Raw genomic sequence first — 51,218 nt, forward strand, 5'->3', positions numbered from 1 at the left:
TTCCAGAATACATGAAAAGAAAAGTTACACTAAAACAAATTGCTAAAGAATTAGATGTCTCGATTTCTACCGTTTCTAAAGCGCTTAGAAATAGTATTGAAATAAGTGAGGATACTAGACAAAAAGTTCAAGCATTTGCCAAGCTATACAACTACAGGCCTAATAATATTGCCTTAAGTTTAAAAAACAGGAAGACCAAAACGATTGGAATTATTATTCCTGAAATTGTTCACCATTTTTTCTCAAAAGTAATCACTGGTATTGAGCTGGTGGCTAATAAGCGAGGCTACAATGTTATTGTCGGACTTTCAAACGAATCCTTTGATAAGGAAGTTATTAATATGCAAATGTTAGCTAATGGTAGTATTGATGGTTTTGTTTTATCAATAGCTAAAGAAACACTTCAGCAACAAGATTATCATCATTTTACTGAGACCATTAATCAAGGAATGCCAATAGTAATGTTTGATCGCGTAGTTGACAGTATTCCATGCGATAAAGTTATTGTTGATGATGTTGAAGGCGCTAAGAAAGCTGTTGGAAAACTAATTCACAACGGCTGTAAAAACATTGCAATCATTACGACTAGAGACTACGTTAGTGTCGGGAAATTAAGAACTCAAGGGTATTTAGAGGCATTAGAAGAACATAAAATCAATCTAAAAGGCTCTATGATATTGAAAATTGAAGATAAATTGCTTTCAGATGAAGACTTAGATAAACTTGAAAATGAGATTGAATTATTATTCAAATCTAACAAGAATATCGATGGTGTTTTCGCTGTAAATGAATTGTATGCTGTTACAGCGATTAAAGTTGCTAGAAAGTTAGGGCTAGAAATTCCAAAGTCACTACAAGTTGTCAGTTTTACTGATGGTGTGTTGTCAAAGCACTCCACGCCAAGCTTAACTACTGTCAGTCAACACGGCCAAAAAATCGGCGAAAAAGCAGCAGATTTGTTGATAAACAGATTAGAACTCGAAGAGACTGATGAAGAAGAGGAAGAGGTGTACGAAACTGTTATTATCGAGACCGAATTGATTGAAAGAGAATCGACCAAATAAGACATTTAATACAGATTAAAAAAAAACTTTACTATATTTACCACCGAATCAAAACTTATATTTTCACTTCTACATTTAAGTTTTGATAAGTTTTACCGCTTGTCAATAGTATTAATTAACACATACTATTATGAAAAAGCGCGCCTTAGGTTTTTGGGAAATCTGGAACATGAGTTTCGGATTCTTAGGGATACAATTCGGTTTTGCACTACAAGGAGGCTTTATGTCTCGAATATTTCAAACTCTAGGAGCTGAAAAAGATGCTATACCTTTACTTTGGATAGCTGCACCTTTAACTGGTTTACTAGTTCAACCTATAATTGGTTATCTGAGTGACCGAACTTGGAGTGTGAAATGGGGACGACGACGACCTTATTTTTTAATTGGAGCTATTTTAAGTTCCATTGCATTATTCTTTGTGCCTCATTCTCCTGCTTTATGGGTTGCTGCTGGGTTTTTATGGATATTGGATGCCTCTATAAATATTTCAATGGAACCATTTAGGGCTTTAGTTGCTGATAAACTTCCTGAATCTCAAAGATCTTATGGTTTTGTAGTTCAAACGCTTATTATTGGTATTGGAACTTGGGTTGCCAGTAATTTACCATGGATGGTTTCTCAATTAGGAGTCAGTAATTCTGCTGAATCTGGAGTTGTTCCTATGTCTGTAAAAGTAGCATTTGCTATTGGAGGCTTTGTATTTTTAGCCAGTATTCTATATACCGTTTTTACAACTTCTGAATATCCTCCTGAGGATATGGAAGAATTTGAAAAGGAGAAAGCTAAAAAGAATAATTTTATTCCAGATATATTAAACAATATTGGTAGCATGCCGTTAACAATGAAAAAACTTGGATTGATTCAGTTTTTCTCTTGGTTTGCTTTTTTTACAATGTGGAGTTTAGCAAATCCAGCTTTAACTGAACACGTTTTTAAAGCGCCTGCACCAATTGAAGCCTCTTATGATATGTCTATTCCTACTCAAGCTGAAGCTTTTAATGTTGTTAATACTAACTTTCAAGAAGCTTCAAATTCTGTTGGGTCAGCAATGGGTGTTTATGGGTTGTCATCAATGGTCTTTGCTTTGATTTTAACATTTTATACCTCTCGAAGAAATATCAACAGAAAGTATGTGCATATGGGATCTTTAATACTTGGAGGTATTGGTTTTCTCTATATGAACTATGCTTCTCCCGAAACTTTAAAAATTTCATTCATATTAATTGGCTTTGCTTGGGGTAGTATTCTCTCTATGCCTTACGCTATGCTATCAAGTTCAGTAGATCCAAAAAAGATGGGTGTAATCATGGGTATTTTTAACATGTTTATTGTTATTCCACAAATCATAGCTGCTTTGGGAGGTATCAATTTTATCTCAGGTCTTTTAGGTGAAGAAGCAATTAATGCTATGACTGTTGCAGGCATAAGTTTAGTCTTAGCAGGCTTATGTAATCTATTAATTACCAATAAAAAAGCAATAATGTATCAACCAGAATTATCTGAAACTAATGCATAAAAAAGGATTCATATTTGATTTAGATGGTGTTATTGTAGATACTGCAAAATATCATTTCCTCGCTTGGAAAAAATTAGCGAGAAGTATAGGTGTAGATTTTACTGAAGTACAAAATGAACAGCTTAAAGGTGTGAGTCGTGTACGTTCATTAGAAAAAATATTAGAATGGGGAAATAAAACACTTTCAGAAGATGAGTTTACAAAACTCATGGGTATGAAAAACCAAGACTACCTTAGTTATATCGATAAAATGGATGATTCTGAGATTCTTCCAGATGTATCACAAACACTTGATTATTTAATCAATCAGGAACAAGCTATTGCTTTAGGATCTGCCAGTAAAAATGCTACACCAATCTTAAAAAAGGTAAATCTCTTTGCGAAATTTGAAGCTATTGTTGATGGAAATGACGTGTCAAAAGCGAAGCCAGACCCTGAAGTATTCTTAATTGGAGCAAAACTTCTTGGGATGAATCCAGAAGATTGCACTGTGTTTGAGGATTCTGTAGCTGGAATTCAGGCTGCAAATACTGCAAATATGATTTCAATTGGTATTGGAGAACAATCCGTGTTACATGAAGCGGATTATGTTTTTAATGATTTTACAGAAATGTCTTCAGAATTTTTAGAAGGGATTATTTCAGGAACAATAAATAAAAAATGATTTATTAATCAATAACTGATTTATAAAACAAAATGAATAATAATTATATACAACCAGATAATTGGTCAATCATAGAAGAGGGTTTTAATCCAAAACAAGTAAAATCTTCAGAAAGTTTAATGAGCTTAGGAAATGGAGCAATGGGACAACGTGCTAATTTTGAAGAGCATTATTCTGGCGAAACTTTCCAAGGAAGTTATGTCGCAGGTGTTTATTATCCAGATAAAACTCGAGTTGGATGGTGGAAGAATGGTTATCCTGAATATTTCGCGAAAGTATTGAATGCCCCAAATTGGATAGGAATTAATGTATCAATTAGTGGCGAAGTCTTAGACTTAGCAAAATGTATTAAGGTAGATGATTTTAGAAGAGAACTCAACATGAAAGAAGGTTGGTTGTCTAGAAGCTTTTCAGTAACACTTCAGAACTATATTGAAGTAAAAGTCGAAACAAAACGCTTTTTGAGTTTAGATATTGATGAAATTGGTGCTATTCAATACAGTGTAACACCAATAAATAATGATGCTCAAATAGAATTCTCTCCTTATTTAGATAACAGAATCACTAATGAAGATTCAAATTGGGATGATAAATTTTGGGATGTTCTTAGTGTTAACCATGAGCAAGAGCAAGCATTTATTGTTTCTAAAACAATGAAAACACATTTTTACGTGTGTACATTAATGCAAACACAAGTATCGCTTAATGGAACTGTTTTGAAACAGAACAAGACAGTTAATGACTCAATTGATAATATCGCATTTACCTATCAAAACCAAGTCTCTAAAGGCGATACAATCACACTTACAAAATTTGGTGGTTATGTGTCAGATAGAAATCATGATAAGAATGAATTGATCTCTGAAGCAAAAAAAACACTTAAAAAAGTGTCAGAATTAGGTTTTGATGCTTTATTAGAAAAACAAAAACAGGCTTGGGCTAAAATTTGGGATATGGCAGATATCACTATTGAAGGTGATGTTGCTGCTCAACAAGGAATTCGATTTAATATCTTTCACTTAAACCAAACATATTTAGGAACCGATGCCAGATTAAATATTGGTCCTAAAGGGTTTACTGGAGAAAAATATGGAGGCAGTACATATTGGGATACTGAAGCCTATTGTATTCCATTTTATATGGCCACCAAAGATCAAAATGTTGCAAAAAGTCTCTTAGAATATCGATACAATCATTTAGAAAAAGCTATTGAAAATGCTGAAAAGTTAGGGTTTTCAAATGGTGCTGCTTTATATCCAATGGTAACCATGAATGGTGAAGAATGTCATAACGAATGGGAAATCACGTTTGAAGAAATTCATAGAAATGGAGCGATAGCATTCGCTATTTACAATTACCATCGTTACACAAATGATTACAGCTATATTCCACAAAAAGGACTTGAAGTTTTAATTGGAATAGCCAGATTTTGGTATCAACGTGCAAATTTTTCAGCAGACAAACAGCAATATGTTATTCTTGGTGTTACTGGACCAAATGAATATGAAAATAATGTGAATAACAATTGGTATACCAATTACATTGCTAAATGGTGTATTGATTATGCTCTAGAAAATATTTCAAAAATTGAAATTGAATTTAGTTCAGATTATGCAAGAATCATGAATAAAGTCAAATTATCTAAAGCTGAAATTCAAGAATGGAAAGCTGTAGCAGATAATATGTATTTTCCTTTTTCAGAAGATAAAAATGTTTATTTACAACAAGATGGTTTCTTAGATAAAGAGTTAATATCAGTTTCTGATTTGCCAAAAAGTGATCGACCAATTAATCAAAAGTGGTCTTGGGATCGCATTTTACGTTCGCCTTATATAAAACAAGCAGATACGCTTCAAGGTTTTTATTTCTTTGAAGATCATTTTTCAACTGAAGAACTAGAGCGTCATTTTGATTTTTACGAACCATTTACAGTTCATGAAAGCTCATTGTCACCATGTGTACATAGTATTCAAGCAGCTAAATTAAACAGGATGGATCAAGCCTATGAGTTTTATTTGCGTACCTCTCGTTTAGATTTAGATGATTACAATCATGAAGTTGAAGAAGGTCTACACATTACATCAATGGCTGGAACTTGGATGAGCATCGTTGAAGGTTTTGGAGGTATGCGCATCATTGATGGGAAACTATCTTTTGAGCCTAAAATTCCAGAACAATGGAAGGGGTATTCATTTAAAGTGAATTTCAGAAACCAGATCATAAAAGTAAAAGCTAGTAAAGGTCAGACGCATTTTGAGCTTGAAGGTCAACAAGATTTAGAGATTTTAGTTAATGGTAATTCAGTAATAATAAGTCCGAATAATTTGGTGACGATATAAAAACAGAACACCTTTAAAATATGACACTATGAAAAAACTTATCTATTTGTGTTTCTTATACTTAGTGATTTCAACTGTGTCTTGTAAAGAAAATACTTCTGTAAATAATACTAAAAAAGTACAACTTGAATTCATTAAGCAAAATGATATTCAACGTATAGAACCACCAAATTGGTGGATTGGTTTTCAAGATGAAAACTTACAGCTTTTAGTGAAGCATGATAATATTGGAGATTACATGCCTAGTGTCTCTTATCATGGTGTTTCAATAAAAAAAGTTTCTAAAGGCGATAATAGTAACAACTACTTGTTTTTAGATTTGAGTATTGCTGAAAGCGCTTCACCAGGAGTATTCAATATTAGATTTAAAAATGATAATGGAGACGAATTAATCGATACTTACGAATTAAAAGATCGAGTTAAGTCTGCTGAAGATTTTATAGGTTTTAATAGTACTGATGCTATTTATTTAATTACGCCAGACCGATTTGTAAATGCTAATCCTAATAACGATTCTCCACTTGCTATTGAAGGTCAGCCTGAATTATTAGAGCGTACAATTGATAGAACAAATAATTATGCACGTCACGGTGGCGATATTCAAGGTATTACAAAACATCTAGATTATATTCATGATTTAGGATTTACTGCAATCTGGCCACAGCCATTGTTAATTAATGATATGAAACAAGGTTCCTATCATGGTTATGCTATTACAGATTTGTATCATATTGATCCACGTTTTGGAACACTACAGGAGTACCAAGATTTATCCATAAAGTTAAAACAAAAAGGAATGAAACTGATTATGGATCAGGTTGCTAATCATTGCGGATTAGAGCACTGGTGGATGAAAGATTTGCCTTTTAAAGATTGGGTGAATTTACAAGATCACTATGAATCAAATATTGATAATTGGGATTGGAAAACGACTATTAATTCCAATCATAGGCGAACAACAAATCAGGATACTTACGCATCAAAATATGATAGCGACCGAAATTCTCAAGGTTGGTTTGTAGCAACGATGCCAGATTTAAATCAACGTAATCCATACATGGCAAAATACATCATTCAAAATAGTATTTGGTGGATTGAAACGGCACAACTAGATGGTATTCGTCAAGACACTTACCCTTATCCTGATAAAAATTTTATGAGTGAATGGGCTGGAACTATTATGAGAGAATACCCTAATTTTAGTATTGTAGGTGAAGAATGGAGTTATAATCCGTTACTAATTGGCTATTGGCAAGATGGCGCAAAAAATAAAGACGGTTACGATTCTAATCTGAAATCTACTATGGATTTTGCCATGCAAACTAAAGTTGTTGAAGCACTTAATGAAGAAGAATCTTGGGATAAAGGTCTTGTGAAAATCTATGAAGGCTTAGCCAATGATTTCCATTATGCTAACCCAAAAGATATTATGATTTTTGAAGGAAATCATGATATGAGTCGCATTTTCACACAGTTGAAAGGAGATGTGACAAATACTGAAATGGCATTAGCTACTTATGCAACTATGCCTAGAATTTTGCAGATGTATTATGGAACTGAAATCTTAATGAATGATTTTGAAAAACCAGGTGATCATGGCTTAATTCGAACAGATTTTCCAGGTGGTTGGGAAGGAGATTCTGTTAATGCATTTACAGGTGAAGGTTTGTCTGATGAAGAAAAAGACATGCAATCGTTTATGAGAAAACTTTTGAATTACCGAAAGAACAGTAAAGCCATTCATGAAGGCCGAACACTTCATTTTGCTCCATTGGATGGAATTTATGTGTTGACTAGAATTTTAGATGATGAAACTGTAGTATTGATTCTAAATAAAAACGAAGATCCATTATCACTAGATTTAAAACGTTTTTCAGAAATAGGATTGGATAGTAAGACCTTAAGAAATATTGTTACAGGAGACACTGTTATTTGGAATAATACAATAGGATTAAATAGTAAAGGAGTTACAATGTTGACTACTAAACAAAAAATATAAATGAAAATAGTTACGCTCATATTAAGTTTATTATTTGGGTTCAACCTAATGGCTCAAGTCACGATTGTAGTCGATGAGTTGCCAGAAGAAACACCAAAAGATGCTTCTATTTTTATTTCGGGCGGCTTTGAAGATTGGACTGGTGGACAAGACAAATATAAACTTCAATTAAAGGAAGGAAAACACCAAATCACCTTACAAACATCTGAAAACTTGCTGTTCAAATTCACACAAGGGTCATGGCAATCTGTAGAGTGCAATAATAAAGGTGAAGCCATTGATAACCGAAACCACATATTCAAGAAAGCAAATGATACCATGCATGTAAAAATTGCTGGTTGGTCAAATTCCTTTGATATTCAAAAAGCTTCAACAGCTGCTGATAATGTATCGATTATTTCTGAAGATTTTGAAATGCCACAGCTTAATAGAAAACGGCGTATTTGGATCTATTTACCACCAGATTATTACACGTCGAACAAATCTTATCCAGTAGTTTATATGCATGACGGTCAAAATTTGTTTGACAATAAAACCTCGTATTCAGGTGAGTGGAATGCAGACGAAACGATGAATAGATTGTTTAGGGATAAAAATGTTGGACTTATCATAGTTGGAATTGATAATGGAGGTGACAATCGTCTTGATGAATATTCTCCATGGAAGAATAATAAATATGGAGGAGGAGAAGGTGACGCTTATCTTGAATTTATTACAAAGACCTTAAAGCCATATGTCGACAATAACTATAAGACTTTGATTGATAAAGCAAATACAGCCATCATTGGGAGTTCAATGGGTGGATTGATTTCGCATTATGCTGGTTTAAAATATCCTGAGATATTTGGTAAAATAGGTGTGTACTCACCAGCATTTTGGTTTGCTCCTGAAATAAAGCAATATACGAAGCTACATGGAAATGTTTCAGATACTAAAATGTATTTTCTTGCAGGTGGCAATGAAGGTAGTAATGCTGGTTTTGAAGAAATAAATCAGACAGTTAAGGATATGAATCAAGTTATTGATATTCTCAAAGATCAAGGCTTTAATCTTAAAAATATTAATTCTAAAGTTGTTCCTGAAGGGAAACACAACGAAGAATTATGGCGTACAAACTTTGAACAAACCATATTATGGTTGTTTCCTGAAAGTATTAAAGAGCGTGAATTTGTTGATGCCAAATTGAATAATAACCAATTAGAAATTTATGTTTCAGACGGAATGTATAATATTCAATTCTATTCAAAAGATATTGTTGAAACAACATTCATTCCTACTGGAGAAACAGCCTTGAATGCATCTCATGCAGTCGTTTTAGAACCATCAAAATTAATAACAGATTTTAAAGACAATACTAAAGAAGTTTATTTTTCTTCGGAAGGTATTTCAGTCAGTATTCAAAAACAACCTTTTAAGATTTCCTACCAATACAATGGCAAACCAATCGTTTCAGAACGAAATGGATATCAAAAAAATGATGAATTTGAAACCATTCAGTTTGGTGTTTCTGAAGATGAAGTGCTATATGGAGGAGGAGCTAGAGCTTTAGGAATGAACCGTCGTGGAAACCGTTTGAGGCTATATAATAGAGCACATTATGGTTATGAAACAGCGTCAAAACTCATGAATTTTACAATGCCGATTGTGATGTCATCAAATAAGTATATGTTACATTTTGATAATGCACCAATTGGTTATTTAGATTTAGATAGTAGAGCAGATAACACAGTTACTTACGAAACCATTTCTGGTAGAAAAACCTATCAGGTCATTGCAGGAGAATCATGGTTTGATATCGTAGATAATTATACCGATTTAACAGGAAAGCAACCTATGTTACCACGTTGGGCTTTAGGTAATTTTTCAAGCCGATTCGGTTATCATTCTCAAAAGGAAACAATAGAAACTATTGATGCATTTAGAGAAGAACAGATTCCTGTTGATGCAATCATTTTAGATTTGTATTGGTTTGGTAAAGAGCTCAAAGGAACTATGGGCAACTTAGAGTTTTTAAAAGATTCATTTCCTAATCCAAAGCAAATGATAAAAAATTTGAAGTCTAAGGATGTTGAAACGATCTTAATCACAGAACCATTTATGTTAACAACATCTAGTCGTTGGGATGAGGCAGTTAAAGAAAATATTTTGGCGAAAGATTCCCTCGGACAACCAGCAACCTATGATTTTTATTTTGGAAATACTGGCATCATAGATATTTTTGAACCGAAAGGGAATGACTGGTTTAAAAATATCTATAAAGATTTATCAATACTAGGATTTAATGGGTTTTGGGGAGATTTAGGCGAACCAGAAGTTCATCCTTCTTGGGTACAACATGCAACAGGTTCAGCAGATGAGGTTCATAATATTTATGGCCATTATTGGGCAAAATTAGTTTACAAAGCAAGCTTAGAAGCTAACCCTAGTAATAGACCATTTATTTTAATGCGAGCGGGTTATTCTGGTTCTCAAAGATTTGGTATGGTGCCTTGGTCTGGAGATGTTAATCGAACTTGGGGAGGATTACAATCACAGCCAGAAATTGCATTACAAATGGGGATGCAAGGTTTAGCATACATGCATTCAGATTTAGGCGGATTTGCAGGTGCAAATCTCGATGATGAATTATATGTGCGTTGGTTACAATATGGTGTATTTCAACCAATTTACAGACCACATGCACAAGAAGATGTTCCTAGCGAACCGGTGTTTAGAAGCGATAAGGCAAAAAAAATGGCTAAAGAAGCTATCGAATTACGCTATCGATTACTGCCTTATAATTATAATCTGATGTTCGAGAACAATCAAACAGGAGCGCCTTTAATGAGACCATTGTTCTTTGAAGAAGAAACTAACAAAATGCTTCAAGACGATGCGACTATTTACCTTTGGGGAAATGACTTTTTAGTATCACCTGTTACTATTTCTAAAGCTGAAAATCAAACGATTTATTTTCCAAAATCTTCAAATTGGTTTGATTTTTATTCAAACAAAAAGTATAATCGTGGAAGTGTTGCAATTTATAAATTAAAGGAAAATACTATCCCAACATTTGTTCGTGGAGGCGCATTTATTCCAATGACACAAACCATACAATCGACTTCAGAATATGATGCAAATGATTTAATTGTACACTACTTTTTTGATGCTTCTATTAAAAAAAGTGAACGTGTAATATATAACGATGATGGTAAAACGGTAAATGCCTTCGAAAAAGGCGCTTATGAACTCATTCAATTTGAAGCAGAACTTGATGGACAATGTTTAGAGATCGAAATTGAAGCTGAAATAGGAAATAACTACAAATCTCAGGACAAAGCAATATCACTTGTAGTTCATAATATACCATATCAACCAAAGCGGATCAAGATTGGTAATAGAAAAACCAAAGGTGTTTGGAATAGCAAAAAACAAACGCTGACGATTCCAATAGAATGGAATACAGAAAAAGAAAAAGAAATCGAAATAAAACTCAAAAAACAATAAACATGAAAAATTACACGCTAATAATAGTTGCTCTATCATTATTTTTTGCCTGCAAAACAGAAAATAAAGAAGTGGTTGATAAAGTAGTAAACGAAGAGACTATTGAGATGTTAGCTCCAGTTTCAAATTCTGATATGGAAACAGCTGTGATTTACGAAGCTAATATTCGTCAATACTCACTTGAAGGTACTTTTGATATGTTTACAAAAGATATTCCGCAGTTAAAAGACTTAGGCGTTAAAATTATTTGGTTGATGCCTGTGTTTCCAATTTCTGAAACAAAACGAAAAGCAACAGGAGGTCCAGATAGTAAATTTGCTTCTGAGTTTCCTGCAAATCAACAGGCTAAATACTTAGGAAGTTATTATGCTGTTACCGATTTCACTAAAATTAATCCTGAATTTGGAACAAAGGAAGACTTTAGAGAGCTTGTTAAAACTGCTCATGATAATGGTATCTATGTTATTTTAGATTGGGTTCCTAATCATACAGGTTGGGATCATGAATGGTTAAAAACGAACCCAGATTATTATACGCAAAATGACAAAGGTGAAGTGATTCATCCAGAAGGTACAGATTGGACTGATGTTGCCGATTTAAACTACGACAATCAAAATATGAGAACTGAAATGATTGAAGACATGTCGTATTGGATTACCGAAGAAGGTGTAGATGGTTTTAGATGCGATGTTGCAGGTTCTGTACCATTAGATTTTTGGCAACAAGCTGTGCCTGAACTCAGAAAAAAGAAAGATATTTTCATGTTAGCAGAAGCTTGGGAGCCAGAATTATTAGATGGAAATTTATTTGATATGGCTTATGCTTGGGATGGACATCATTTATTAAATGCTTTAGCTAAAGGCGAAAAGAATTTGAATGATTATGAGGCTTATATTCAAAAAATAGGCAAAGATTATGATGCAGATGATATCTTAATGAATTTTGTCACTAATCATGATGAAAATTCATGGAACGGTACAATAAAAGAGCGTATGGGAGATGCTTCAGAATTAATGACAGTCTTGAGTTTTATGCTTAAGGGAATGCCATTAATATATTCAGGGCAGGAATACGATTTAGACCATAGATTAAAATTCTTCGAAAAAGATTCATTTCCTAAAACCAAAGGTGATAGTTGGAAATTACTTCAAAAATTAGGACAGCTTAAAAACACAAATCCAGCTTTGCATGGTGGGAAAAATGCCGCAACTTATAACCGTTTAGAATCTATAAAAGAAATACTTATGTTCGAACGATCAAAAGATGGTAGGTCAATATTATTTGTTGGAAATGTGTCTAATGAAAATAACAAATTATCTATTCCCAAAGCGATGTATTTAGATTATATGACTAATCAAAAAATTGAGTTTAAAGGTGATGAAATATCACTTAAACCATGGGAATATAAAATATTAATACGATAAGACTTTATGAAATATATTTTCTATTTAGTAAGCGGTTTTCTTATGATGACTTCCTGTCAGGAGAATCATAAACAGAATAATGTTGATATTTCTGATGTTGATGTTTCAATTGCAAATGCAAAAACACCTTTTGTATGGGAAGGTGCAAATCTTTATTTTTTGTTAACAGATCGATTCAATAACGGAGATACTTCAAATGACATTAATTTTGACAGAACTAAAACAACTGGGAAACTTAGAGGTTTTGAAGGTGGTGATATTAAAGGAATCACTCAAAAAATTAATGAAGACTATTTTACAGATTTAGGAATCAATGCCATTTGGATGACACCAATTGTAGAGCAAATTCATGGCGGAACCAATGAAGGTACAGGAGTAACTTATGGTTTTCATGGTTATTGGACCAAAGATTGGACGAATATCGATCCTAATTTCGGAACTAAAGAGGACTTACATGAATTGGTTACAGCGGCACACAAAAAAGGCATTCGTATTCTGTTAGATGCTGTAATAAATCATACAGGTCCAGTTACGGATAAAGATTCTGTTTGGCCAAATAGTTGGGTGAGAACGAGTCCGCAATGTAAGTACGATAGTTATGAAAATACGATTACTTGTACCTTGGTAAAAAACCTTCCAGATATTAAAACAGAAAGTAATGATAATGTCGATTTGCCTCCTCAATTGATTGAAAAATGGAAATCTGAAGGACGTTATGAGCAAGAAGTCACTGAACTTGACAACTTTTTTGAAAGAACAAAATACCCTAGAGCACCTCGTTTCTATATCATGAAGTGGTTAACCGATTATGTTACAGAATTTGGGGTTGATGGTTATCGTGTAGACACTGTAAAACACACTGAAGAATTTGTATGGCAAGAATTTAAAATCGAATGTGATTATGCGTTTACAGAATTTAAAAAGAACAATCCCGAAAAAGTTTTAGATGATAACAACTTCTACTTAGTTGGTGAAGTTTATAACTACGGAATTAGTAGCGGACAACAATTTGATTTTGGCGATAGAGAAGTCAATTATTTCAGTCCACCCAGTTTCCAAAGTTTAATCAATTTTGAGTTTAAATGGAATTCAAAAGAACTAGGTTACGAAGATTTATTTAAAAGATATTCTGAAGCTTTGAGAGGTGATTTAAAAGATTTCGGAACATTAAATTATTTAAGTTCACATGATGACGGCAGTCCATTTGATGCTAAACGTTCAAAGCCATTTGAAACAGCCAATAAGTTACTTTTATCACCAGGAACAGCACAAGTGTATTATGGAGATGAATCTGCTAGATCATTAATAGTTGAAGGTGCCAATGGAGACGCTACTTTACGTTCATTTATGAATTGGGAAGCGATTTCAAACAGTCGTAAGACTAAAGCTATTTTGAATCATTGGCAAAAATTAGGTAAATTTAGAGAACGCCATCCTGCAGTTGGAGCTGGGATACATCAAATGATAACACAAGAACCATATGTGTTTTACAGAAGCATGACTAAAGGGGATTTTAAAGATGTTGTAGTTATTGGATTAGATTTAGATTCAGGAGCAAAAGAATTAAATGTCTCCAGAATTTATGAAGATGGAACCAGATTATATGATGCATATTCAAATCAGGATATTGAAGTAAAAAATGGAAAAGCAGTATTAAATTCAAAATACGACATTGTTTTATTAGAAGAAAAAACAAATTAAAGTTATTACAAGCCCCAAATAAATAATAGAACCTGCTGCTTATTGGATATAAGCATAACATTAAAGGGATGATTATGAAGAGAATTTTAATAATAACAGTTCTTTTGAGCAGCATATGCTCATTTGCACAAGTTGGTATCGGCACAACAACACCTCGTAGTACTTTAGAAATAAATGGTAATTTATCAGTTAAACATGTCACTATTGCAGGAATAGTTGGCGCTCCAGCTCCTATTGATGATGGTGTCTATATTTCGGTCAGTCCCACGGTTAATGATCAGGAATTTCAACTGCCAGACGCAGACGATCATCCTGGAAGGATATATATAATAAGAAATATTCAAGATACTATCAATGCTGACATCATTTTGTCAACTGATGATACACTTGCAGGTGTGTTGTTTTTTGCAGGTGATAGCAGTACTGGATTTGCTGGACCAGTAAATATGGATTCAGGTTTAGGTGGAGGTCATCGTACAAAAACACTTATTTTTATTAGTGATGGTTCTAATTGGACTTACGGAATATTAGGCTTTTAATTTTAAACTATTCACATATTCTTTCGTAACAATTTAGCTGTAAGAAAGTCTAATAATTATCGACAATAGTTTTAATTCGTAACTTTATAAGTTCAGAACAGCCACTATGAATAATCTCAACGATAACCTTGATTCACCTTTTAAGCTTTTAGTAAGTTTTAATAAACTACTTAAGTATTATGAGGATTTAGCAATAAGTGATGACGAATTCATAGCTGCTAAAGCTAAACGTGTTTTAAAAAGTGCTGATGCTTACCCTATACTAAGAGAGGGTTTTAGCGAAATATCTGTTTTGAAAGAACGAGAAAAAGAAATCGGAATTATTCTTCAGGATTCTTTTAGTCCTGTACTTTCTAAAAATGAAATAAAGACGGCTTCAGTACCTTTTCATAATCTTATTTTTAATTCTTCTGAGCGCTTCAAAAATATTATAAGAGAGGCTGGTGACGATTTTGAATTGAAAATCAAAAACATGCCTGAAGATGATAAATACATCATAGCATGTACTATTATTCTGGCATTTTGTTACGGTTATAATTTAAATTTCAAGCGTCCTTTTTATTATGAAATTCCTAATGAAAAAGGCATCATGCAATTTTATAAAATTTTATATAATGCCGATTTTACTGAAATTATTCCAACAAAAAAAGCTCCTAAAATTACACAAGAAGATGTTGATGAACTTCTTGATAATTTCGAAAATATTGAGTTGTGGAAGAAAAAGTTCCCCAAAGACAGTTACTTATTTAAGGGTTTTGTAATCTCTAATATTTTTAATGTTACAGATGACCAATCTATATCTAATATTAAGACTACTTTAATTGGAGAAGATAAAAGAAAGGATGAAGGGTTTATGGAAGACTTCCATGCTGTTTTTCAATCACTACTTGGTTTGAAAAATATAAAAGTTGGATTTTCTATATACAATGAAGAAGAGTGTCAATTTGAGCGTGTTTATGGAGTTGAAATGAATAGCTTTTTATTAAATAAGTTAGATAGTGAAAGTTGTTCAGGAACACTTTGTAAGCATTCTTATAAACGTTTATTAGAAGATAAAAAATTCTATACTCTATCTGATGTTAATAAGTATTATGAGTTGTCTAAAGGTAAAGCGCCTCAAATAAAAACACTAAAGCATCAAAATATTAAAAGCGCCATTTTAGCACCTATTGCTAATGAAGATGGCTTGTTAGGAATTCTTGAAATTGTTTCAGAAGAACCGAAAGTGCTTAATAGCATAAATGCCAATAAGTTAAATGACGTGATGCCATTTATTGTTTCCGCAGTAGAGCGTTCTAAAAATGAAGAAGAAAATTTGGTGGAAGCCATAATCCAAACCGAATGTACATCAATCCATCCAAGTGTGCATTGGAGATTTGAAAAAGAAGCACGGAATTTTATTAAAGATCAATTGAATGGTAAGGAACCTAACTTTAACAAAATAGCATTCGATAATATATATCCACTTTATGGTCAAATTGATATAAAAGGATCTTCAGAAGCTAGAAATTCTGCAACAAGAGACGATTTGACAATTCAGTTAAATGCACTGAAATCTATTGTTGAAAATGCTTTAAAGATTGAAAGTTTACCAATATATGAGCAATTCTTATTCCAAATAAACACCTATTTAAATGGATTAAAAACTAATTTTCAAGTTGATAGTGAACAGCAAATTTCCGCATTTATTAATCAAGATATTGATCCAGTTCTTGATCACTTAAAGGTGACACATGAGTTAAAAGAAGAGGTTCAGTCTTATTTTGATAGTATTGATGATAAAGTTAAAGTGCTTTACCATCACAGGAAAAATTATGACGATACCATTGCTCTAATCAACAAAGAAATGGCTTGGCTTTTAGATAAAAAACAAATTGAAGCTCAAGCGATGTATCCTCATTATTTTGAGCGTTTCAAAACTGACGGTGTGGAGCATAACATGTACATAGGAGAATCTATAACAAAAGAAGATAGTTTTAATCCGATTTACTTATACAACCTACGATTATGGCAGTTACAAGTTATGGTAGAGATGGAGAATGCTTTTTATTTAATGCAATCTGACTTTCCAGTAAAACTTGATGTTGCCTCCATGATACTAGTATTTAATCAACCATTATCTATTAGTTTTAGAATGGACGAAAAACAATTTGATGTAGATGGTACGTATAATGCACGTTATGAGATTGTAAAAAAGAGAGTTGATAAAGCGTATATAAAAGGAACTTCAGAACGTGTTACTCAAAAAGGAAAAATAAGTATTGTGTATTCTCAAAAACAAGATGAAATAGAATACATGAGATATATTAAATTCTTACAATCTAAAAAATATTTAGATAATGATATGGAGATTGTAGAACTTCAAGACTTACAAGCTGTTACAGGGTTAAAGGCTATACGCGTAAGTGTATTGTATCATAAAAAAAACAATAATAAAGAGTTTTATACCTACCAAGATTTAATGAAAGAAATAAAAGCTTGATTTAATTATTGAATTAAAGAGCTTGCTTCGTCTATTATGGTACTTGTTCCATACATTTCAAAAGCTAATCCAAAACAAATTACACTTATTACAATACCAATCATAAAAACTGTATAGGTTAAACGAAGTAAGTTGTATTTTCGATTTAATACCAAACCAAGGAAATATAAGTCTTTTGTGAGTGAACTATAAAGGTAGTCTCTGTCTTGCATCATTTCGTTCATAGCCCATTCGAACTCATCAAGTTTCATTTTATGAAAGTTTCCAAAGAACAATAAGTTTACTTTTTTATTGGCGACATCTTCTTTAGAAAACTTACCACTTGTTACGTTAGGTCGTGTGGCAAGAACCGATAACACAATTGAAGCTACAGTGAATAGTGCAAAAACAACTGTAGGCCAAATTAAATAAGAATTCGAAGGATTATCTAATTTTGACACAAGATTAGATAAAACCAATGAAATGATAATCGCATTCACAGATAATAAAATATTAGCTTTTGTATCTGCAATATCACTCAAGGTTATATGATTTCGGAGTGCCACTCTAAACATCGTTTCTATGCCTCGCTCAGGTAAATCCAATTTGTGTTTTTTAAACTGTAACTCTGCCTTTTTCTGTTTAAGTTTCTCAGTTTTTTCCTTGATTTTATTTTGACTCTGTATGAGGTTTGCTAAGTTTTTCCCCTTACGCTTTTCCCATTTTGAAGCCGCTTCAGGGGAATAAAATGTATGATTTGTTATGAATTTGATATTCTCTTGCAGCCATTCGTCCTTAGATACTTTTTTATCTAAAGTTAGTTCCCATTCTTTACGCAAAAGCGATGAGTAATCTTCATAGTTTTTACTTGAAACATGAGCACAATCTGCATCTCTAATAAGTCCTTCCAAATTATTTTTTGGTTCATAATGCATTTGGGTTGCTAATATGATTTCTGAAACGTTATTGATTATGTCTTCAGATATGTTTTCAGATTTTAAAAATCCTTCTGCAATTTTTGCACTTTCCTTTTCATGACCATTAATAGTTTTTGTAAATCCAGTATCATGAAACCAGGCTGCTAAAATTAATTGTTCCTTTTCATTATCAGTCAACTCAACTTCTTCAATGAGTTCATGAACTTTAGCAACAACTCTTTGGGTATGAGCAATATTATGATAAACAAAGGAAGTGTCTAAATTATCATTAAGATGATTAGAAACAAATTGTTCGGCTTTAGTAATAAGAGGAGTCATAAAATGGATTTTTAGTAAAAATACTAAACTTTAGTTAATGTAAAATAGGCACTTTATTTTGTCGTAAATTTATAAAATGCTTTCAGTAAACTAATCATAATAAATAATTGTAAGAAATTTAGATTTATTTCGACTAACTTTAAATTGAAAGCATATATATTAATTAAAAAAAGAAAGGACTATATCATGCTTACTTGGAAAGACGTTATCAACTTTTCCGTAAATGGGAATCCTACTCCTGATAAACGAGTAGAAAAATCAGAAGCCGAATGGCAAGCTCAATTAACTCCTGAGCAATTTAGAATTACAAGACAAAAAGGAACTGAACGACCACATAGTGGTGCATTATGTAGTATTTATGACGAAGGGCAATATAATTGTATTTGTTGTGATACACCTCTGTTTGATTCTACTATCAAGTTTAGCTCTGGAACAGGTTGGCCAAGTTTTACACAACCAATTAAAGAAAATGCTATTAAATATGAAAGAGACGCTTCTTTCGGAATGGTTCGTGTTGAGGTGATGTGTAATACTTGTGATGCGCATTTAGGTCATATATTCCCAGACGGCCCAGAACCTAGCGGATTGCGCTATTGTATCAATTCAGAATCTATGCAACTCGAAAAGGAGGTAGCAAATGACAACTAAAAACATACAAGTTGCTACTTTTGGAGGTGGTTGTTTTTGGTGTACTGAAGCAGTATTTCAAGAAGTGAAAGGTGTTCTTAAGGTTGTCTCTGGATATTCTGGCGGAATTGTCCCTGGACATCCAACATATCGTGAAATTTGTACTGGATTAACAGGTCATGCAGAAGTCATTCAAATAACGTTTGATGCTAATGTCATTTCATTTGAAGAAATGGTTGTCATTTTCATGACAACTCATGATCCTACAACATTGAACCGTCAAGGTGCAGATCGTGGAACACAATATAGATCAGTAATTTTTTATAATGATGATGAGCAAAAAGCGATTTCTGAAATTGTAATCAAAGAATTAAAAACATATTACGAGAATCCAATCGTGACAGAAGTATCTCCTTTAGATGTATTTTACGAAGCAACAAAAGAACATCAAAATTATTATAGAGATAATCAAAATCAAGGCTATTGTAGTTTTGTGATTACGCCTAAGTTGACTAAACTTCGCAAGCTTCATTCAGATAAGCTTAAATAACGAGAAAGAATTTAAAAATGAATACTATTATTAAACTTTATGGTGCCGAAAGGTGCCATAAAACACAACACTATAAGATGTTTTTTGATGGATTAAGTCTTGATTTTGAGTTTTTTGATGTTGAACAAAATGTAGATTATGCTGAAGAATTACGTAACTTATACAACAATAGAAAACTAAATTTCCCAACAATTACTATCGATACAAAAACATTAAGAAACCCGTCAGATAAAGACCTTTTGAAATGGCTAGACAAATATGAATTTAAATATAAAACATACATTCACTAAAGAATTGCCAGCAGATCCAATTTTAGAGAATGCAACACGACAAGTTAAAGAAGCTTGTTTTTCGTATGTGGAACCTAAAAAAACAAAAGCACCAGTGTTGATTCATGTTTCTAGTAATATGGCTTCTACTTTAGGTGTTTCTGAAAATGAAATTAAACAAGAATCTTTTACTAATGTATTTACTGGGAATAAAGTGTTACCAAATACAACGCCTTACGCTATGTGTTATGGTGGACATCAATTCGGACATTGGGCTGGGCAACTAGGTGATGGAAGAGCAATTAATTTATTCGAAGTTGAACATCTAAATAAACAATGGGCGATTCAACTTAAAGGTGCTGGAAAAACACCATATTCAAGAACTGCAGACGGATTAGCAGTATTGCGATCTTCTGTAAGAGAATATTTATGTAGTGAGGCTATGTTTCACCTTGGTGTGCCCACTACTAGAGCGTTATCATTAGCATTATCAGGTGATGAAGTGCTAAGAGATATGCTTTATGATGGAAATTCAGCTTACGAAAAAGGTGCTATTGTGTCTCGAGTGTCGCCTTCTTTTCTAAGATTCGGGAGCTACGAGATTTTTGTTGCTAGACAAGATCATAAAAATCTAAAAATATTAGTTGATTATACCATAAAGCATCATTTTTCACATTTGGGCAACCCTTCTAAAGCAACATATATTAAATTTTTTGCTGAAGTATCAAGGCGTACACTGGAGATGATTATTCATTGGCAACGCGTTGGTTTTGTTCATGGAGTTATGAATACAGATAATATGTCAATACTTGGTTTAACCATAGATTATGGTCCATATGGTTGGCTTGAAGGTTTCGATTTTGGGTGGACTCCAAATACAACCGATAACCAGCATAAGCGTTATCGATATGGCAATCAACCTAATATCGGACTTTGGAATTTGTATCAATTAGCTAATGCACTATATCCATTAATTCAAGAGACAGAACCTTTAGAAACTATATTAGAACAATATAAAACAGATTTTGAAACTAAATCTTTAGAAATGATGAGATCCAAGTTAGGATTAGACCTTGTTGATGACAAAGATAATTTATTGATTAAAGCACTCGAAGATTGTTTGCTGCTTTCCGAAACAGATATGACAATTTTCTTTAGAAATTTATCAAGTTTTAAAAAGGGTGATGCTTCAAAAGGATTACAAATTGTAAATGATGCATTTTATATGCTAACTGAAATTTCAGCTGAAATTGCACAGCAGTGGAAAGATTGGTTTGGACGTTATGAATTTAGATTAGATAAAGAGACACGTTCTGATGAAGAAAGAAAAATAGCGATGAATAAAGTCAATCCTAAATATGTACTCCGGAATTATATGGCTCAATTGGCTATTGATGACGCAAATAAAGGCGATTATAAATTAATTGATGAATTATTTAAATTATTAAAACAGCCATACCAAGAGCAATCAGAATATGAAAAATGGTTTGCAAAACGTCCAGATTGGGCAAGACACAAAGTAGGTTGTTCTATGTTGTCATGTAGTTCTTAAAGTCACTTTTTTAAGTATTTTCAATTTATTGCGACCAACTACTAATGCATAGCTAACTTTAAATTTTACATAAAATCAGATTATGAAAACTGAAAAACTTCAAATTGAAAATATAAAAGGTATTAAACTTCAAGCATATCTAGAATTGCCTGCGAACCAAAAACCAAACTACTTTGCAATCTTTGCGCATTGCTTTACGTGTAGTAGTAACTTAAGTGCTGTTAAAAATATTAGCAGGTCACTTACAAACCATGGTTTTGGAGTATTAAGATTTGATTTTACTGGTTTAGGTAGAAGTGAAGGCGAATTTGCAGATAGTCATTTTTCTGCGAATGTTGATGACCTTATTTCAGTAAATAATTTTTTAAAAGATACTTATAAAGCGCCTTCATTGTTGGTTGGGCATTCATTAGGTGGAGCTGCAGTATTAGTAGCAGCTTCTAAATTAAATAACATAAAAGCAGTAGCAACTATAGGTGCACCTTCGACAGTTAATCATGTAAAACATTTGTTTTCGCATGGAATTGATGAGGTTAAAAATAAAGGTGAAGTAGAAGTAAATATAGGAGGTAGACCTTTTAAAATTGATGAAGCATTTGTGTCTGATTTCGATAAAACTGATTTGCCTACCATAGTTAAATCGTTAAGAAAACCACTTTTAATTTTACATTCTCCAATTGATTCTATTGTAGGGATAAACAATGCAGAACAATTATACCATAAAGCACATCATCCTAAAAGTTTTGTTTCTTTAGACAATTCAGATCATTTATTATCAAAAACCGAAGACAGTAAGTATGTTGGTAATGTTATTGCTGCTTGGGTTGAACGTTATTTTGATAAAAAAGATAACATAATGTTGGATACCAATGGAGAACAATTAGTTGGACATTTAAATCTTATAGAAGATAATTTTACAACTTCTATTCAAACTAAAAAACACAGTTTTATTGCAGATGAGCCTACTACGATTGGAGGTGATGATTTTGGCCCTTCACCTTATGAATATTTGAATGCGTCTCTAGCTGCATGTACAGTAATGACTTTGAAAATGTATGCAGAACGAAAAAAATGGGATTTACAAGAAGTGTTTGTTTATATCTCATATTCAAAAAAGCATAGTGATGAGCTAGAATTGGATGTTGAAAAACCTGGATATTTAGATCATATAAGTAAAAAGTTGAAGTTTGTTGGGAATTTAGACGACACACAAAAACAGCGATTAAAAGAAATTGCCTCCCGATGTCCAGTGCATAAAACTTTAGCAAGTGAAGTTGTATTTAATACTTCGATTATTTTGAACTAAACTTAAATCAGATTTTTCTTATTGATTTACTATCTTTAAACATCTTAAAAACTAACCAAGATGAAAATAAACTATAAAGTTTTAATGGTATTCATATGCCTAATTCTATGTAATGCATGTGCAACATTTAAACCACAATATAAAAATGACAATAAGTCCAGTACATTTCCAAATAAAAAAATAAAACATTCGTTTTACTTAATTGGAGATGCTGGAAACTATCAATTAGGAGCATCCTCAGAGGTGCTAGAGGCTTTTGAGACTGAGTTAAATAACGCAACAAAAAATAGTACTGCAATATTTTTAGGGGATAACATTTATCCTATTGGGTTTCCTGATAAAAATCATAAGCATAGAAATACTGCTGAAAAACGTATTGAAGCTCAAACCAATATTGCTAAAAATTTTAAAGGTCAAACTGTTTTTATTCCAGGAAATCACGATTGGTATTCTGGAGTAAAAGGCTTAAAACGTCAGGAAAAATTCGTTGAAGATGCATTAGGAAAAAATACATTTTTACCAGAAGATGGCTGTCCGATTGAAAAAATTCATGTTACAAAGGATATAGATGTTATTATAGTTGATAGTCAATGGTATTTAACCAATTGGAACAATAAGCCGACTATTAATGATGATTGTCAAATAAAGACTAGAGATGCTTTTTTGAATGAATTTAGTAGTCTCATAAAAAAAGCTAGAAGTAAGACCACTATTGTTGCGATTCACCATCCAATGTTTACTAATGGGCCGCATGGAGGACAATACAGTGTAAAAAACCATATGTCTCCATTACCGGTTTTGGGAACAATAAAAAACGTGTTTAGAAAAGCAAATGGCTTAAGTGATGTGGATCTTCAAAACAAGCATTATAATGAGCTTAAACAACGGTTAGTGAGTTTGGCTCAAGAAAATAAAAAGGTGGTTTTTGTATCTGGTCATGAACATAGTTTACAATATTTAGAAAAAGATAATCTCAAACAAATTGTTAGTGGTTCTGGTTCAAAAATCACACCAACTCGCAATGTTGGAGCTGGGTTGTTTTCTTATGGAACACCAGGTTATGCAAGGTTAGATGTATTTGAAGATGGGTCTTCATACGTTAGATTTTATTCCGTAACAGACAATAAAATTGTTTTTGAAAGCCAAGTGTTTCAGCCAGATTTAAAAGCATACCAATCTTATCCTGAGGATTTTCCAGATACAGTAATGGCATCAATTTATACAGCTGAGGAAACCAATGCCTCTAAAAGTCAAAAATTCTTTTGGGGTGAACGCTACCGTAAATATTTTAGCACTAAAGTTGAAGCGCCAACTGTAAATTTAGATACGCTTTTTGGAGGATTAAAACCTGTGCGAAAAGGAGGTGGGAATCAATCAAAATCTCTACGACTTGAAGATGAAAATGGAACTCAGTATGTTATGAGGGCTTTGCGTAAACAAGCTTTACAATATTTACAAGCAACTGTTTTTAAAGATCAATATATAGAAGGACAATTTGAAGATACAGCTACAGAAGAACTGTTACTTGATGTCTTCACTGGGTCACATCCATATGCACCTTTTGTTATTGGTGATTTGTCTGATGCAATTGGAGTCTATCACACTAATCCAGTTCTGTATTATGTACCACACCAAAAGGCTCTAGGAGATTATAATGATGATTTTGGAGGTGAATTATATATGATTGAAGAGCATACTTCAGAAGGTCATAGCAATCTAGCTAGCTTTGGCTTTCAAGATAAGATTGAGAGCACAGACGATATGATGAAAAAACTTCATAAAGACGAAGACATAATTATAGATGAAGCTGCTTACATTAGAGCACGTTTATTTGATATGCTTATTGGTGATTGGGATCGTCATCAAGATCAGTGGCGTTGGATTGAGTTTAAAGAGAACGGAAAAAAAGTATTTCGTCCTTTACCTAGAGATAGAGATCAAGCCTTTTCAATTATGGGAGATGGCGCTTTATTGGGTACTGCAATTAAACTTATTCCTGCAGCACGTTTGCTCAGAGAATATAGTGATGATTTAGTTGATGTGAAAAGTGTTAATGTTGAACCATATCCTCTAGATATGGAATTAATACAACATTCAGGAAAAGACGTTTGGGATGCTCAAGTTAAAATAATTCAAGAAGGAGTTACCGATGAAATTATTGAAAAAGCTTTTTTGAATATGCCCAAAGAAGTTCGAGATGACACTGTAGAGGAAATTAAGCGTAAGTTAAAAGCAAGACGAGGTAATCTTCAAAAAATTTCTGATCGTTATTTTAAATTAACTAACGAACTTGCTGTAATTAAAGGTACAAATAAAGACGATTGGTTTGATGTTGAACGTATGCCTAACGGACAAACAAAAATTACAGGTTACCGTATTAAAGATGGTAAAAAAGCTGATGTGTTTATAGATAGAACGTATCAAAAATCGGAAACAAAAGAAATATGGATTTATGCTTTAGATGATGACGATGTCTTTCATGTTTATGGTGATGGTAATGATTATATCAAAATTCTTTTACTCGGAGGCCAAAATAACGACACTTATGATATAGAAAATGGAAGTCGATTAAAGTATTATGATTATAAATCTAAACCAAATACATTTAAAACGAATAAAGGTAATCGTAGGTTAACAGATAATTATTACACAAATGTTTACAACTACAAAAAACTTAAAACAGGAACCACTCAAATTTTACCAAGTTTAGGAGCAAATCCTGATGATGGATTTAAAATAGGAGCTGCATTTACTAAAACAAATTATAACTTTGAACGCAATCCTTTTTCTTCAAGACATAGTTTTAAAGCAGAATATTTTTTTGCAACTAATGGTTTTGATTTAGGCTATGGAGCTGAGTTTGCTAATGTATTTTTTCAAAACGTAAATTTTGCTATTGATATAGATTTTACTAGTCCTAATTATGCAACCAACTTTTTTGGCTTTGGAAATGAAACTACAAATCCTGAAGCTGACGATGATGATGGTTTAGACGTAGATTTAGACTACAACCGAGTTAAGATTAGAACTTTTAAAGCAATGCCATCTCTAGTTTGGAGAGGTCATTCTGGCTCTGAAGTTAAAGTAGGATTGTCTTACGAGTCTAATGAGGTTGAACGTACAGAAAATCGATTTATTGAGTTGTTTCCAGAAAATAATGAATTATTCGATAAACAAGATTTTTGGGGAGTTGATGCTAAATATAGTTTTCAAAATAAAGATAGAGAAGCATTTCCTACACTGGGTTTTCAATTAAGTGTTCAAGCTGGATACAAGAACAATGTTTCAACCGAAAAAGGATTCTCATATATAATACCAGAAATAGGATTTGACTACAAACTTATTCCAAGTGGTGATTTAGTATTAGCAACAAACTTTAAAGGGCATATTAATTTAGGGAATGATTTTGAATTTTATCAAGGTGCCACCTTAGGTGCTGATAACGGACTGCGAGGTTATAGAAACCAACGTTTTACTGGAAAACGTGCATTTGTTCAAAGTACAGATTTACGACTAAATTTAACGCGTGTGAAAACTGGTTGGTTCCCAGTTTATCTTGGTGTTTATGGAGGAGCTGACTATGGACGAGTATGGTTAAATGATGATAATTCTGATAAATGGAATAATTCATTTGGAGGTGGCTTATTTGTAAATATGGCAAATATGCTAACAGGTAATATTTCAGCTTTTAATAGTGATGATGGATTGCGTTTAGCGTTTAGATTAGGCTTTGGATTTTAAAATGAAAATAAGAAATAGTGGAAGAAAATAATTCAACTTTAATATGCATACCAGACATAAGTGGGTTTACACGTTTTATGAGCGATACCAATATCGAGTTGAGCTCAAAGGTTATTCCTGCTTTGCTTAATGAAATAATTTATGCCAATGATATAGGTCTTAAAGTCTCAGAAATTGAAGGTGATGCTGTGTTGTTTTTTAAAAAAGGAGCACTTCCTCCTTTTATAGACTTAATCAATCAATGCAAAACTTTTTTCACTCAGTTTTATAAGCAACTTGATGTATTGTCAAAAAAATATAGTCAAGAACGAGGTATAGATAATGTACCAGAATTAGGTTTGAAAATCATCCTTCATTATGGAGAAGATGTAGAATCTGTCCAAATAGGGAGTCACATCAAACTTATGGGTGAAGATGTAATTGTTGCTCATCGTCTTTTAAAAAATGATATTAAAGAAGACGAATATTTGCTCGTGTCTGAAGTTTTATTAAGCCAATATAAAAATGAAGTTATTGAACGTAATTTTGGTTGGGGAAAACTTCAAGATGATGAAGAACGATATAAGCACTTAGGAGAAATCAATTACAGTTACGTAAAAATGAATAAATTGTTAGAATGATTTTACTTTTTTCTATTTTATATCAAAACGATAGATGTTTCCTCCCTGAAATTTATTACGCTCGTCAGTAATAAGTACTTGATTATCGTTGATGAAATTGATGCCTTCCTTTTGAGAATCATGATCAAATTTTAAAACTTTTATTGTTCCACTAAAGAAATCATCATTAGTGTAATCTGTTAATTTCCATAGTTTATTATGATTTAACAAAACTACAGTCTTTCCATTTTCACTTATGTCAGCAGAGGTGACTTTGTTGTGTTTTCCTTCCAATTCTATTTTTGAAATATGGATAGCTTCGTGTTGCCCAATCTTATTAGGAACCTTAATAAGATCACATACTTTATTGTCTTTACTAAAGATATAAAAGAACCCTTTGTGTAAGAAAAATGATTCAAAATCTATGGAGTCAAGATTTTCAGGAAGTGTAAATTGTATTAAATCTGCACTTTTTGAATTTGAGGTGTTCTTAATATTAGATATTTTGTAAATCGTAAACTTAGTTCTATCCTCATCATTATTTCCAAAATCACCAATGTAAATGTTGCCATTTGAATCAGAAGTTAAATCTTCCCAGTCTATATTTTCAGAATTAGATACAGTTACGTCTTTTACAATTTTACCTTGAAGATCTAAACCATATATATGATTGCTATTCCCTGAATCTTCTATAACCCATAACAAATCTGAATCAACAGTTTTCTCAATAGCAGATGTTTCTTTTAGACTAGAAGGTAAATCAGCTAAAACATCAAGATTTCCTGTTTTACAGGAGATAAGTATTAGACCGACACACAAAAATTTTATAGTTGCTTTCATATATTTAAAATATGATTTTGGACTGTAAAACTAAAATTTTTAATCTTAAACTAATTATAAAATTTAACTTTATAGGTTTTTTGAATGCCCATTTTTATAGCTTTGAAAAATTAAGTATTCCAATATGAAATCAACTCAAGATTTATTACAATTAATACACTTAAATCAGATTGAAAATAATAAGTTTCAAGGGTTTAGTAAAACTGTTGGTAGTCCGAATGTTTTTGGAGGACAAGTGCTTGCACAAGCTATAAATGCTGCTGCTCGAACCATTACAAATGGAAGAATATTACATTCACTACATTCTTATTTTTTAGAACCAGGACATCTCGAATTACCAATTATTTATGATGTAAGTATCGTTAGAGATGGCGGAAGTTTTTCTGTAAGACGTGTGACTGCTGAACAAAATGGAATAACTATTTTTATACTATCAGCCTCCTTTCAGAGAGCCGAAACCGGTTATGAACATCAAATAGATATGAAACCGAATATCAAATTGCCAGAAGCACTAATGAGTTGGACAGATTTATTAGAAATGTATCGCGATGTGCTCCCAAGTAGAGTGAAAGGATTTTTTGAAATTGAACGTCCAATAGAATTTAAACCAACTCAAATTGCAAACCCTTTAGAGAAGAAAGATTTACCTCCTTTTACAGATGTTTGGGTAAAGCTTAAAGGGGATGTGACGCGTTTGAGTAGAAGTGAAAAACAACAAATATTGACTTATATTTCAGATTATAATATTCTTACGTCTGCAATGAATAGACATGCCAGTAAAGCCAATTGGAATAATACACAAACTGCTAGTTTGGATCATTCGATGTGGTTTTTTAGAGATTTTGACTATGACGATTGGTTGTTGTATTCAATAGAATCTCCAAATACATCTAATGCTAGAGGTTTTGCAAAAGGCAATTTATTTACTAGAGAAGGTGTTTTAATAGCCTCTGTCGCACAAGAAGGTTTAATGCGTCCAAAATAATGTCAAATCAATTACTAAAAATAGGTCATAGAGGTGTTAAAGCTCATGTTGCTGAAAATACCATTGCTTCGGTTAAAAAAGCCCTAGAATTTGGTGTTGATGCTATTGAGATCGATGTTCACAAATGTGCTTCAGGAGAATTAGTTGTTTTCCATGATTTCACTTTAGATCGAATGACCAATGGTTCAGGTGAAGTTAACAAACATACCTTAACACAACTCAAAAAACTAAAGGTTGAAAACAAGTATAGGATTCCAACTTTAGAGGAAGTCTTAAACGTTATCGATAGACAATGTATTTTAAATATTGAATTAAAAGGAAGTGAAACGGCTATGCCAACATGTAAAACTATTTCAGAATATATAGAAACAAAGTATTGGAATTTAAATCATTTTTTAATTTCTAGTTTTCAGCATCAAGAGCTGAAAACAGTTTATAATATAAATCCACAATTACGATTAGGAGTTCTCACAAAAGCGAGTGTTTCAGATGCTATTGCATATGCTAAGACAATTGATGCTCATGCAATTCATCCCAATGTTGCTTTATTGTCAAAAGATAATGTGACTTTAGCTCAAAATAAAGGGTATAAAGTCATAACTTGGACAGTTAACAACCAACAAACTATAGAGCGAGTGAAAGGATATGGTGTAGATGGAATTATTTCTGATAATCCCGAATTGATATGAAGCAGTATGATGTCATTATCGTTGGAGGAGGAGCTGCAGGTTTTTTTGCGGCTATAAATATTGCTGAACAAAATCCAGCTTTAAAAGTTGCTATTCTAGAACGTGGAAAGGAAGGATTACAAAAGGTGAAGATTTCAGGAGGTGGACGCTGTAATGTTACACATGCTGAATTTGTTCCTTCAGAATTAGTTCGCAATTATCCAAGGGGTGAAAAAGAATTGTTAGGCCCTTTTCATCAATTCATGACTGGTGATACCATCGAATGGTTTGACCAAAGAGGAGTAGAATTAAAAATTGAAGATGATGGTAGAATGTTTCCAGTTTCAAATTCATCTCAAACCATTATCGATTGCTTTTTAAATGAAGCAAACAAAAACAAAGTTGAAGTTTTATATAATCATCCCGTAAAACGAATTCATAAAAAAGACGATAACTGGATTTTAGAAACTAATGATGATCAATTCAATACCGAAAAACTAATAGTTGCAACTGGAAGTAATCCGAAAATTTGGAAACTTTTAGAAGATTTAGGTCATACGATTTCTCAGCCAGTTCCTTCATTATTTACGTTTGATATTAAAGATGAACGTATTAAGGATATTCCTGGCGTCGTAGCTAAAGACGTTTTTATAAAAGTATTAGATGATTCCTCTGCTTTTGAAGGAGAGGTGTCTCGTAGAGACGGAGTGGTTAATTTAGAATCTGAAGGTCCTTTACTAATTACTCATGTTGGAATGAGTGCACCTTCTATATTAAAACTATCTGCTTTTGGTGCTATTGAATTGGCGATGCGTAACTATGATTTTCAAATTGAGATTAATTTTATAAAACAGTCTTTCGAAGATTGTTTAGCGCATTTAAAACAACTAAAATTAGATGTTGCAAAAAAAACAATCTATAAATCGACTCAATTTGAACTTCCAAAACGTTTGTGGCATAAACTAGTATTGGCATCTGATATGGATACCGAAACACGTTGGGCAGATTTAAATAAACATCAGTTAGATGCTTTAGCAAATCAATTAACTAAAGCGGTGTTTCATGTGACTGGTAAAAGTACATTTAAAGAAGAGTTTGTCACTGCTGGAGGAATTAACTTAAAGGAAGTTAATTTCAAAACCTTCGAAAGTAAATTACATAATAACTTATACTTTGCTGGCGAAATTCTGAACATTGATGCTGTAACAGGAGGCTTTAATTTTCAGAATGCTTGGACAGGTGCTTTTATTGTGTCCAAATCGATATCACAATCATGAACACTTTTATAATATTATTAAGAGGTATAAATGTTGGTGGACACAAAAAAATACCAATGGCAGAATTGAGACAGTTACTGACTAATTCTGGATTTAGTAATGTTAAAACATATATTCAAAGCGGTAATATCATTTTGCAATCTTCCGTTTTAGATAAAAGTAAAATTGAAAGAATTATACAAAAACAAATATCAGATCATTTCGGATTTGATGTTCCTGTAATCGCTAAAACTAGCGTTGAATTAATAAGAATTTTTGATGCTTATCCATTTTCCAAAGTGAAAAAAGAACAAAGTTATTTCGTCATTCTCAGAGATATTCCTCAGCCAGAACTAGTAAAAAAAGCTTCTGAGAAAACATTTGATAATGAAGAATTTGTAATCATTGAGGATTGCCTATATTTTCATTCTTCAAAAGGTTATGGTCGTTCAAAGTTCAATATGAATGCATTTGAAAAAATTTTAAAAGTAAAAGCGACTTCTAGAAATTATAAAACAATGCTAAAGTTAATTGCGATGTCTTCTGAAAATGAAAAAGACCACTAGATATTTATTACTTTTGCAAAACATAAATTAATAATTATAAAAAGTCTGTTTCAAACAGTCTTTTTCATTTGAAAATTGATTCATGACTGAACAAAAATTTATTCCTAAACCATATTCAAATTCTAAGCAGAAAGGGAGTGTAACTTGTGCTTCACCTAGTAATATCGCCTTAGTAAAATATTGGGGTAAAAAGGAACATCAGATTCCCGAAAATCCATCGATTAGTTTCACGTTAGATAACTGTAAAACAACAACTACGCTTAGTTATTCAAAAAAAGAGGATATAAATTCATTTTCTTTTGATGTGTTTTTAGATGGTGTACTAAAAGAGGATTTTAAGCCTAAAATTGAAACGTTTTTTAAGCGTATTGAAATCTATCTTCCGTTTTTAAAGGAGTATCACTTTAAAATTGAAACGTCTAATACATTTCCTCATAGTTCTGGTATTGCATCTTCAGCTTCTGGTATGAGCGCTATGGCTTTGTGCTTAATGAGCATAGAAAAAGAGCTAACTGTCATTCAGAGCGATAGCGAAGAATCTCAAAATTATTTTAATCAAAAAGCATCATTTTTAGCTAGATTAGGTTCAGGAAGCGCTTGTAGAAGTTTAGAAGGTGATTTAATCGTTTGGGGAACTCATAATGATATAGATGGAAGCTCTAATTTATTTGGCACTAAATATCCTTATGATGTTCATCAAAATTTTAAAAATTATCAAGACACAATTCTATTAGTCGATAAAGGAGAAAAGCAAGTGAGTAGTACTGTTGGTCATGGTTTAATGCATGGTCATCCATATGCTGAACGTCGTTTTATGCAAGCTCATGAAAATTTATCAAAACTTATTTCTATCTTCAAATCTGGTGATTTAGATGCGTTTATAAAAATAGTTGAAAGTGAAGCCTTAACGCTTCATGCCATGATGATGACTAGTATGCCTTATTTTATTTTGATGAAACCAAACACACTTGAAATCATCAACAAAATTTGGGCATATCGTAATCAAACTCAATCTAAAGTGAGTTTTACTTTAGATGCTGGCGCTAATGTGCATGTATTGTATCCCGAAAATGAAAAAGTTGCTGTACTTGAATTTATTAAAAGAGAGTTAGTAGACTATTGTCAAAACGGACATTACATTTGCGACCAAATAGGTTTTGGAGCTCAACTGATTGATAATTAATTTTTATAAATTATAATTCTCTTAACGCTTCAATGTGAACCATATAGTATAATAATACGTATATTTGCTAAAGCTAATTGCTAAACTTACATGAAAGGACCACTTTTTTATTCAAAAATTTTACTCTTTGGAGAGTACGGAATTATCAAAGATTCTAAAGGTTTATCTATTCCTTATAACTTTTACAATGGCGCATTAAAGACTGAAAATCATCAGTCTGAAGACGCTTTGAAATCTAACGAAAGTTTAAATCGATTTGTATCATATTTAAAAGACATTGATGCTGATTTAGTCACGTTTGATATAGATACTTTAGCTGGTGATGTAGATTCAGGTATGTATTTTGATTCCTCTATTCCACAAGGCTATGGTGTTGGAAGTAGTGGTGCATTAGTGGCAGCTATTTATGATAAGTATGCGCAAAATAAAATCACAGTTTTAGAAAATTTAACGCGTGAAAAATTATTAAAACTTAAAGTGATTTTTTCTGAAATGGAATCTTTTTTTCACGGAAAATCATCAGGTCTTGATCCATTAAATAGCTATTTAAGTATTCCCATTTTAATTAATTCTAAAGATAATATTGAAGCTACCGGAATTCCAGCTCAGCAAACTGAAGGAAAAGGTGCCGTATTTTTATTAGATTCTGGTATTATTGGAGAAACAGCTCCTATGGTTCGTATTTTCATGGAAAACATGAAACAAGAAGGCTTTAGAAGCATGCTCAAAGATCAGTTTATTAAACATACAGATGCTTGTGTTGACGATTTCTTAAAAGGAGATGTTAAGTCGTTGTTTAAAAATACGAAGCAATTGTCTAAAGTAGTCTTAAACAATTTTAAACCGATGATTCCAAAACAGTTTCATGAGCTTTGGAAAAATGGAATTGAAACCAACGAGTATTACTTGAAGTTATGTGGCTCTGGTGGAGGAGGTTATATTTTAGGGTTCACCGAAGATATTGATACTGCTAAACAATCGCTTAAAGACTACAAATTAGAAGTGGTTTATAACTTCTAAAGTTTACCTTATGTTTTCTCGCAAACAAAAACATATCCTACTGAAATTTTTCAGTATGTTTTCTGTGGTGCGTGGTTATAATATCCTTATTATTGTTATTGCTCAATATTTAGCGTCTATATACATTTTGGCGCATGAGAAAACTTTAAAATCGGTTCTTCTAGATCTTAACTTACTAATGTTGGTGCTAGCTTCTGCCGCAACTATAGCCGCAGGTTATATAATCAATAATTTTTACGATTCAGAAAAGGATTTAATTAACCGTCCAAATAAATCAAAATTAGACCGATTAGTTAGTCAAAATACAAAACTGTCATTTTATTTTGTACTAAACTTTTCTGCTGTAGTCATGGCAAGTTACGTGTCGTTTAATGCAGTGTTATTCTTTTCTGTTTATATCTTCGGAATTTGGTTTTATTCTCACAAGTTGAAGAAACTTCCATTTGTAGGAAACTTGACATCTGCAATACTCACGATAACTCCGTTTTTTGCGATTTTCTTGTATTACAAAAACTTTGAATCTGTCATATTTGTTCATGCGATTTTCTTATTCTTGATTATCTCCATGAGAGAACTCACAAAAGACTTAGAAAACATGAAAGGAGATCTTTTACTCGATTATAAAACTATTCCCGTTGTTTATGGTGAAAAAGCATCAAAATTAATGCTCACCATATTAATACTGCTGACAATCATACCTGTGTATTTGCTGTTAAATCAGTACGATGTTGGTCATATGTATTTATTTTTCTATCTCTCAGTAATTTTGTTAGCGATTTTTCTACTATTCTTATGGAAATCAAAAACTAAAACACATTATTTAATATTACATAACATTTTAAAATTTATCATTTTAGCTGGTGTGTTTTGCATTGTGCTCATTAATGTGAATGTTGTTTTAAATCGAATCTAATGAATCATATCTTAAAAGTTGCTTTAGCTCAAATTTCACCTGTATGGTTGAATAAATTGGAGACTTTAAAAAAAGTTGAGCATTCTATTATTGAAGCTTCTAAAGAACAAGCTGAACTGATTGTTTTTGGCGAAGGGCTTGTGCCAGGTTATCCGTTTTGGTTAGCTTTAACTGAAGGTGCAGAATGGAATACAGCGGTTAATAAAGAGCTTCATGCACACTATGTTAAAAATTCAATAACCATTGAAAAAGGGGGTTTAAATACCATATGTGAGTTAGCTAAACAGCATAATATCGCTATTTATTTAGGCGTCATTGAACGTCCACTAGATCGTGGTGGTCATAGCATTTATGCCTCTTTAGTGTATATAAATGATCAAGGTGTAATTCAATCAGTTCATAGAAAACTGCAGCCAACATACGATGAGCGTTTAACTTGGTCTCCAGGAGATGGACATGGGTTAAAAGTTCATCCACTCAAAGAATTTACCGTAGGTGGATTGAATTGTTGGGAAAATTGGATGCCATTACCACGAGCTGCGCTCTATGGTTTGGGCGAAAATCTTCACATTGCTGTTTGGCCTGGAAGTGATCATAATACAAAAGATATTACTCGATTTATAGCCAGAGAGTCACGTTCTTATGTGATTTCAGTGTCAAGTTTGATGACAAAAGATGATTTTCCTGAAGATACACCACACATTAATCGAATTTTAGAGAAATCACCAGACATTCTTGCTAATGGTGGAAGCTGTGTTGCTGGACCAGATGGTGAATGGTTGGTTGAGCCTGTATTACATAAAGAAGGTGTGATTTATGTAAGTTTAGATTTTAATCGTGTGCTTGAAGAGCGTCAAAATTTTGACCCAGTTGGTCATTATTCAAGACCTGATGTTACAAAACTCTCTGTGAATAGAAAACGTCAATCTACAACAGAATATTTCGATTCGTAAAGACTAATATAGTACCTTTGCAGCTTCATACAACTAAATGTTAGTGAAGTTGTAATAAAATTTAATCCATGAGCAGAAATCAAGGCGGAAGCGGAAAAGGGAAACCTTCAGGAAGAGGATCAAGTAAACCTACCAACAAAAGATCTGGTAGAAAACGAGATAATACAAAAAGTAATAATTTTTCAAAAGAAAATTCTCCGAATAAAAAACAGAAACAAGTATCTAAATCATCTTCATCCGATGAAATACGTTTAAATAAATATATTGCTAATTCAGGTATTTGTTCACGTCGTGATGCAGATATGCACATCTCAATTGGAAGTGTCACTGTAAATGGTAAAGTTGTTACTGAAATGGGTTACAAGGTCAAGTTAGATGATGAGGTAAAATTTGATGGTGCACGTATTAATCCGGAAAAGAAAACTTATGTATTGTTAAATAAACCTAAAGGTTTTGCTACTACTACAAGTGAAAGTAAGGGTAGAACAGTTATGGATTTGGTAGCAAATGCTACTAATGCTCGAATAAAACCCATTGGTCGTTTAGGACGAAATTCTACGGGATTGTTATTATTTACAAATGATGACGTTATTGTAAAAAAATTCACGAATTCTAAGAACGGTGTTGAGCGTTTATTTGAAATTGAATTGGATAAAAATCTTAAATATGAAGATTTAAAGAAAATTCAAGAAGGCATAAGATTGCATGGTAAATTGGTTTCTGTTGAAGAAGTTAGCTATATTGAAGATGCGCCTAAATCAAAAATAGGACTTAAGATTAAAAATACTGGAAATACTATTCTTCATACTATATTTGATCATTTAAAATATGATATTATTCGTGTAGACTGCGTTGCAATTGGTCATCTGACTAAAAAAGATTTACCTAGAGGACATTGGAAGCATTTGTCTTCTCAAGAGCTAAATACATTAAAAATGCTATAGACATTTTGAGAATATATTAGTTCGTGTTTACTTTAACGGTATACGTCGAAATTAAATCCTCACCAAAATAAAGATGCACATCATAGAAACCTTTGGTGTTAAATTGTTGCCTTATGCTTAGTGATTTGTTTTCAATTTGGATAAAAGTTGGTTTTACTTTTCGGCTAATAAATCCACTGTCAATCAAAAAACTTATTGAATTCTTTTGGATTGGTTTTTGAAGATCAAATTCAAAATTTAGTGTGTCGTTTTTTTGAACATCATGGTGCATTTGTTTAGGCTTCTCATGTTTTATTAGGTGTGTATAAGATTTTCCATAAAGAATGGGAGCTGCTAAAAAGTCTTCAAAAGAAAGTCTATTATCTAGCAGTGACCATTCATTATTTAAAGGATAATGATTTATAGCAAAGAGATTAGGATCAGCTAGAAAATAACCATCATTGTACTCAAACGAAAACACATTAGTATCTTGATTAGGAATGCCACTTGCCCAAGTAGGATCGCAGAGATACCATTTACCGTCTAGTTTTATTGCATTCCATGTATGGTTTGGGATGTCAGATGTTTCTATGTTAATTGTACTTGTTTTTCCAAATCCATGTATAATTTTACAATCGAGATTAGCTAATTTCGAAAGCTCTTGCACAATGTAAGCATAGCCAGTACAAATCGTTTTTTTCTGCTTGAGAAGCTTCCTAAAGATTTCTTTTTTGAAACGATCATTCCAAGCTTCTAATTTAATACTATCGTTCTTATAACGTTCTCGTTTTCGTTTGTTTCTGAGATAAAGACTGTAGTCATTAGCAATATTATTGCAAACCCACTTATAGATAGCTCTAAAACGTTCCGTGTCTGTAGATAAATTAGAAGTAAGTTTATAGGCTAACTCTGGTAAATTCTCAAGCCCTTCATTTTTGCATGTTTCAGCAATACTATCTGATTTTTGAAAATTAATATGTCTAAAATCAGACCGTTGCGCATGAGATTGAAATGCAACAATGAAGAGCAGTAAACATCTCATTGTTTTAATTAAAACGATATTGATAATCTTAATTTGAACGTTTTGACTTATATGGAACATTAGAACTAGGTGCACCCATAATTTCAACTAAATCAGATGACATCATCAAATTGATGAATGTAGTTTTAGTTGTTATTTTAATTTCCTGTTTTTCATAACCTAAGAAACTAAACACCAAAATATCACCAGAGCTCAAAGCTTTTGGAAATGTAAAAGCGCCATTTTCATCTGTGATTGCACCAATATTTTCACCTTTAAGAACGATGTTTACACCAGGTAAAGCACCATTTTCATCACTCACAACACCTTTAATAGTTAAGTTTTGGTTCTCAGTCATTTTTGTGGTTTTGGTTTGGGCTTGCAGTGCATTTGAGAATAGTCCAGCTACCATAACAATAGTTATTAAACTGATGCTTCGTACGATTGTTTTCATTGTCATTGTTTTCATAATATAATTATTTTGTTTCAATCAAACTTACGTTATGTTATGATTGATATCAATCGCAGTTTAGGTATACAATTGTTTCAGTTAGTGAAACCCTGCTTTCAATGAGTTTAAAGATACATTGAAATACTAAAAAAAACACATTTTTATTCCTGTTTAACACGTTTCTTTATAAATAGCTCCCAGATAAGAACGCCGTAAACCACAACATATTCTATGGCTATAATCCATAAATTTTCAGACTTATCAGCTTTGTTTAAATTGATATATGCTAAGTAGCTTAGTATAACGATAAAACTCCACACTAAAGGATATTTATAATTGGTAAATACACTTAAAATTAAAAGTGTAGCAATATACCATGGATGAATAGTAGTGCTTAATAATAGATAGCAAGTTAATCCCAATAGCATATTTATTATTAATGCTTTAGTCGTCTTTCGTTTATTAAATATTGCTAATCCTATGACTATTAGAAAAACAATTACAGATAATATTTTACCAATAATTGCAATTTCATTATAACCTCTAAATAAATAACCTAACTCTCTTATTATATAATAGATGCTCGCATTGAATTCAAAATTATTAAACCAAAGTGCGACGGTTTGTGTATAGTTATTTATGAATTCTGAAGAGAAAAAAGGAGCGAATAATAGTATTGTCGTAGTTCCTACAATTGCATAAAAGGATATTAGTTTTTTTAAGTCAATGCCTTTTGCGAAAGGTTTTTTAAAGTATTTAAATAACAATGGGAGGAATAATAACGGTATTAATTTAACTGAAATAGATAAAGCAAAAACCACAGCAGCCCATTTCCACTTTCCAGAATGTAAAAGAAATAAACTCCATACTAAAAAGAAAATCATAACACCTTCAAAATGAAGATTTCCTGTAAGTTCAATAATGATAAACGGATTTAATACATACCAGAAAATATGTTTTACAGGAATATTAAATTCTTGAAGTAATCGCTTTCCGAAGAAGAATGTGCCAAAATCTGCTGCAATTATGAGAATTCGCAAAACAACTACAGAATTCAAAATACTAGAGTTTGAGAATAAACTAGCTATAACAAAACATAATTGATTTATTGGTGGATAGTTACTAAAGTGACTCCCGTTTAATTGTCCCATACCTTTGTACAAATCTTGAGCTTGAGCAATAGGGAATTCTTGAGCTGTTATAAATGATTCTGGAGTATATAGATAAGGATTAAATCCTTGTAATATCATTCTGCCATCCCAAATAAAACGATAAAAATCTTGTGATAAATTTGGAATAGCCAGTATAAAAATCACTCTGAAAAGCAATGCGACTCCAGCTAGAAGTTGAATATTGTGTTTAGAATATTTTAGAATTAAGACAAATAACAGCCATAGTAAACTGTATAAGGTGATAAGTTTTGAATACTCCGTTCGAATTAGATCATAAGCAAAAAACCAATAGAGAATTAGGCTAACAATTGTAAGCAGTAAAGGAACTTTATAGAGTTTCCAGAGTTGCATTACATTTTTGAAGATATTGATTTAAAAAACACATAACCAAAACCAAAAAACAACATTAAATGAAATGGGAATAAACCAAAATCTCCACCTTGATCTCCAACAATAAATGCGCTGTATAAGCCAAAACCAAAGTACAGCATAAGTAGCCCTTCTAATATTACATGAGGTGATAATTTTTTTCTAAGGTATTTGTTGCCTTTCCATGAGTCTTTTAAAGTACTGATATTGAATTTTGGAGTTCTGACAAACTCACTTCGTTTACCTAGATGACCTTCTAAAACTGCAATGGAATTATGTAGAGAAAAGCCCATTGCAATTGAAAAAAACGTAAAAAACATACCAGTATAACTGAAGAAATTTTTGAAACCACTCCCGTAAATTTGTTTATACATAAACCAATAACAAATAAAAAAGATCACAGTGCTCATGACGAAAAAGCTCATGAAATAAAAATAAAAACGCAAGTGTGCATATTCGTTTTTTATGTACAGCATTGGTATGCTCAACACAGCAACTATAAATACATTTAAGAACATTGTGCTATTTAGTAAATGTAATAAACCATGAATTTTAGTTTTAGTAGATATATTTTTAGAACTAACAACACGTTTGAGCATTTTTCTAAAATTCTCTGCGCCACCTTTATTCCAACGAAATTGTTGTGAGCGTGCTGCACTAATTACAACAGGTAATTCAGCTGGTGTTTCAACATCTTCTAAGTATTTAAACTTCCAGTTTTTTAATTGTGCTCTGTAACTTAAATCTAAATCTTCAGTAAGTGTATCACCTTCCCAATTACCAGCATCAATGATGCAATCTTTTCTCCAAATACCTGCAGTTCCATTAAAATTGATAAAATGTCCTTTACTATTTCTACCGACTTGTTCAAGAGTAAAATGAGCATCTAAGGCAAATGCTTGAATTTTTGTGAGTATTGAATAGTTTCGATTAATATGGCTCCAACGTGTTTGAACAACACCTATTTTTTTATCTTTAAAATAAGGAATTGTACGTTGTAACCAGTTAGAAGTTGGAAGGAAATCGGCATCAAAAATTGCTATGAATTCACCTTTTGCAATTTTCAAACCTTCTTTTAGTGCTCCAGCTTTAAATCCAGAACGATCAGTTCTGGTAATGTGTTTAATGTCTAACCCATTAGATTGTAGTTTTTCTATTTGTGCCCTTGTACTTAAAATAGTTTCATCTGTTGAGTCATCTAGTACTTGAATCTCTAATTTGTCTTTTGGATACTCTAAAAGTGCGATGTTATCTAGCAATCGATCCATAACATACATTTCATTATATACTGGAAGTTGAATGGTAACTATCGGGATTTCATCAGCAATAGATAAGTCGAAAGTTTGACAATTTTTATTTGTTTTTTTTGATGATAAGTAATTGTATAACAAGTTAAGTTGCGCTAGTGCATACATGAAAATAAGTACAATAGCGATGGTATAAATAATAATGATTATCGTTTCGAGGATCATTTTTTTAAACTGTATTTAAAAATCCAACTTAAGATTTTTACGCCTGCAAATATAGCGCCTTTTACCGTTCCAGAAACTTTTGATGTCCCAATTCTATTTCTATAATTTACTGGTGTTTCTGTATAACTTAATTTTTGTTTTAAAGCTTTTAATTGCATTTCAACAGTCCAACCATAAGTTTTATCTTCCATATTTAGTTGAAGAAGTTTATCATATTTAATAGCTCTAAATGGTCCAAGATCTGTAAAGGTTGCTCTAAAGAATAATTTCATCAAAGTCGTGGCAAGCCAATTTCCAAATATTTGCGGTAACGTCATCGACCCGTTTTCTCTTAAATGTTTTGCTCGCGCTCCTACAACAAAATCAACATCATTTTCAATAATTGGGTTTACAATCTTAGTGAGTTCTTGAGGATAATCACTGTAGTCACCATCTAGAAATACAATGATATCTGGTTTTCTTATTTGCTTAGAAATGTATGTCATTCCTTTGAGACAGGCATATCCATATCCTTTATTAGATTCTATAAGTACTGTTGCGCCAGCATTTTTGGCATTAATTTCGGTATCATCATTAGAGTTATTGCTAACGACAATAATTTCATTTACAATATCTGGAATATCATTAATGACATGTGCAATAGAATCTGCTTCATTGTAAGCTGGAATAATAACTTTTATGATACTCATCTAAGATCTCTTAAACTATTTTCTTTTCTAAATGAGCGCAAATTTGTCCATTCTTTAATTTTTTCACCTTCAGAATATTGAACTGCAGAAATTAACCTCTCATTTTTATACATGAGGCAATATCCGTCTTTTTGGTTGTTTTTTAATTGACATTTATGATTTATTTTTTCTTCAGAATCATAAAACAACCACCAATTGCATTTTTTGTTTTCAAGAAAATGGCCTTCACTTTTTAATGTCCCATCTTTTCGATAGAAATACCAATATTTTGTTTTGTCATTATTTTCATAATGTCCTTCACTTTTTAATATTCCATTGGAGTGATAAAACTTCCAATAGTTTGTTTTTTTATTCTTTTCAACCCATCCTTCGGTCGCTACATTACCATTTTCGAAGTAGGTTATTTGGTATGCTTTTTCAGCATACACATTCAGACTAAAAAGCACAATACAAATGAAAGTAAAACGTTTCATTATCTAAATAATTATTTTTGATTAACTAAGTCCATTAAGTCTACATCATTTCCTAATAATACTTCAGTCGGATTAATTCGCCCTTTCATACTATCATTCTCTAATTTTAAGACACCTCTTGGGCAAACAGCAGAGCAAATTCCGCAGCCAACACAACTTGATCGAACTATGTTTTCGCCTTTTTGAGCATAATGCCTCACATCAATTCCCATTTCACAACTATTAGAACAGTTACCACAAGAGATGCACTGACCTCCATTTGTTGTGATTCGAAATTTTGAAAATAAACGTTGTTGGAAACCTAAAATTGCAGCCATTGGACATCCAAATCGACACCATGAACGACTTCCTAAGATTGGGTAAAAACCTGTTCCAATAACACCAGAAAATATTGAACCAATATAAATTCCGTAAGTAGATCTCAATGATCCAGCTTCAATATAAAATACTTGGTCTGTTGTACCAGTAAAATGCATTGTAACTAATAATGCGATGACTGTAAAAAAACCGATAGCTCCATATTTTGCATCTTTTCCTAATTCATGTCTTTTAAATACCATAACTCCAGCAAAGACGATTGTTAAAAATCCAATTACGAGACTTATGAATACTCCTTTTGTTAACCAAAAGTTATTACTATCATATCCTAAATACGTATAAATCATTGCTGTTGTCATAACCACTGAAAACACCAGAACAAGATGAATTAACCAGCGTTCTAGTTTCCATGCAGACATTTTTTTAGATGATAATTGACGAAAAGAATCTCCGGCAGTTTCAGCTAAACCACCGCAGCCACAAACCCAAGAACAGTACCAACGCTTTCCATATTTATAGGTTAGAATTGGTGTTATCACAAAGATTGAAATGATACCAAATAATATAAGTGCTAATCCAATATTTCCGTTTGATAAAAACCCTTTTACAGACCACTCATCAAAAATGTAATAGTTAAGAGGCCAAACACTTTTTAAGTCATAGTATGGTAAATCGTTATTCATCACATACATGAATTCTGGGATCAAGAATGCAAAACCGAGTTGGAAAAACATAACAGACACTGTTCTGATTTGCTGGTAGCGATTATGTCTATATTTTAAAATAAATTTATATCCAAAAGCTAAAATAGCAACGGTGTATAGTGTTCCGTAAACAAACCATTGACTCGCATTTCGCCCACTCAATAATTGACTTAAAGGATCAAATAAACTAATTAATCCTGTATTTGCCTTACCATTTGCTCCTAAGCCTAAGTATTGTGGAAAAAAATAAAGGACTATATAAAACGAAGTTAAAACGACTCCAACGATCCATCCCCAAATACCACGTGATGATATGGATTTAAACCAAACGCCATCATTTTTTATACCTTCTAATTTAGTCAAATAGGCTTCTCTTGAATAGATAATTATTCCTAGTGAAATCATCCCTAAAGACAAAGTTAGAAACAAACCTTGATTAGGAAAATTAGTATTAAAAAGCGCTAATGTTAAAATAAGTAAACCTATGATTCCAACAGCTAAAGCGATTTTTTGTTTCGTATTAATATCTAAAGCATCAGGTTTAGCCAAAGACATACTATGATTTATTTTATTGCTCATGGTTATGTTGTTTGAAGTTTATTGTTGTAAGCAGATAATATTTCGGCTTCATAATGACTGTAAAATTCAGGATCAAAGTTTGCTTCTGAAAGATGATTCATAACATAGTCTACATCTTTTTTTTCAGTTAGCCACTTGTCGAATGTCTCATGTCGCATTCGTATTCCGAAGGTGTTTATGCCAAGAAATTTGTTGTTATCTTTATGGTAAGCAACAGTGATACATTTTGTGTCATCGTCATGTTTCCAATGGAAATGTTTTTCGTATTCAGGTCTTCCTTTTCTTCCAAAAACCCACCCATAAGTTTGATATTCGATGTCAAGAAATTTAGCAGAATTGAACCAATGTCCAGGTTTGTATTCTATACGATTGCCACAAATAGTTTGAGCTAAAGTTTCACCCATCATACGACCTGTATACCAAACTGCTTCGATTGGTCTTCTGTTTCCGATTGGTTCATGTTGCTCAGCACAATCACCAATAGCATATACGTCAGGAATATTTGTTTCGAGAAAACGGTTCACTTTAATCCCTCTGCCAGTTTCAATTTTTGAAGACTTTACAAAGTCAATATTTGGAGAAACTCCAGCGGTAAGTCCAACAACATTACATTGGATTTCTTCACCTGTTTCTTCAATGATAACAGATTTGACATGTCCGTTTTCATCAGATGTTATCTCTTTCAGATTTGTAGATAGGCGTAAGTCTATATGATGATTCTCGATGTGTCTATTAATCATTCCGCTTTCACCTTCAGGTAAAACACTGTTCCAAAAACTTGATTCACGAACTAAAAATGTTACTGGAATACTTCTCGAATTTAGCATTTCTGCAAGTTCAATTCCTATCAAACCACCACCTACAATTACTGCGCGTTTACAAGTCTCTTTATTAGCTGCATGTACTTCTAAATTCTCTAAATCTTGTTTGTGATACATTCCCATGACACCTTTTAAATCTTGACCAGGCCACCCAAATTTATTGGGTTTACTTCCTGTAGCAATGACTAATTTGTCGTAATTCACATTTGATCCATTGGCTAGAGTTAATGTTTTATCTTCAGTATTTATTCTATTGACATAAGCGTTTAGTAGGTCAATTCTATTCTTCTTCCAAAACCAATCTTCATAAGGTTGAGTGTGTTCAAATTTCATATGTCCCATATAAATATACATGAGAGCAGTTCTAGAAAAAAAGTAGTCAGTTTCAGCAGATATGATGGTGATTTTTTTGTCGGAAAGCTTTCTAATGTGCCTTGCTAAAGTAATCCCAGAAATTCCGTTTCCAATAATAACGATGTGTTCCATAAAGTTTGGTTGTTATGACGAATCTGTCGAAATTAAAGATAATAACTTAATTGATGAATCTAATTTATATCAGTTTTAAATTATACAGCTTGTGTAAGGTTTTAAAGTAAAAGTAGACAAGCCAATTATTTAAAAAAACTTGTAAGTAAACGTTTTTTGACCGACTGACAGAACGTAAAATTTATAAAATACAAATTATGAACACATACAAACTGTTTGCATCACTCATGTTCTTCATTATAACAAGTAGTTTTTCACAAAACCCTTCTGACTACTTTAGTAAAGCTGATATTTTTTTCAAAACGTATGTGTCTAATGGAAAAGTTGATTACTCTAAAATTAAGTCCAATCCAGAATCTTTAAATGCTTTGGTTGCCATGGCTGAAGAAATCTCAGTTTCTAAAAATAATTCAAAAACATATCAGGCATTTTATATCAATGTCTATAATATTTCTGTAATAAAAGGGATTATTGATAATTATCCGTTAAAATCACCATTAGAAAAACCTGGTTTTTTTGATAAAATGAAGTATAGGGTTTCAGGAGAATCTTTGACTCTTAACGATATAGAGAACAATAAGTTAAGAGCAGAGTTTAATGATGCACGTTTTCATTTTGTACTTGTTTGTGGAGCTATTGGTTGTCCACCATTAATAAACACAGCATATCTTCCAGATACCCTTGAGAATCAACTTCAAAAGCAAACAAAAACTGCTTTAAATAATCCAAATTTTATTAAAGTTAATGCGAATAAGGTTCAACTATCAGAAATTTTCAAATGGTATAAAGAAGATTTTGTTCAAGAAGGAAACGAAATAAATTTTATAAATGGTTTCAGAAAACATAAAATAGAATCAAAAGTAAAAATCTCTTACTATTCATACAACTGGAATTTAAATCAACAATAAACATAAAACAACCCTCAAAAAACATACGAAATGAAAAAGATAATTGCACTAACATTTTTTTTAAGTTTTACTGTAATAGGATTTTCACAAGAAGATTCAGAAGAAGAACAAAAAAGTGTCATACAAGAGTATACGCCTTCAAAACTTTTAAATAAAGGACAATGGGATATTAAATGGTTCAATAATTTATACACTCAAACCGAAAGTACATTCACGAGAGGTCGTGAAGCACGAGAAACATTTTTCACTTCAACGATTGATGTATTTACAGGAGTTTCAGATAATAGTAGATTTAATGTTGGCTTGCTTTTAGAGTTTAGATCTAATGTAAAAAACGATAGATATCCACATGAGGTACTCCAATTTGATGGTGAGGATGGAACAGCGCGTTCTGGGTTTACCTCTTTTGCTCCAGCTATAAAGTTTAATCCTTTAAAAAATGTGTCAAATTTTACCATTCAAACAGCATTTCATATTCCTTTAGTAGATAATGAAGTTGAAAATGGTGTTTTTTTAGATCAAAAAGGGTTTATTTTTCAGAATAGATTCTTTTATGATTATACGTTTCCAAGTGGTGATTGGCAATTGTTTACAGAACTAAATACAGAATATAACTTTGGAAAAAAAGAAGACAGTTTTGCTAATAACAGTTTATTGTTAACACCTGGTGTGTTTTTGAGTTATTTCCCAAATCAGAAGTTTACCATTTTAGCTTTAGTACAGCATCAACAACGAATTGATACTGGCAATGATTTCGTACAAGATTTTACTGCTTTAGGAGGAGGAGCTAAGTATCAACTTACAAGAGTTTTAAATATTGAAACCTTGTATACTAATTTTGTAAGAGGAAATAATACAGGTCTAGGGGAGACATTTAACATTGGTTTAAGAGCATTATTCTAGTCTTTAGCTGTAAATTAGGAGTCTAATTTATAGTATATGACCATTTTTAGATTTCTGTTTTTAGCAGTAATTGTTTCATCTTGTGCTGCTCAAAAAGAAAAAATTAACGGACTTAGTTTTGTTGCTGCTCCTATAGAGGTTGATCAATCACATGTTAACCCTGTTGTTGAGGTTGGAGCTAATTATACCGCTGTAATGCCTTTTGGGTTTATGCGAAATCTGGAACATCCTGAAATTATTCATAATACAGATAGACAATGGTTTGGAGAGACTAGAGCTGGAACAAAACAGTATATTGAAGAGCTAAGAAAAAAACAAATTAAGATAATGATCAAACCTCAAATCTGGGTTTGGCATGGTCAATTTACAGGACATATAAAAATGTCTTCTGAAAAAAACTGGAAAGCATTAGAAAAGACTTACACTAAATTTATTATTGAATATGCTAATCTTGCTCAAGAAACAAAAGCTGAAATTTTTTGCATAGGTACCGAATTAGAAAACTTCGTAAAAGAACGTCCAGAGTATTGGAATGACATCATTAATAAGATAAAAACTATTTATAAAGGAAAATTAACATATGCAGCGAATTGGGATGAATTTAAGCGTACCCCATTTTGGAGCCAAGTTGATTATATTGGAGTTGATGCTTATTTTCCTGTAAGTGATAAACAAACTCCATCTGTAGAGGACTGTAAAGCTGGTTGGCAAGGACATAAAAAGGTAATCAAATCAATTTCAGAAACACATAATAAGCCTATTCTTTTTACAGAATATGGTTATAGAAGTATGGATTTTACAGGGAAAGAACCTTGGGAAAGCGACCATACAATTGAATCATTAAATTTTGAAGCACAAACAAATGCAACTCAAGCACTTTTTGAAGAGTTCTGGAATGAAGCTTGGTTTGCAGGAGGATTTATCTGGAAATGGTTTGTAGATTATGAAAACGAAGGTGGAAATAAGGATAACCAATTTACACCTCAAAATAAACCAGTGGAAACCGTTATTCAATCTTTTTACAAGTCTAACTAAAATAAATATGGCATTGATAGTAAGGAATTTATAGGTGAACGACCAAAACCTATATTGACCATCATATGAAATATTTAATTGTTCTATTAATTTCGTTTTCCTCGATTGCTAATGCTCAAGATAAAACCGTTGCTGATTTAAAAATTCAAGGAAATAAGAAACTAAAATCTTCGTTTGTAAAGAAAATATCTCAAATTAAATCTGGTGTAAAATTAGATTCTTCAGTAATAGAGTCTGATATAAAACTTTTAAAACGTCTTCCTTCTATTGCGCATGCCTATTATCAGGTATTTCCAGCTGGAGAAAACACTTACAATGTATATTATAACATTGAAGAAAATTTCACCATAATCCCTTCGGCCAATGTATACACTACAAATGATGATGAATTTGCTTATCGAATTGGCCTATACGAGTTTAATCTTTTAGGTCAGAATATAACTTTCGGAGGTTTTTATCAAAAGGATATTTATAACTCTTACGCATTAAATTTTAGAGCGCCATTTTTGTTTTCGAGACAGTTTGGATTAGCTGTGAATTACCAAGATTTAACAACCCAAGAGCCAGTATTTTTTGATAATACTGCTGCAGATTATAAATATAATAATGAATCTATTGAAGTATTGGGACTCTATCAACTTAATTTCACCAATCGTTTTGAATTTGGAATTAACTACTTTACCGAAGACTATGAGTATAAGTTTGGAGCAACAAATCCAACTGTTCCTCAAGAACTAAGAGTTCATAAATTGCTTTATAAGTTAGTTTATGAATACAATAATCTTAATTATGATTACCAATATGTTGAAGGTTTTAGAAGTATTTTAAATTTTCAATATGTGACTTCCAGAAATGAAGATCAATTACCAGGGTTTTTGATAGGTTGGAATGATTTTCAGTATTTCAAACGTTTAGGAAAGAAAGGGAATTGGGCAAGTAGATTACGATTAGGGTTAGCTACAAATGATGATACACCATTTGCACCCTTTGCAGTGGATAATAATTTAAATATTAGAGGTGTTGGAAATATCATTGATAGAGGTACAGGTGCCATAGTTCTTAACACCGAATATCGTCAAACGCTTTATGAAAAAGGATGGTTTTCTTTACAAGGAAATGCCTTTGTTGATGCAGGAAGTTGGAGAAATCCAGGTGGAGATTTTGGAGATTTTGCCGAATCTCAAAATTTTCGAGTGTATCCAGGTCTAGGACTTAGATTCATTCATAAAAAAATATTTAATGCCATTTTTAGAATTGATTATGGTATCGGTGTTACCGAAAACTCTACTCAAGGTTTAGTTTTTGGTATTGGTCAATACTTTTAGCCTATATTTATGTAAATTTAAATCATGCGAACATTAGTAATTGGTGATATTCATGGCGGATTGAAAGGATTAACTCAGCTTCTTGATACTGCGGAAGTTACTATAGAAGACACTTTAATTTTTGTAGGTGATTATGTAGATGGTTGGAGCGAATCGGCTCAAGTAATTCAATATTTAATAAACTTATCTAAAACCAATAACTGTGTTTTTATAAAAGGCAATCATGATGTTTGGTGTGAAGACTGGTTGCGAACTGGCGAAGGTGATTCTGTATGGTTAGAACATGGTGGAAAAGCAACCGTAGAAAGTTATTTTGGATTTTCAGATGAAGAAAAGAAACAGCATTTGTATTTTTTTAATGATATGAGTTTCTATCATATAGATGATGAAAACAGATTGTTTATTCATGCTGGTTTTACTTCTGAAGAAGGTGTTGAAAAAGAATATAATTTTCGTAATTTTTATTTTGATAGAACGCTATGGGAATCAGCCATAAACAAGAATGCAATAGATAAACGGTTTTCAAATTATAAAGAAATTTATATTGGACATACACCTACCATTAATCTTTATGTAGACAAGCCAATGAATGCAGTTAATGTTTGGAATATAGATACTGGAGCTGCATTTACAGGTAAATTGTCTGCCATAGATATTGATACTAAAGATATCTTTCAAAGTGACACTCTGAAAGATTTATATCCAAATGAAATGGGAAGAAATAAACTTTGATTATTCAAAATATAACTTGCCATTTATTGCAAATTCATCTGCTATTGCATTTTCTTTCATTTTTTTAAAAAAACTAGGTGAATTAAATTTAACACCATAAGATGTTCTATCTATAGAATGATTTAAGGTAATAGTATTATTAATTATTAAAACCTTAATGGTTTCTTCTTTACTAATATTTTTAATTGTCATTTGACCTATAAGAATAGCTTCATTATTGTTAATTATTACAGGTTTTGAAAGCTTAAAAGTTGCTACAGGAAAAGCGTTTACTTCAAAGAAATCTTTGTTTTTTAAATGTGATTTTAAATCTGAATTTTCATGATTCAGACTCTTCATGTCAATTACAATAACAAGACTCAAAAGTGTATTGTCCTTAATTTCTATTGCGCCTTCTTTAACTTTTATGGATCCTGTTAAGGAATACGAATTGAAAGCTGCTTTTCCAGTCCAACTTAATTCACTTTGCTTTTCATTTAATTTTAATGCTTGTGCATTTACAGTAATTGTAAGGGTTATAATAATAATCTGTAAGATGTGTTTAAAAGTTCTCATTGTTTTTAATTTAAAGGTTTATCAGTAGTATCAATAGTTCCATATCCGCAAACAGTTTCTCCATTATTAGTTTCACCAATAAAGTACCACATAGCCCAACCACCAAAGAGCGATTCACCAACTCTCCAATTATTAACCCATACATACGGTTGTCCTTGAAGCATTTTATGTTTTTCGATTAAAAATGTTTTAGCTAAATCTTTTAATGGGTAAGATTTTCTTAAGTTCCATTTGTCATTATAAAACAAATAAGCACCATATTCTGTGATTCTTATTTCACTTTCAGTGCATAGAATTGTGGTATTGTGTTTCCAGTAGTATTGGTCTTTAATTTTTATAGGATGATTTTTCTTAGGAAAATTTACTACTTCAATTGCAACTCTATATTGTTTTAAAGTTTCAGGAATGTTATCCTTTGTTGGTATTTCGTATGACGATTGAGACCATACAGTTATTGAAATAAGAATGTAAAGTAATGTTATAATAGTTTTCATTGTTTCCAGTTTTAAATTGTTGAAACAAAGATGTCATTTTAAGTAATGCTAGTCGTCTCATTTCTAGAATTGAGACCAATTTTAATAAAAAAAGAAGTGTATAATCTTAAATAGATTCTGTTTAAGATTTTGATTTTAAATCACTTGGAGGTTTTCCGGTCAATTTCTTAACAGCACGATTAAAAGACGCTTTAGAATTGAAACCAACATCGAAAGCCAAAGCGAGTAGCGTAAGATTATCATTTTTTGGATCGTTAATAAGTTGTTTGAGTTCTTCAATTCTATAAGAATTTACAAAATCACTAAAATTC

The 51,218-nt window shown here is 32.0% G+C and carries 43 protein-coding genes and 1 pseudogene; 31 read left to right on the forward strand and 13 right to left on the reverse strand.

Going from position 1 to position 51,218, the window contains the following annotated elements; genetic code table 11:
• Positions 1-11: 11 nt before the first annotated feature.
• The 10 genes and pseudogenes from AB8B90_RS11615 to AB8B90_RS11660 form a co-directional block, all read left to right on the forward strand.
• A pseudogene (locus tag AB8B90_RS11615) lies at positions 12-998 on the forward strand (LacI family DNA-binding transcriptional regulator); the annotation flags it as partial.
• 196 nt (positions 999-1,194) lie between these two features.
• Complete coding sequence (locus AB8B90_RS11620) at positions 1,195-2,580, forward strand: MFS transporter (protein ID WP_405337051.1); 1,386 nt, start codon at positions 1,195-1,197, stop codon at positions 2,578-2,580.
• The gene (gene pgmB / locus AB8B90_RS11625; protein WP_405337053.1) at positions 2,573-3,244 is read left to right on the forward strand and encodes a beta-phosphoglucomutase; all 672 of its coding nucleotides are present in this window, start codon (positions 2,573-2,575) and stop codon (positions 3,242-3,244) included. Before AB8B90_RS11620 ends, pgmB begins: the two co-directional genes overlap by 8 nt.
• A 32-nt stretch (positions 3,245-3,276) precedes the next feature.
• Entirely contained in the window at positions 3,277-5,583 is a 2,307-nt protein-coding gene (locus tag AB8B90_RS11630; RefSeq protein WP_405337055.1) for a glycoside hydrolase family 65 protein, read from the forward strand.
• A 28-nt stretch (positions 5,584-5,611) separates the two neighbouring features.
• The gene (locus tag AB8B90_RS11635) at positions 5,612-7,582 is read left to right on the forward strand and encodes a glycoside hydrolase family 13 protein (RefSeq protein WP_405337057.1); all 1,971 of its coding nucleotides are present in this window, start codon (positions 5,612-5,614) and stop codon (positions 7,580-7,582) included.
• On the forward strand, positions 7,583-11,068 hold the full coding sequence (locus AB8B90_RS11640; protein ID WP_405337059.1) for a TIM-barrel domain-containing protein: 3,486 nt from the start codon (positions 7,583-7,585) through the stop codon (positions 11,066-11,068). It abuts the gene before it with no gap.
• 2 nt (positions 11,069-11,070) lie between these two features.
• Entirely contained in the window at positions 11,071-12,492 is a 1,422-nt protein-coding gene (locus AB8B90_RS11645; RefSeq protein ID WP_405337061.1) for an alpha-amylase family glycosyl hydrolase, read from the forward strand.
• A gap of 6 nt (positions 12,493-12,498) precedes the next feature.
• Entirely contained in the window at positions 12,499-14,193 is a 1,695-nt protein-coding gene (locus AB8B90_RS11650; protein ID WP_405337063.1) for an alpha-amylase family glycosyl hydrolase, read from the forward strand.
• Positions 14,194-14,267: 74 nt separating this feature from the next.
• Positions 14,268-14,732, forward strand: coding sequence for a hypothetical protein (locus AB8B90_RS11655; protein ID WP_405337065.1), 465 nt, complete (start codon positions 14,268-14,270; stop codon positions 14,730-14,732).
• A gap of 106 nt (positions 14,733-14,838) precedes the next feature.
• On the forward strand, positions 14,839-17,214 hold the full coding sequence (locus tag AB8B90_RS11660; RefSeq protein ID WP_405337067.1) for a GAF domain-containing protein: 2,376 nt from the start codon (positions 14,839-14,841) through the stop codon (positions 17,212-17,214).
• Positions 17,215-17,219: 5 nt separating this feature from the next.
• Here AB8B90_RS11660 and AB8B90_RS11665 read toward each other — a convergent pair whose 3' ends face one another.
• Positions 17,220-18,449: a Pycsar system effector family protein gene (locus AB8B90_RS11665; protein ID WP_405337069.1), complete on the reverse strand. Its 1,230-nt coding sequence runs from the start codon at positions 18,447-18,449 to the stop codon at positions 17,220-17,222.
• 186 nt (positions 18,450-18,635) lie between these two features.
• On the opposite strand from AB8B90_RS11665, the gene msrB reads away from it, so the two are divergent.
• The 7 genes from msrB (at position 18,636) to AB8B90_RS11700 (ending at position 27,114) form a co-directional block, all read left to right on the forward strand.
• Positions 18,636-19,097 carry a peptide-methionine (R)-S-oxide reductase MsrB gene (msrB, locus tag AB8B90_RS11670; protein WP_405337071.1) on the forward strand — a complete coding sequence of 154 codons (462 nt, stop codon included), beginning with the start codon at positions 18,636-18,638 and terminating at the stop codon, positions 19,095-19,097.
• A complete protein-coding gene (msrA, locus tag AB8B90_RS11675) occupies positions 19,087-19,626 on the forward strand; it encodes a peptide-methionine (S)-S-oxide reductase MsrA (protein WP_405337073.1) in 540 nt (179 codons plus the stop codon). Before msrB ends, msrA begins: the two co-directional genes overlap by 11 nt.
• Positions 19,627-19,643: 17 nt before the next feature.
• Positions 19,644-19,916, forward strand: a complete 273-nt coding sequence (locus AB8B90_RS11680; RefSeq protein ID WP_405337075.1) for a glutaredoxin family protein — start codon at positions 19,644-19,646, stop codon at positions 19,914-19,916.
• Entirely contained in the window at positions 19,885-21,447 is a 1,563-nt protein-coding gene (locus AB8B90_RS11685; protein WP_405337077.1) for a protein adenylyltransferase SelO, read from the forward strand. The genes AB8B90_RS11680 and AB8B90_RS11685 overlap by 32 nt, the downstream gene beginning before the upstream one ends.
• A gap of 82 nt (positions 21,448-21,529) precedes the next feature.
• A complete protein-coding gene (locus AB8B90_RS11690; RefSeq protein ID WP_405337079.1) occupies positions 21,530-22,753 on the forward strand; it encodes an alpha/beta fold hydrolase in 1,224 nt (407 codons plus the stop codon).
• Positions 22,754-22,813: 60 nt separating this feature from the next.
• Positions 22,814-26,494: a metallophosphoesterase gene (locus AB8B90_RS11695; RefSeq protein ID WP_405337081.1), complete on the forward strand. Its 3,681-nt coding sequence runs from the start codon at positions 22,814-22,816 to the stop codon at positions 26,492-26,494.
• A gap of 17 nt (positions 26,495-26,511) precedes the next feature.
• Positions 26,512-27,114, forward strand: a complete 603-nt coding sequence (locus AB8B90_RS11700) for a DUF2652 domain-containing protein (protein WP_405337083.1) — start codon at positions 26,512-26,514, stop codon at positions 27,112-27,114.
• 12 nt (positions 27,115-27,126) lie between these two features.
• Here AB8B90_RS11700 and AB8B90_RS11705 read toward each other — a convergent pair whose 3' ends face one another.
• Complete coding sequence (locus AB8B90_RS11705; protein ID WP_405337085.1) at positions 27,127-27,933, reverse strand: hypothetical protein; 807 nt, start codon at positions 27,931-27,933, stop codon at positions 27,127-27,129.
• A gap of 124 nt (positions 27,934-28,057) precedes the next feature.
• Between AB8B90_RS11705 and AB8B90_RS11710 the strand changes: the two genes are divergently transcribed.
• The 9 genes from AB8B90_RS11710 (at position 28,058) to AB8B90_RS11750 (ending at position 36,421) form a co-directional block, all read left to right on the forward strand.
• Positions 28,058-28,918: an acyl-CoA thioesterase gene (locus tag AB8B90_RS11710; RefSeq protein WP_405337086.1), complete on the forward strand. Its 861-nt coding sequence runs from the start codon at positions 28,058-28,060 to the stop codon at positions 28,916-28,918.
• Positions 28,918-29,607: a glycerophosphodiester phosphodiesterase gene (locus tag AB8B90_RS11715; RefSeq protein ID WP_405337087.1), complete on the forward strand. Its 690-nt coding sequence runs from the start codon at positions 28,918-28,920 to the stop codon at positions 29,605-29,607. Before AB8B90_RS11710 ends, AB8B90_RS11715 begins: the two co-directional genes overlap by 1 nt.
• Complete coding sequence (locus AB8B90_RS11720; RefSeq protein ID WP_405337089.1) at positions 29,604-30,863, forward strand: NAD(P)/FAD-dependent oxidoreductase; 1,260 nt, start codon at positions 29,604-29,606, stop codon at positions 30,861-30,863. Before AB8B90_RS11715 ends, AB8B90_RS11720 begins: the two co-directional genes overlap by 4 nt.
• Complete coding sequence (locus AB8B90_RS11725) at positions 30,860-31,408, forward strand: DUF1697 domain-containing protein (protein ID WP_405337091.1); 549 nt, start codon at positions 30,860-30,862, stop codon at positions 31,406-31,408. Before AB8B90_RS11720 ends, AB8B90_RS11725 begins: the two co-directional genes overlap by 4 nt.
• An 82-nt stretch (positions 31,409-31,490) precedes the next feature.
• Positions 31,491-32,591, forward strand: a complete 1,101-nt coding sequence (locus AB8B90_RS11730) for a diphosphomevalonate/mevalonate 3,5-bisphosphate decarboxylase family protein (RefSeq protein WP_405337093.1) — start codon at positions 31,491-31,493, stop codon at positions 32,589-32,591.
• A 90-nt stretch (positions 32,592-32,681) separates the two neighbouring features.
• Positions 32,682-33,611 (forward strand): mevalonate kinase, encoded by a 930-nt coding sequence (locus AB8B90_RS11735; protein ID WP_405337095.1) that lies wholly within the window; start codon positions 32,682-32,684, stop codon positions 33,609-33,611.
• A gap of 10 nt (positions 33,612-33,621) precedes the next feature.
• A complete protein-coding gene (locus tag AB8B90_RS11740) occupies positions 33,622-34,524 on the forward strand; it encodes a geranylgeranylglycerol-phosphate geranylgeranyltransferase (RefSeq protein ID WP_405337097.1) in 903 nt (300 codons plus the stop codon).
• A complete protein-coding gene (locus AB8B90_RS11745) occupies positions 34,524-35,477 on the forward strand; it encodes a carbon-nitrogen hydrolase family protein (RefSeq protein ID WP_405337099.1) in 954 nt (317 codons plus the stop codon). Before AB8B90_RS11740 ends, AB8B90_RS11745 begins: the two co-directional genes overlap by 1 nt.
• Before the next feature lie 68 nt (positions 35,478-35,545).
• Complete coding sequence (locus AB8B90_RS11750; RefSeq protein ID WP_405337101.1) at positions 35,546-36,421, forward strand: pseudouridine synthase; 876 nt, start codon at positions 35,546-35,548, stop codon at positions 36,419-36,421.
• A gap of 16 nt (positions 36,422-36,437) precedes the next feature.
• Here AB8B90_RS11750 and AB8B90_RS11755 read toward each other — a convergent pair whose 3' ends face one another.
• The 8 genes from AB8B90_RS11755 to AB8B90_RS11790 all read right to left on the reverse strand — a co-directional run bounded on the left by AB8B90_RS11755 (position 36,438) and on the right by AB8B90_RS11790 (position 44,955).
• Positions 36,438-37,442: a transglutaminase domain-containing protein gene (locus tag AB8B90_RS11755; RefSeq protein WP_405337103.1), complete on the reverse strand. Its 1,005-nt coding sequence runs from the start codon at positions 37,440-37,442 to the stop codon at positions 36,438-36,440.
• A gap of 28 nt (positions 37,443-37,470) precedes the next feature.
• A complete protein-coding gene (locus tag AB8B90_RS11760) occupies positions 37,471-37,875 on the reverse strand; it encodes a carboxypeptidase-like regulatory domain-containing protein (RefSeq protein WP_405337105.1) in 405 nt (134 codons plus the stop codon).
• A gap of 158 nt (positions 37,876-38,033) precedes the next feature.
• Positions 38,034-39,395, reverse strand: coding sequence for a glycosyltransferase 87 family protein (locus AB8B90_RS11765; RefSeq protein WP_405337107.1), 1,362 nt, complete (start codon positions 39,393-39,395; stop codon positions 38,034-38,036).
• Positions 39,395-40,885, reverse strand: a complete 1,491-nt coding sequence (locus AB8B90_RS11770; RefSeq protein ID WP_405337109.1) for a cellulose synthase family protein — start codon at positions 40,883-40,885, stop codon at positions 39,395-39,397. Before AB8B90_RS11770 ends, AB8B90_RS11765 begins: the two co-directional genes overlap by 1 nt.
• Positions 40,882-41,574 (reverse strand): glycosyltransferase family 2 protein, encoded by a 693-nt coding sequence (locus AB8B90_RS11775; protein ID WP_405337111.1) that lies wholly within the window; start codon positions 41,572-41,574, stop codon positions 40,882-40,884. Before AB8B90_RS11775 ends, AB8B90_RS11770 begins: the two co-directional genes overlap by 4 nt.
• Complete coding sequence (locus AB8B90_RS11780) at positions 41,571-42,047, reverse strand: toxin-antitoxin system YwqK family antitoxin (RefSeq protein WP_405337113.1); 477 nt, start codon at positions 42,045-42,047, stop codon at positions 41,571-41,573. The genes AB8B90_RS11775 and AB8B90_RS11780 overlap by 4 nt, the downstream gene beginning before the upstream one ends.
• An 11-nt stretch (positions 42,048-42,058) precedes the next feature.
• Entirely contained in the window at positions 42,059-43,648 is a 1,590-nt protein-coding gene (locus tag AB8B90_RS11785) for a 4Fe-4S binding protein (protein ID WP_405337115.1), read from the reverse strand.
• A gap of 2 nt (positions 43,649-43,650) precedes the next feature.
• A complete protein-coding gene (locus tag AB8B90_RS11790; RefSeq protein WP_405337117.1) occupies positions 43,651-44,955 on the reverse strand; it encodes an NAD(P)/FAD-dependent oxidoreductase in 1,305 nt (434 codons plus the stop codon).
• A gap of 197 nt (positions 44,956-45,152) precedes the next feature.
• Here AB8B90_RS11790 and AB8B90_RS11795 point away from each other — a divergent pair, with 197 nt between their 5' ends.
• The 5 genes from AB8B90_RS11795 to AB8B90_RS11815 all read left to right on the forward strand — a co-directional run bounded on the left by AB8B90_RS11795 (position 45,153) and on the right by AB8B90_RS11815 (position 49,858).
• Positions 45,153-45,863, forward strand: coding sequence for a DUF547 domain-containing protein (locus AB8B90_RS11795; RefSeq protein WP_405337119.1), 711 nt, complete (start codon positions 45,153-45,155; stop codon positions 45,861-45,863).
• Positions 45,864-45,893: 30 nt separating this feature from the next.
• Positions 45,894-46,766 (forward strand): hypothetical protein, encoded by an 873-nt coding sequence (locus tag AB8B90_RS11800; protein ID WP_405337121.1) that lies wholly within the window; start codon positions 45,894-45,896, stop codon positions 46,764-46,766.
• 36 nt (positions 46,767-46,802) lie between these two features.
• On the forward strand, positions 46,803-47,801 hold the full coding sequence (locus AB8B90_RS11805; RefSeq protein WP_405337123.1) for a glycoside hydrolase family 113: 999 nt from the start codon (positions 46,803-46,805) through the stop codon (positions 47,799-47,801).
• A 65-nt stretch (positions 47,802-47,866) separates the two neighbouring features.
• Positions 47,867-49,126, forward strand: coding sequence for a POTRA domain-containing protein (locus AB8B90_RS11810; protein ID WP_405337125.1), 1,260 nt, complete (start codon positions 47,867-47,869; stop codon positions 49,124-49,126).
• Positions 49,127-49,150: 24 nt separating this feature from the next.
• Positions 49,151-49,858, forward strand: a complete 708-nt coding sequence (locus AB8B90_RS11815; RefSeq protein ID WP_405337127.1) for a metallophosphoesterase family protein — start codon at positions 49,151-49,153, stop codon at positions 49,856-49,858.
• On the opposite strand, the gene AB8B90_RS11820 is transcribed toward AB8B90_RS11815, so the two are convergent.
• The 3 genes from AB8B90_RS11820 to AB8B90_RS11830 form a co-directional block, all read right to left on the reverse strand.
• On the reverse strand, positions 49,859-50,413 hold the full coding sequence (locus AB8B90_RS11820) for a YceI family protein (protein WP_405337129.1): 555 nt from the start codon (positions 50,411-50,413) through the stop codon (positions 49,859-49,861).
• A gap of 5 nt (positions 50,414-50,418) precedes the next feature.
• Positions 50,419-50,907: a hypothetical protein gene (locus tag AB8B90_RS11825; RefSeq protein ID WP_405337131.1), complete on the reverse strand. Its 489-nt coding sequence runs from the start codon at positions 50,905-50,907 to the stop codon at positions 50,419-50,421.
• A gap of 121 nt (positions 50,908-51,028) precedes the next feature.
• A partial coding sequence (locus AB8B90_RS11830; RefSeq protein ID WP_405337133.1) for a helix-turn-helix domain-containing protein occupies positions 51,029-51,218 on the reverse strand: 190 nt, incomplete at its 5' end.

It is taken from the genome of Psychroserpens sp. (genome assembly GCF_045105015.1).
Classification (GTDB): Bacteria; Bacteroidota; Bacteroidia; order Flavobacteriales; family Flavobacteriaceae; genus Psychroserpens.

What these genes read in the sequence shown, in the direction of transcription:
- AB8B90_RS11750 (WP_405337101.1), top strand. Translation starts at nt 35,546, where the DNA reads ATGAGCAGAAATCAAGGCGGAAGCGGAAAAGGGAAACCTTCAGGAAGA.
- AB8B90_RS11665 (WP_405337069.1), bottom strand. Translation starts at nt 18,449, where the DNA reads ATGACTCCTCTTATTACTAAAGCCGAACAATTTGTTTCTAATCATCTT.
- AB8B90_RS11810 (WP_405337125.1), top strand. Translation starts at nt 47,867, where the DNA reads ATGAAATATTTAATTGTTCTATTAATTTCGTTTTCCTCGATTGCTAAT.
- AB8B90_RS11775 (WP_405337111.1), bottom strand. Translation starts at nt 41,574, where the DNA reads ATGAGTATCATAAAAGTTATTATTCCAGCTTACAATGAAGCAGATTCT.
- AB8B90_RS11680 (WP_405337075.1), top strand. Translation starts at nt 19,644, where the DNA reads ATGAATACTATTATTAAACTTTATGGTGCCGAAAGGTGCCATAAAACA.
- AB8B90_RS11695 (WP_405337081.1), top strand. Translation starts at nt 22,814, where the DNA reads ATGAAAATAAACTATAAAGTTTTAATGGTATTCATATGCCTAATTCTA.
- AB8B90_RS11715 (WP_405337087.1), top strand. Translation starts at nt 28,918, where the DNA reads ATGTCAAATCAATTACTAAAAATAGGTCATAGAGGTGTTAAAGCTCAT.
- AB8B90_RS11650 (WP_405337063.1), top strand. Translation starts at nt 12,499, where the DNA reads ATGAAATATATTTTCTATTTAGTAAGCGGTTTTCTTATGATGACTTCC.
- AB8B90_RS11635 (WP_405337057.1), top strand. Translation starts at nt 5,612, where the DNA reads ATGAAAAAACTTATCTATTTGTGTTTCTTATACTTAGTGATTTCAACT.
- AB8B90_RS11805 (WP_405337123.1), top strand. Translation starts at nt 46,803, where the DNA reads ATGACCATTTTTAGATTTCTGTTTTTAGCAGTAATTGTTTCATCTTGT.
- AB8B90_RS11725 (WP_405337091.1), top strand. Translation starts at nt 30,860, where the DNA reads ATGAACACTTTTATAATATTATTAAGAGGTATAAATGTTGGTGGACAC.
- pgmB (WP_405337053.1), top strand. Translation starts at nt 2,573, where the DNA reads ATGCATAAAAAAGGATTCATATTTGATTTAGATGGTGTTATTGTAGAT.
- AB8B90_RS11795 (WP_405337119.1), top strand. Translation starts at nt 45,153, where the DNA reads ATGAACACATACAAACTGTTTGCATCACTCATGTTCTTCATTATAACA.
- AB8B90_RS11735 (WP_405337095.1), top strand. Translation starts at nt 32,682, where the DNA reads ATGAAAGGACCACTTTTTTATTCAAAAATTTTACTCTTTGGAGAGTAC.
- AB8B90_RS11710 (WP_405337086.1), top strand. Translation starts at nt 28,058, where the DNA reads ATGAAATCAACTCAAGATTTATTACAATTAATACACTTAAATCAGATT.
- AB8B90_RS11780 (WP_405337113.1), bottom strand. Translation starts at nt 42,047, where the DNA reads ATGAAACGTTTTACTTTCATTTGTATTGTGCTTTTTAGTCTGAATGTG.
- msrA (WP_405337073.1), top strand. Translation starts at nt 19,087, where the DNA reads ATGACAACTAAAAACATACAAGTTGCTACTTTTGGAGGTGGTTGTTTT.
- AB8B90_RS11825 (WP_405337131.1), bottom strand. Translation starts at nt 50,907, where the DNA reads ATGAAAACTATTATAACATTACTTTACATTCTTATTTCAATAACTGTA.
- AB8B90_RS11655 (WP_405337065.1), top strand. Translation starts at nt 14,268, where the DNA reads ATGAAGAGAATTTTAATAATAACAGTTCTTTTGAGCAGCATATGCTCA.
- AB8B90_RS11720 (WP_405337089.1), top strand. Translation starts at nt 29,604, where the DNA reads ATGAAGCAGTATGATGTCATTATCGTTGGAGGAGGAGCTGCAGGTTTT.
- AB8B90_RS11620 (WP_405337051.1), top strand. Translation starts at nt 1,195, where the DNA reads ATGAAAAAGCGCGCCTTAGGTTTTTGGGAAATCTGGAACATGAGTTTC.
- AB8B90_RS11790 (WP_405337117.1), bottom strand. Translation starts at nt 44,955, where the DNA reads ATGGAACACATCGTTATTATTGGAAACGGAATTTCTGGGATTACTTTA.
- AB8B90_RS11660 (WP_405337067.1), top strand. Translation starts at nt 14,839, where the DNA reads ATGAATAATCTCAACGATAACCTTGATTCACCTTTTAAGCTTTTAGTA.
- AB8B90_RS11685 (WP_405337077.1), top strand. Translation starts at nt 19,885, where the DNA reads ATGAATTTAAATATAAAACATACATTCACTAAAGAATTGCCAGCAGAT.
- AB8B90_RS11800 (WP_405337121.1), top strand. Translation starts at nt 45,894, where the DNA reads ATGAAAAAGATAATTGCACTAACATTTTTTTTAAGTTTTACTGTAATA.
- AB8B90_RS11640 (WP_405337059.1), top strand. Translation starts at nt 7,583, where the DNA reads ATGAAAATAGTTACGCTCATATTAAGTTTATTATTTGGGTTCAACCTA.
- AB8B90_RS11755 (WP_405337103.1), bottom strand. Translation starts at nt 37,442, where the DNA reads ATGAGATGTTTACTGCTCTTCATTGTTGCATTTCAATCTCATGCGCAA.
- AB8B90_RS11630 (WP_405337055.1), top strand. Translation starts at nt 3,277, where the DNA reads ATGAATAATAATTATATACAACCAGATAATTGGTCAATCATAGAAGAG.
- AB8B90_RS11785 (WP_405337115.1), bottom strand. Translation starts at nt 43,648, where the DNA reads ATGAGCAATAAAATAAATCATAGTATGTCTTTGGCTAAACCTGATGCT.
- AB8B90_RS11730 (WP_405337093.1), top strand. Translation starts at nt 31,491, where the DNA reads ATGACTGAACAAAAATTTATTCCTAAACCATATTCAAATTCTAAGCAG.
- AB8B90_RS11645 (WP_405337061.1), top strand. Translation starts at nt 11,071, where the DNA reads ATGAAAAATTACACGCTAATAATAGTTGCTCTATCATTATTTTTTGCC.
- AB8B90_RS11760 (WP_405337105.1), bottom strand. Translation starts at nt 37,875, where the DNA reads ATGAAAACAATCGTACGAAGCATCAGTTTAATAACTATTGTTATGGTA.
- AB8B90_RS11820 (WP_405337129.1), bottom strand. Translation starts at nt 50,413, where the DNA reads ATGAGAACTTTTAAACACATCTTACAGATTATTATTATAACCCTTACA.
- AB8B90_RS11765 (WP_405337107.1), bottom strand. Translation starts at nt 39,395, where the DNA reads ATGCAACTCTGGAAACTCTATAAAGTTCCTTTACTGCTTACAATTGTT.
- AB8B90_RS11815 (WP_405337127.1), top strand. Translation starts at nt 49,151, where the DNA reads ATGCGAACATTAGTAATTGGTGATATTCATGGCGGATTGAAAGGATTA.
- AB8B90_RS11740 (WP_405337097.1), top strand. Translation starts at nt 33,622, where the DNA reads ATGTTTTCTCGCAAACAAAAACATATCCTACTGAAATTTTTCAGTATG.
- AB8B90_RS11770 (WP_405337109.1), bottom strand. Translation starts at nt 40,885, where the DNA reads ATGATCCTCGAAACGATAATCATTATTATTTATACCATCGCTATTGTA.
- msrB (WP_405337071.1), top strand. Translation starts at nt 18,636, where the DNA reads ATGCTTACTTGGAAAGACGTTATCAACTTTTCCGTAAATGGGAATCCT.
- AB8B90_RS11705 (WP_405337085.1), bottom strand. Translation starts at nt 27,933, where the DNA reads ATGAAAGCAACTATAAAATTTTTGTGTGTCGGTCTAATACTTATCTCC.
- AB8B90_RS11690 (WP_405337079.1), top strand. Translation starts at nt 21,530, where the DNA reads ATGAAAACTGAAAAACTTCAAATTGAAAATATAAAAGGTATTAAACTT.
- AB8B90_RS11745 (WP_405337099.1), top strand. Translation starts at nt 34,524, where the DNA reads ATGAATCATATCTTAAAAGTTGCTTTAGCTCAAATTTCACCTGTATGG.